At 60.7% G+C, this 53887-nt stretch carries 61 protein-coding genes and 1 tRNA gene (1 of these 62 running past the window's edge); 33 read left to right on the top strand and 29 right to left on the bottom strand.

The window, feature by feature from the left end; translation table 11 throughout:
- Positions 1–339, top strand: the final stretch of a protein-coding gene (gene ubiB, locus V3C85_RS12900; protein WP_331795507.1) for a 2-polyprenylphenol 6-hydroxylase. It extends 1191 nt beyond the left edge of the window; only the last 339 of its 1530 coding nucleotides appear in the window; its start codon lies beyond the left edge, outside the window; its stop codon occupies positions 337–339.
- Positions 340–342: 3 nt separating this feature from the next.
- On the opposite strand, the gene V3C85_RS12895 is transcribed toward ubiB, so the two are convergent.
- Together V3C85_RS12895 and V3C85_RS12890 are read right to left on the bottom strand one after the other, a co-directional pair.
- On the bottom strand, positions 343–1002 hold the full coding sequence (locus tag V3C85_RS12895) for a flagellar hook capping FlgD N-terminal domain-containing protein (protein ID WP_331795506.1): 660 nt from the start codon (positions 1000–1002) through the stop codon (positions 343–345).
- An 11-nt stretch (positions 1003–1013) separates the two neighbouring features.
- Positions 1014–2570, bottom strand: a complete 1557-nt coding sequence (locus V3C85_RS12890; RefSeq protein WP_331795505.1) for a flagellar hook-length control protein FliK — start codon at positions 2568–2570, stop codon at positions 1014–1016.
- Between the two features lie 169 nt (positions 2571–2739).
- Between V3C85_RS12890 and V3C85_RS12885 the strand changes: the two genes are divergently transcribed.
- The 6 genes from V3C85_RS12885 to V3C85_RS12860 all read left to right on the top strand — a co-directional run bounded on the left by V3C85_RS12885 (position 2740) and on the right by V3C85_RS12860 (position 6415).
- Positions 2740–2955, top strand: a complete 216-nt coding sequence (locus V3C85_RS12885) for a rod-binding protein (protein ID WP_331795504.1) — start codon at positions 2740–2742, stop codon at positions 2953–2955.
- A 1-nt stretch (position 2956) separates the two neighbouring features.
- The gene (locus V3C85_RS12880; RefSeq protein ID WP_331795503.1) at positions 2957–3277 is read left to right on the top strand and encodes a flagellar protein FlgN; all 321 of its coding nucleotides are present in this window, start codon (positions 2957–2959) and stop codon (positions 3275–3277) included.
- A 145-nt stretch (positions 3278–3422) separates the two neighbouring features.
- A complete protein-coding gene (locus V3C85_RS12875) occupies positions 3423–4760 on the top strand; it encodes a flagellin (protein ID WP_331795502.1) in 1338 nt (445 codons plus the stop codon).
- 70 nt (positions 4761–4830) lie between these two features.
- On the top strand, positions 4831–5208 hold the full coding sequence (gene flaF / locus V3C85_RS12870) for a flagellar biosynthesis regulator FlaF (RefSeq protein WP_331795501.1): 378 nt from the start codon (positions 4831–4833) through the stop codon (positions 5206–5208).
- Complete coding sequence (flbT, locus tag V3C85_RS12865) at positions 5205–5609, top strand: flagellar biosynthesis repressor FlbT (RefSeq protein ID WP_331795500.1); 405 nt, start codon at positions 5205–5207, stop codon at positions 5607–5609. Before flaF ends, flbT begins: the two co-directional genes overlap by 4 nt.
- Entirely contained in the window at positions 5606–6415 is an 810-nt protein-coding gene (locus V3C85_RS12860) for a DUF1217 domain-containing protein (protein WP_331795499.1), read from the top strand. The genes flbT and V3C85_RS12860 overlap by 4 nt, the downstream gene beginning before the upstream one ends.
- On the opposite strand, the gene V3C85_RS12855 is transcribed toward V3C85_RS12860, so the two are convergent.
- Positions 6403–7722, bottom strand: a complete 1320-nt coding sequence (locus tag V3C85_RS12855; RefSeq protein ID WP_445942019.1) for a FliI/YscN family ATPase — start codon at positions 7720–7722, stop codon at positions 6403–6405. The two genes, V3C85_RS12860 and V3C85_RS12855, sit on opposite strands and share 13 nt — an antisense overlap.
- 84 nt (positions 7723–7806) lie before the next feature.
- Between V3C85_RS12855 and V3C85_RS12850 the strand changes: the two genes are divergently transcribed.
- The 9 genes from V3C85_RS12850 to V3C85_RS12810 are packed head-to-tail and all read left to right on the top strand — an operon-like array spanning position 7807 to position 12307.
- A complete protein-coding gene (locus V3C85_RS12850) occupies positions 7807–8193 on the top strand; it encodes a FlgB family protein (protein ID WP_331795497.1) in 387 nt (128 codons plus the stop codon).
- 11 nt (positions 8194–8204) lie between these two features.
- Positions 8205–8582 carry a flagellar basal body rod protein FlgC gene (gene flgC / locus V3C85_RS12845; RefSeq protein ID WP_331795496.1) on the top strand — a complete coding sequence of 126 codons (378 nt, stop codon included), beginning with the start codon at positions 8205–8207 and terminating at the stop codon, positions 8580–8582.
- 10 nt (positions 8583–8592) lie between these two features.
- Positions 8593–8883: a flagellar hook-basal body complex protein FliE gene (gene fliE, locus V3C85_RS12840; RefSeq protein ID WP_331795495.1), complete on the top strand. Its 291-nt coding sequence runs from the start codon at positions 8593–8595 to the stop codon at positions 8881–8883.
- A gap of 4 nt (positions 8884–8887) precedes the next feature.
- The gene (locus V3C85_RS12835) at positions 8888–9151 is read left to right on the top strand and encodes a flagellar biosynthetic protein FliQ (RefSeq protein ID WP_331795494.1); all 264 of its coding nucleotides are present in this window, start codon (positions 8888–8890) and stop codon (positions 9149–9151) included.
- Position 9152: 1 nt separating this feature from the next.
- On the top strand, positions 9153–9863 hold the full coding sequence (locus V3C85_RS12830) for a flagellar hook-basal body complex protein (RefSeq protein WP_331795493.1): 711 nt from the start codon (positions 9153–9155) through the stop codon (positions 9861–9863).
- A 9-nt stretch (positions 9864–9872) separates the two neighbouring features.
- Positions 9873–10658, top strand: a complete 786-nt coding sequence (gene flgG, locus V3C85_RS12825) for a flagellar basal-body rod protein FlgG (RefSeq protein ID WP_331795492.1) — start codon at positions 9873–9875, stop codon at positions 10656–10658.
- Positions 10658–11077 (top strand): flagellar basal body P-ring formation chaperone FlgA, encoded by a 420-nt coding sequence (gene flgA / locus V3C85_RS12820; RefSeq protein ID WP_331795491.1) that lies wholly within the window; start codon positions 10658–10660, stop codon positions 11075–11077. The genes flgG and flgA overlap by 1 nt, the downstream gene beginning before the upstream one ends.
- 4 nt (positions 11078–11081) lie before the next feature.
- Entirely contained in the window at positions 11082–11801 is a 720-nt protein-coding gene (flgH, locus tag V3C85_RS12815) for a flagellar basal body L-ring protein FlgH (protein ID WP_331795572.1), read from the top strand.
- A 5-nt stretch (positions 11802–11806) separates the two neighbouring features.
- Positions 11807–12307 carry a flagellar basal body-associated FliL family protein gene (locus V3C85_RS12810; protein ID WP_331795490.1) on the top strand — a complete coding sequence of 167 codons (501 nt, stop codon included), beginning with the start codon at positions 11807–11809 and terminating at the stop codon, positions 12305–12307.
- On the opposite strand, the gene V3C85_RS12805 is transcribed toward V3C85_RS12810, so the two are convergent.
- Genes V3C85_RS12805 through V3C85_RS12785 form a run of 5 tightly spaced genes read right to left on the bottom strand, consistent with a single transcriptional unit; the run spans position 12304 to position 17252 of the window.
- The gene (locus tag V3C85_RS12805) at positions 12304–12636 is read right to left on the bottom strand and encodes a hypothetical protein (protein ID WP_331795489.1); all 333 of its coding nucleotides are present in this window, start codon (positions 12634–12636) and stop codon (positions 12304–12306) included. The genes V3C85_RS12810 and V3C85_RS12805 overlap by 4 nt on opposite strands.
- Entirely contained in the window at positions 12636–13718 is a 1083-nt protein-coding gene (locus tag V3C85_RS12800; protein ID WP_331795488.1) for an EscU/YscU/HrcU family type III secretion system export apparatus switch protein, read from the bottom strand. Before V3C85_RS12800 ends, V3C85_RS12805 begins: the two co-directional genes overlap by 1 nt.
- Positions 13719–13726: 8 nt before the next feature.
- A complete protein-coding gene (locus V3C85_RS12795) occupies positions 13727–14491 on the bottom strand; it encodes a flagellar biosynthetic protein FliR (RefSeq protein WP_331795487.1) in 765 nt (254 codons plus the stop codon).
- Complete coding sequence (gene flhA / locus V3C85_RS12790; protein ID WP_331795486.1) at positions 14488–16563, bottom strand: flagellar biosynthesis protein FlhA; 2076 nt, start codon at positions 16561–16563, stop codon at positions 14488–14490. The genes V3C85_RS12795 and flhA overlap by 4 nt, the downstream gene beginning before the upstream one ends.
- An 8-nt stretch (positions 16564–16571) precedes the next feature.
- Complete coding sequence (locus tag V3C85_RS12785) at positions 16572–17252, bottom strand: transglycosylase SLT domain-containing protein (RefSeq protein ID WP_331795485.1); 681 nt, start codon at positions 17250–17252, stop codon at positions 16572–16574.
- 179 nt (positions 17253–17431) lie between these two features.
- Between V3C85_RS12785 and V3C85_RS12780 the strand changes: the two genes are divergently transcribed.
- From V3C85_RS12780 to lpxK, 3 genes are read left to right on the top strand one after another with little or no spacing between them, the layout of a single operon-like run.
- Positions 17432–17677 carry a DUF4170 domain-containing protein gene (locus tag V3C85_RS12780; RefSeq protein WP_331795484.1) on the top strand — a complete coding sequence of 82 codons (246 nt, stop codon included), beginning with the start codon at positions 17432–17434 and terminating at the stop codon, positions 17675–17677.
- A 12-nt stretch (positions 17678–17689) separates the two neighbouring features.
- On the top strand, positions 17690–18886 hold the full coding sequence (locus V3C85_RS12775; protein WP_331795483.1) for a 3-deoxy-D-manno-octulosonic acid transferase: 1197 nt from the start codon (positions 17690–17692) through the stop codon (positions 18884–18886).
- Positions 18886–19896: a tetraacyldisaccharide 4'-kinase gene (gene lpxK, locus V3C85_RS12770; protein ID WP_331795482.1), complete on the top strand. Its 1011-nt coding sequence runs from the start codon at positions 18886–18888 to the stop codon at positions 19894–19896. The genes V3C85_RS12775 and lpxK overlap by 1 nt, the downstream gene beginning before the upstream one ends.
- A 76-nt stretch (positions 19897–19972) precedes the next feature.
- Here the strand turns inward: lpxK and V3C85_RS12765 are convergent, their stop codons facing one another.
- Genes V3C85_RS12765 through V3C85_RS12755 form a run of 3 tightly spaced genes read right to left on the bottom strand, consistent with a single transcriptional unit; the run spans position 19973 to position 22353 of the window.
- Positions 19973–21124, bottom strand: coding sequence for a CaiB/BaiF CoA transferase family protein (locus tag V3C85_RS12765; RefSeq protein ID WP_331795481.1), 1152 nt, complete (start codon positions 21122–21124; stop codon positions 19973–19975).
- Positions 21125–21820 (bottom strand): DsbA family protein, encoded by a 696-nt coding sequence (locus V3C85_RS12760; RefSeq protein ID WP_331795480.1) that lies wholly within the window; start codon positions 21818–21820, stop codon positions 21125–21127.
- A complete protein-coding gene (locus tag V3C85_RS12755; RefSeq protein WP_331795479.1) occupies positions 21817–22353 on the bottom strand; it encodes a DUF721 domain-containing protein in 537 nt (178 codons plus the stop codon). The genes V3C85_RS12760 and V3C85_RS12755 overlap by 4 nt, the downstream gene beginning before the upstream one ends.
- A gap of 151 nt (positions 22354–22504) precedes the next feature.
- On the opposite strand from V3C85_RS12755, the gene V3C85_RS12750 reads away from it, so the two are divergent.
- Positions 22505–23494 carry an A/G-specific adenine glycosylase gene (locus tag V3C85_RS12750; protein ID WP_445942018.1) on the top strand — a complete coding sequence of 330 codons (990 nt, stop codon included), beginning with the start codon at positions 22505–22507 and terminating at the stop codon, positions 23492–23494.
- A gap of 46 nt (positions 23495–23540) precedes the next feature.
- Positions 23541–24686 (top strand): alkane 1-monooxygenase, encoded by a 1146-nt coding sequence (locus tag V3C85_RS12745; protein ID WP_331795477.1) that lies wholly within the window; start codon positions 23541–23543, stop codon positions 24684–24686.
- Between the two features lie 166 nt (positions 24687–24852).
- On the opposite strand, the gene mtaB is transcribed toward V3C85_RS12745, so the two are convergent.
- Positions 24853–26109 carry a tRNA (N(6)-L-threonylcarbamoyladenosine(37)-C(2))-methylthiotransferase MtaB gene (mtaB, locus tag V3C85_RS12740; RefSeq protein WP_331795476.1) on the bottom strand — a complete coding sequence of 419 codons (1257 nt, stop codon included), beginning with the start codon at positions 26107–26109 and terminating at the stop codon, positions 24853–24855.
- A complete protein-coding gene (gene dapF / locus V3C85_RS12735; RefSeq protein ID WP_331795475.1) occupies positions 26106–26948 on the bottom strand; it encodes a diaminopimelate epimerase in 843 nt (280 codons plus the stop codon). The genes mtaB and dapF overlap by 4 nt, the downstream gene beginning before the upstream one ends.
- Positions 26949–27045: 97 nt before the next feature.
- On the opposite strand from dapF, the gene V3C85_RS12730 reads away from it, so the two are divergent.
- Positions 27046–27121: transfer RNA gene (locus tag V3C85_RS12730), tRNA-Lys, on the top strand.
- Between the two features lie 253 nt (positions 27122–27374).
- Here V3C85_RS12730 and V3C85_RS12725 read toward each other — a convergent pair.
- The 4 genes from V3C85_RS12725 to V3C85_RS12710 all read right to left on the bottom strand — a co-directional run bounded on the left by V3C85_RS12725 (position 27375) and on the right by V3C85_RS12710 (position 30893).
- Complete coding sequence (locus V3C85_RS12725) at positions 27375–28610, bottom strand: saccharopine dehydrogenase family protein (RefSeq protein WP_331795474.1); 1236 nt, start codon at positions 28608–28610, stop codon at positions 27375–27377.
- Positions 28611–28683: 73 nt separating this feature from the next.
- Positions 28684–29778: a carboxynorspermidine decarboxylase gene (locus V3C85_RS12720; protein ID WP_331795473.1), complete on the bottom strand. Its 1095-nt coding sequence runs from the start codon at positions 29776–29778 to the stop codon at positions 28684–28686.
- A gap of 175 nt (positions 29779–29953) precedes the next feature.
- Positions 29954–30658 carry a winged helix-turn-helix domain-containing protein gene (locus tag V3C85_RS12715; protein WP_331795472.1) on the bottom strand — a complete coding sequence of 235 codons (705 nt, stop codon included), beginning with the start codon at positions 30656–30658 and terminating at the stop codon, positions 29954–29956.
- Complete coding sequence (locus V3C85_RS12710) at positions 30630–30893, bottom strand: hypothetical protein (protein ID WP_445942017.1); 264 nt, start codon at positions 30891–30893, stop codon at positions 30630–30632. The genes V3C85_RS12715 and V3C85_RS12710 overlap by 29 nt, the downstream gene beginning before the upstream one ends.
- A gap of 309 nt (positions 30894–31202) precedes the next feature.
- Here V3C85_RS12710 and V3C85_RS12705 point away from each other — a divergent pair, with 309 nt between their 5' ends.
- The 3 genes from V3C85_RS12705 (at position 31203) to V3C85_RS12695 (ending at position 33748) form a co-directional block, all read left to right on the top strand.
- Positions 31203–31778 carry a hypothetical protein gene (locus V3C85_RS12705; RefSeq protein ID WP_331795470.1) on the top strand — a complete coding sequence of 192 codons (576 nt, stop codon included), beginning with the start codon at positions 31203–31205 and terminating at the stop codon, positions 31776–31778.
- 113 nt (positions 31779–31891) lie between these two features.
- A complete protein-coding gene (locus V3C85_RS12700; RefSeq protein WP_331795469.1) occupies positions 31892–32536 on the top strand; it encodes a ribonuclease HII in 645 nt (214 codons plus the stop codon).
- 90 nt (positions 32537–32626) lie between these two features.
- On the top strand, positions 32627–33748 hold the full coding sequence (locus V3C85_RS12695) for a site-specific DNA-methyltransferase (RefSeq protein WP_331795468.1): 1122 nt from the start codon (positions 32627–32629) through the stop codon (positions 33746–33748).
- A gap of 207 nt (positions 33749–33955) precedes the next feature.
- Here the strand turns inward: V3C85_RS12695 and V3C85_RS12690 are convergent, their stop codons facing one another.
- Positions 33956–34261, bottom strand: a complete 306-nt coding sequence (locus V3C85_RS12690; RefSeq protein ID WP_331795467.1) for an HNH endonuclease — start codon at positions 34259–34261, stop codon at positions 33956–33958.
- 56 nt (positions 34262–34317) lie between these two features.
- Here V3C85_RS12690 and V3C85_RS12685 point away from each other — a divergent pair, with 56 nt between their 5' ends.
- The 3 genes from V3C85_RS12685 to V3C85_RS12675 are packed head-to-tail and all read left to right on the top strand — an operon-like array spanning position 34318 to position 37298.
- Entirely contained in the window at positions 34318–35628 is a 1311-nt protein-coding gene (locus V3C85_RS12685; protein WP_331795466.1) for a mechanosensitive ion channel family protein, read from the top strand.
- Entirely contained in the window at positions 35624–36769 is a 1146-nt protein-coding gene (locus V3C85_RS12680; protein WP_331795570.1) for a TIGR03862 family flavoprotein, read from the top strand. Before V3C85_RS12685 ends, V3C85_RS12680 begins: the two co-directional genes overlap by 5 nt.
- A 58-nt stretch (positions 36770–36827) precedes the next feature.
- Positions 36828–37298, top strand: a complete 471-nt coding sequence (locus V3C85_RS12675; RefSeq protein ID WP_331795465.1) for a CAP domain-containing protein — start codon at positions 36828–36830, stop codon at positions 37296–37298.
- Here the strand turns inward: V3C85_RS12675 and V3C85_RS12670 are convergent.
- The 7 genes from V3C85_RS12670 to V3C85_RS12640 all read right to left on the bottom strand — a co-directional run bounded on the left by V3C85_RS12670 (position 37295) and on the right by V3C85_RS12640 (position 43771).
- Positions 37295–38371 (bottom strand): HPP family protein, encoded by a 1077-nt coding sequence (locus V3C85_RS12670; RefSeq protein ID WP_331795464.1) that lies wholly within the window; start codon positions 38369–38371, stop codon positions 37295–37297. The two genes, V3C85_RS12675 and V3C85_RS12670, sit on opposite strands and share 4 nt — an antisense overlap.
- Positions 38368–38679, bottom strand: a complete 312-nt coding sequence (locus tag V3C85_RS12665) for a hypothetical protein (RefSeq protein WP_331795463.1) — start codon at positions 38677–38679, stop codon at positions 38368–38370. Before V3C85_RS12665 ends, V3C85_RS12670 begins: the two co-directional genes overlap by 4 nt.
- A 73-nt stretch (positions 38680–38752) precedes the next feature.
- Complete coding sequence (gene holA / locus V3C85_RS12660; protein WP_331795462.1) at positions 38753–39766, bottom strand: DNA polymerase III subunit delta; 1014 nt, start codon at positions 39764–39766, stop codon at positions 38753–38755.
- Positions 39763–40260 carry an LPS assembly lipoprotein LptE gene (gene lptE, locus V3C85_RS12655; protein ID WP_331795461.1) on the bottom strand — a complete coding sequence of 166 codons (498 nt, stop codon included), beginning with the start codon at positions 40258–40260 and terminating at the stop codon, positions 39763–39765. The genes holA and lptE overlap by 4 nt, the downstream gene beginning before the upstream one ends.
- Positions 40247–42802 carry a leucine--tRNA ligase gene (gene leuS / locus V3C85_RS12650; RefSeq protein WP_331795569.1) on the bottom strand — a complete coding sequence of 852 codons (2556 nt, stop codon included), beginning with the start codon at positions 42800–42802 and terminating at the stop codon, positions 40247–40249. Before leuS ends, lptE begins: the two co-directional genes overlap by 14 nt.
- 170 nt (positions 42803–42972) lie before the next feature.
- Positions 42973–43518, bottom strand: coding sequence for a DUF3576 domain-containing protein (locus V3C85_RS12645; RefSeq protein WP_331795460.1), 546 nt, complete (start codon positions 43516–43518; stop codon positions 42973–42975).
- Between the two features lie 43 nt (positions 43519–43561).
- Positions 43562–43771 carry a hypothetical protein gene (locus V3C85_RS12640; protein ID WP_331795459.1) on the bottom strand — a complete coding sequence of 70 codons (210 nt, stop codon included), beginning with the start codon at positions 43769–43771 and terminating at the stop codon, positions 43562–43564.
- Between the two features lie 188 nt (positions 43772–43959).
- Between V3C85_RS12640 and V3C85_RS12635 the strand changes: the two genes are divergently transcribed.
- The gene (locus tag V3C85_RS12635; protein WP_331795458.1) at positions 43960–44991 is read left to right on the top strand and encodes a porin; all 1032 of its coding nucleotides are present in this window, start codon (positions 43960–43962) and stop codon (positions 44989–44991) included.
- A gap of 130 nt (positions 44992–45121) precedes the next feature.
- Positions 45122–45781, top strand: a complete 660-nt coding sequence (locus tag V3C85_RS12630; RefSeq protein ID WP_331795457.1) for a YggS family pyridoxal phosphate-dependent enzyme — start codon at positions 45122–45124, stop codon at positions 45779–45781.
- On the opposite strand, the gene V3C85_RS12625 is transcribed toward V3C85_RS12630, so the two are convergent.
- Genes V3C85_RS12625 through ribA form a run of 3 tightly spaced genes read right to left on the bottom strand, consistent with a single transcriptional unit; the run spans position 45778 to position 49313 of the window.
- Complete coding sequence (locus tag V3C85_RS12625; protein ID WP_331795456.1) at positions 45778–47664, bottom strand: alpha-amylase family glycosyl hydrolase; 1887 nt, start codon at positions 47662–47664, stop codon at positions 45778–45780. The two genes, V3C85_RS12630 and V3C85_RS12625, sit on opposite strands and share 4 nt — an antisense overlap.
- Before the next feature lie 60 nt (positions 47665–47724).
- Positions 47725–48228 (bottom strand): L,D-transpeptidase family protein, encoded by a 504-nt coding sequence (locus V3C85_RS12620; RefSeq protein ID WP_331795455.1) that lies wholly within the window; start codon positions 48226–48228, stop codon positions 47725–47727.
- The gene (gene ribA / locus V3C85_RS12615; protein ID WP_331795454.1) at positions 48225–49313 is read right to left on the bottom strand and encodes a GTP cyclohydrolase II; all 1089 of its coding nucleotides are present in this window, start codon (positions 49311–49313) and stop codon (positions 48225–48227) included. The genes V3C85_RS12620 and ribA overlap by 4 nt, the downstream gene beginning before the upstream one ends.
- Positions 49314–49469: 156 nt before the next feature.
- Here ribA and V3C85_RS12610 point away from each other — a divergent pair, with 156 nt between their 5' ends.
- Entirely contained in the window at positions 49470–50156 is a 687-nt protein-coding gene (locus tag V3C85_RS12610) for a response regulator transcription factor (RefSeq protein ID WP_331795453.1), read from the top strand.
- 343 nt (positions 50157–50499) lie between these two features.
- Entirely contained in the window at positions 50500–51288 is a 789-nt protein-coding gene (locus V3C85_RS12605) for an exodeoxyribonuclease III (protein WP_331795452.1), read from the top strand.
- Positions 51289–51451: 163 nt separating this feature from the next.
- Here the strand turns inward: V3C85_RS12605 and V3C85_RS12600 are convergent, their stop codons facing one another.
- Positions 51452–52909 carry an aldehyde dehydrogenase family protein gene (locus tag V3C85_RS12600; protein WP_331795451.1) on the bottom strand — a complete coding sequence of 486 codons (1458 nt, stop codon included), beginning with the start codon at positions 52907–52909 and terminating at the stop codon, positions 51452–51454.
- Between the two features lie 276 nt (positions 52910–53185).
- Here V3C85_RS12600 and V3C85_RS12595 point away from each other — a divergent pair, with 276 nt between their 5' ends.
- Entirely contained in the window at positions 53186–53842 is a 657-nt protein-coding gene (locus V3C85_RS12595) for a peroxiredoxin (RefSeq protein WP_331795450.1), read from the top strand.
- Positions 53843–53887: the final 45 nt, after the last annotated feature.

The raw sequence follows: 53887 nt of genomic DNA, 5'->3' as shown, positions 1-53887 counted from the left end.
ACCGAGCTGATCTTGCTGCAACGCACGATGGTGGTGGTGGAAGGCGTGGCGCGCGGTCTGGACCCCCGTATCAATATCTGGGAAGTGGCCAAGCCGATTGTAGAAGGTTACATCAGCAAGAGCATTGGTCCGGTCGCGGTTCTGAACGATCTTGCGAAAACGGCACGGGTGTTGGCGCGCTTTGGCCCCAGATTGCCCCGCATGGTCGAGCAGGCTTTGATCCGTCAGGCTGACTCTGGCCCCCCACCGCCACAACCTTCGCCTTGGCGGGGGGTGCGTCGGGTGGTGGGGGCAGTTGCGTTGGTGGCGATTGGGGTCTGGATTGGCACCTTTATCTAGGCTTCATGGCGTGGTGGGCACCCGCAATGCGGTGATATCGGTCGCGGCAATTTCAACCCCACCTGACAGAACCAGCCTTGTGCCGTTCAACCCGCCACGCGCCTCAAGGATACGGGCGTAATGTTCGACATCATTCGTCATCAGAAGCGAGTCGCCATAATAGCTTTCTGCGGTGATCGTATAAAGTCCCTGGGGCAACGGCGCGCCGGTGGCATCAAGAGGTATCCATTCATAGGCATCGGCCGAAACCGGCATTTCCTCACGCGAGACGATTGTGCCTGCGGAATCACGGATAACCAGCATCACCCTGTCCGCTGTCGCGGCCGGATTGGCGGAGAGAGTGATGGGCTGCCCGACCAGATGAACAGGCCCTGCAGCCCTTGCCTCTTGCCCAACCCAGCCTGCCAGTTGCGACATTGACAGAACCCCAAACTGCTGCTGCATCGCCTCCAGCAGTTGATTGGTGCGGACGGATTGCTCGACATTCGAAAACGTCGCGAGTTGCACGGCGTAGTCCGATGCTTCGATCGGGTTGAGAGGGTCTTGGTTTTGCATCTGTGTCGTCAGCATCTTCAAGAACGTTTCAAAATCTGAGGACAGCGCGCTGCTGCTCGCGACGGTCTTGCCACTTTGACTTGCCGCAGTGATTTGTGTGATGTCCATAGGGGTTCCTGTCATAGCCTGATGTGAAGTCGCCCCGAAACCAAGAGCGGAAGGGACTTTGTTAGCGGGGTGGAGTCTGGCACCTGTTCGTCGCCGATCTCTGTCGTCGAAGTCTGGTTGTGTGAGGTTGAAGCGGTGTTGCGATTTTGGCTCCATGCGCCAAAGGAGAGCGAGCTTTGCGCGTAGCCGGCTTGCTTAAGTTCAGCCAACAGCAAATCACTTTGGCGACGCAGCAAATCCAACGTCTCAGGGCGCTCGGCAAAAAGCCGAACGGCCAGCCGATCATCCTGAGAGGTGATTTCAAAACGCACTTTCCCCAATTCCTCTGGTGAGAGGGTCAGTTCGGTGGTGGGTGCCGTTTTGTCTTGGGCCGCAAGCACAATGCCCTGTGCTGCTTGTGTGGCGGGAGAGGTATAGCGCGGTGGCATAGCTTGCCTGTCCGTCAAGTCAGACAAAACTGAATTGAGCGCTAAGTTCGGCAGTGTAGCCCCTGTGACTTGCTCTATCTCTTTTGGATGTAGGGGTACGATGCTGTCGTCCGGTGTGCTGTCTGCCCTGAAGGCCGAAATCAGCGGTGCAGTTGTGCCAGATACGGCAGCAGGGCCCGGTCGTGGGGTATGGGGAATTGGTTCGCGCAACCGATCGCGTGATGAAACGTCTGCTGCGGTCGATTCAAGCGAGGTGGGGGATGTGGCATCATCGTGAAGAACGACCTCATTCTGTGGCGTCAGGGAAGCGTGTGCGGAAGCGGGACGGGCCAAGATGTTGATCTGAAGGGGTGCTGACTGAAGGATTGTGTTGGGCAAGTTCGACAATCGTGCAGTCTGCGGTGGCGACTGCAGACTATGTTGTGCAGTTGGCGTCTCGGCCAGCAATTGAGGCGCGGATGTCGTTTTGGGAGGGAGCAAACATACCTCATCGGGCGCAAGGCGGGAGCTGGAATTTTCGGGAGCCTCGGCTACCAAAGGGGCCGCGAGGTGTTTCTGCAAGGGTGTGTGGCGTGAGGATTCGGACGGAGAGAAGGTATCGGGGGGTGCAGAAGACTGGTTTGGGCTGAGTGTGCCAAGCGAGCGCGATGCGGGCATAGTCGGTGCCAAGCCCAACTTCTCTGGCGCAAGTTCTGTGACCGGCAAGGCCGCAGCAGAACCAAGCGGATTATTTGACGTGACCGTCATTAGGGGCGCGGGTTGAAGCGCAATGCTCTTTGCTCCTGCCGGTTCGAATGTGGTCGGGGCACCAGGTTCCACAAATTGATTGTCTGGATGCGGGGGGTGTTGTTGGGAAATCACCATGCCTCGGCACCGAGGCCGGTCAGCCGAATCCGAGGGCTTTTTTTCATCAAGCGCCATGTCTGATTGCTGCACCCTGCGCGCAGGCGCGGCTGTTTCGCTCTCGAATGGGGCGCTGGCCGATGAGGAGATCGACACGGAAAAGGGGGTGCTGAAAGGTGCATCGGGTCGTTCCGAGGGCCCATCAAGCAAGGACACTTCAAATGAGAAATCGGCTTTGCCCGCATCGTCTGTTTCAGGACGATCCACCTTCGCAGGCTGTCTGACGGTGTCTGTCAAGATTTGCATTCTGCAATCCGCTTTGGTGTTCGTTCAGGCCAACAAACACCAGAAATACTTACCGGCTGTTTACCGAATTTACCGATAGTGGTGACAATTCATGCAAAGAACGGAGTGTTTTATGGAACTTGCAATTGGCCCCGCCCTTTCTGATCGGCCTCAGAGACTGATGGAAAAGGCCAAAGAGCTTGAGACAGCTTTTCTTGCGGAAATGCTGAATCACATCGGGTTGGAAACCCAGCCTGATAGTTTCGCTGGGGGAATCGGCGAAGAGCAGTTCAACTCATTCCTGCGCCAGGCACAGGCCGCGGCGCTGACAGAAAAGGGTGGGGTTGGCTTGGCCGAGTCGATCTTTCGATCGCTTGTCAAAGCAGAGGAGGCTTAACATGCCTGAGCATTTGATTGAGCTGCTTGATGCCGAGTACAACGCCATATTGAGCGGGCGCTATGACGATTTGCCTGGCCTGTCCGACGCTATGGAGCAAGCACTGGCCGGGTCAGAAGTGCTTTGGGCGGCGGATGCAGCCCGAATTCGTCAAAAGGCAACGCGCAACAATGCCTGTCTGGCCGCTGCTTTGTCAGGCATCAAGCTCGCCCAAGCCCGCATCCGCGAGATTACCAAGGCGGCCAATGGGTTGACCACCTATGATTCCAAAGGCGCAACGTTTTTGATGACAGCGCATAGCAATAACGGGAGACGTGCCTGATTTAGCTCAAATAATTGGTGTGTGGCGCAGTCGGATTCACGGCCAGTTAGGAATTCAGGGGTCAGATGACCTTAGCGCCCCAAGGTTGGGGTGGCACCGCGGAAAACCCAAGCGGTAACGGCAAGAATGCCCTTCAAACCGTCACATGACGGCGAACCCAGCTGCGAAATCAGCGGCTATAGTGAAGGAACCACATATGTCTTCGATCCTTACCAACAATGGCGCAATGGTTGCACTGCAGACCATGAAGTCGATCAACAAGAACATGGCCTCTGTCCAGAATGAGATCTCGACCGGCAAGTCGGTATCAACGGCAAAGGAAAACGCGGCCGTCTGGGCCATCTCGAAAACGATGGAATCCGACGTGAAAGGCTTTGCCGGCATTTCGGACAGTTTGTCGCTGGGGTCCTCGACCATCGCGGTGGCCCGGTCTGCTTCGGAACAGATCACTGACTTGCTGACTGAAATCAAAGGCAAAATCGTCGCGTCGCAAGAAGCCAACGTGGATCGCACGAAGATCCAGGCAGATGTGTCGGCATTGCGTGATCAAATCGGATCGATCGTCGGGGCAGCCCAATTCAACGGTCTGAACCTGCTGTCGAACCGTCAGGGCGGTGCGACGGTCACGCAGATCGTTGGCAATACCGGGGCGGGCGCGGGGATTCTGAACTCCTCGCAGGTCGATATCCTCTCTTCGCTTGATCGCAGTTCGGGCGGCGTGAAATCCTCGAACATTTCGGTGGCAAAAGCTGACTTGGGCACGCAGGCGCGCGTGGCTGGTGGCGGAACTGACCTCGCGGGTGCGGCGGTGACTGGTGCCGGTGCGATCGCCGCTGGTCTTTCGGGCACAATCTCTATCGTCGGCGATACGGCAACTGCGGCCCGTGGTGGAAACAAGGTTCTGGCCGGCGACACCTATGCGATTGCCGGCTTTGCGGGCATCACCAACGCCATTTCTTATGTGGCCCGTGATGGCGATTCGACGACGGATATTGCCAAAGGACTTGTAGATCGCCTGAACTTTGAGGCGAAGAAAGCGGGCGTATCTGTCAGTGCAGAACTTGATACAACGGGTGCGAACCCGGGGGTCAAGATCACGAATGGAACCACGGCAAGCATCACCACAACAACGACAACTGCCAGTGGCGGAACGGCAGGCGGTGGTCTGGAACTGCTTCGCGACATTGATGTGTCAACTGGTGCCGGTGCCGAAGCTGCGCTGAGTGCAATCGAGGGTCTGACGCAGACCGCCATTCAAGCGGCCGCTGATTTCGGTACATCGCAGTCGCGCATCGAGGTGCAGAAGGACTTTGTGTCGAACCTCGTTGACTCTCTGAAGTCTGGCATTGGCTCGATGGTGGATGCCGATATGGAGGAGACCTCGGCCCGGTTGCAGGCCCTGCAGGTTCAGCAGCAGCTGGCGACGCAGTCGCTTTCGATTGCCAACCAGGCCCCGCAGAACATCCTGTCGTTGTTCCGCTGATTGATCTGGGCCGAAGGATAGCCTTCGGCCCAACTTTCACCTCAGACAGTTTGATGATGAAGGAAAAGCTGTGAACGCCCTGCTCCATTCCCAATCGGGCTATGCGCCCGAAAATACCAGTCTTCGGCCGTTGCGCGCGGTGGAATATGATCTGCTTGCGCAGGTCACACGCCGCCTGTCATCGACGTGGCGCAATCGAAAGGCAGATCACCCGAACTTCGTTGCGGCTCTGAATGACAACCTATCGCTTTGGCGGACCATGGCTTTGGATGTGTCGGGGTCTGGCAATTTGTTGCCGGCGCCGCTGCGGGCGCAGCTGTTTTACTTGTTCGAATTCACAGACCATCACACCGCCCGAATTTTGAAAAACGAAGCCTCTGTCGAGGTTTTGGTTGATGTGAACATGGCTGTCATGCGGGGGCTGCGCGGTGAAGGTGGGGCGAAATGACCGGGCTTGTTTTGAAACTTGGTCCGCATGAGCGGGTTTTGATCAATGGGGCAGTGATCGAAAACGGTGAGCGCAGATCCCGTCTTTCCATCATGACGCCAAACGCCAATATTTTGCGCCTTCGTGATGCGATTCATCCCGAAGAGGTTAATACCCCCGTTCGGCGTGTTTGCTATATTGCTCAACTCGTCCTGTCGGGCGATATCGATGCCAAATTGGCGAAGCAACAAATCCTCAGGGGTATCGAACAACTGAGCCAGGTTTTGACCGACCATGACAGCCGGGCCCATCTGGCTTTTGCCAGCCAAGCCGTGATCGAGGAGCAATACTATCCGACATTGAAGGCACTGCGTAATCTGTTGCCGCGCGAAGAACGCCTGATGGCTGTTGTTTCGTCATGACTTTCAACCCGATCCTTCCAACGTCAGGTTACGCAGGATGGACCTTCCTGAAGCGCACCGAAGCACAGCAGACACAGGCGTTCGCAAACCAGACTTCTGTCAAACGAGAGGAGGCCTATTTTCGCGAGAAGATCGGGACGATTTCGTCGGCTGATGCGCTGGTCGCAGACCCAAGGCTGTTGCGTGTCGCATTGACTGCCTATGGGCTTGAGGCGGATATGCCCAACAAGTTCTTTATCAAAAAAATTCTGACAGATGGCACGCTCAGCACGACGGCGTTGGCGAACAGGATGACAGATAAAAGTTATGTGGCGTTCTCCAAGGCATTCGGGTTCGGAGACTTCTCAACGCCAAGAACCAAGCTGTCTGACTTTGCTGATAAGCTGTTGCTGCGCTATCGTGAAAAACAGTTTCAGTCTGCTGTGGGAGAGCAGAACTCTGACTTCCGTCTGGCGATGAACGCGGAAACGCAGTTGGGTGAACTGGCGGCATCAAGCGCCTCGGACAAATCCAAGTGGTACACCGTCCTTGGTTCATCCCCTATGCGGAAAGTGTTCGAGGTTGCCTTTGGGCTTCCGTCCAGCTTTGCCGGGATCGACATCGACAAACAGGTCGAGGTGCTGCAAGCCCGCACGCGAAGCACATTTGGGGCTGATACGATTTCACAGTTTACGGATGAGGAGTCGATGCAAAAACTCGTCCGCTTGTTCATTGTCCGGTCAGAGGTAGCCTCGCTGTCATCGAATGCTTCTGGGGCACAGACCGCCCTTACGCTTTTGCAGCAAACGCGGTTTCAGACCCTTTGACGGCCTGCCAAGACCTCTGCCAGCAATCTGAAGCTGGCCTCATTACCGCCGACCGGTGCCGGTGCTGCGATGAAATGATCGAGTGCTGGCCATCGTTGAATAGCCTTATCAATCGCAGGATCTGCACCTGCGCTGTAAAGCCCGGCCTGCACCATCAATTCGGCGCTCTCCCAGGTTGAAATAATCTTGCGGGCGTTGCTGATCAGCTCATTCTCCTGAGCACTTGCAGCCCATGGCAGGCTTCGTGAAACCGAGCGCAGCAAGTCAATGGCGGGGAAGCGTCCGCGTTCGGCGATTTTGCGGTCCATCACCACATGGCCGTCCAAAACCCCTCGTAGAATATCTGCAACAGGCTCATCCATGTCAGATCCAGGAACGAGCACGGAAAAGATTGCGGTGATATTTCCTTGCATCGATGTCCCGGGGCCCGCCCGTTCTGCCATCGACATGATTGCAGCCTGCACGGAAGGTGGATAGCCGCGCAAACTGGGCTGCTCTCCAGCAGCCAGAGCGACTTCTCGATGAGCTTCCGCAAAGCGTGTGACGCTGTCTGCAAGCAGCAATACGTCCTTGCCCGCGTCCCGAAAGAACTCGGCCACTGTTAAGGCGGAAAGGATGCACTGTTTGCGCAGCAATGCTGATTGATCGGATGTCGCCGCAATCACGACACTGCGCGCCAAACCAGAGGGCCCCAAGGTGGTCTCGACGAACTCTCGCAGCTCTCGCCCCCGCTCCCCCACCAGGGCAATGACCACCACATCTGCTGCCATGTGCTGTGCAAATTGGCTGAGCAGGGTCGACTTCCCAACGCCAGATCCGGCGAACAACCCAAGTCGTTGGCCGCGCACGATTGGCAAAATCGTGTCAAAACAAGCGGTTCCGGTGGAAAGCCGCGACCCAAGTCTTTGCCTGTCGGCTGCGGTTGGCGGCTTTGCCTGAACGTTGCGCATCGTCTCGCCGGCGAATAGGGGGCGCCCATCCAATGGGCGACCCATGGGATCAATAACCCGGCCAATCCAGCTTTCATCGGGCGCAATGGCCATTGGGCCAGCGATGTGCACTTCGGATCCAAGCGTCAGGCCGGCCCCACCTGCCTCTGGCAGGATCTTCACCGAGCCGGGTTCAATGCCAATCACCTCGGCCAGATTGCCGGCACGCCCGATTTCAACCCTGTCCCCCATAGCGGCTTTGGCGGCCAATCCCCGGACAACGGCGACACCTGAGGCAATTTCTGCAATCCGACCAATAGCATAAGTGTGTTTGATCCGGTGAATGCGATTGGTCAGGTGAGAAAAAACTTCAGGCATTTGGTTCTCCATTCGTTCACCGATTACCCTTTCTAAAGGAATCACCCCTAAGAAGTGGTGAAGCACTTCGAGGGAGAAGCCCCGATGTTCGAAAAACTCGGACTTACAAAAATGGCCCAAGGCCTTGCATCCTATTCCGGGGCGCGGCTGGCAATCATCGCTGAGAACGTGGCGAATGCTGATACGCCGCGCTATCGGGCAAAGGATTTGCCGGATTTCGCCAGTGCATATGATGGCATGGCGTCCTTTTCGGCCCGTGCAACAAGGCCGGATCATCTTTTGGCACCAACACCAGCGTCGGTTGCCGAGCCTGTCTTGTCTGGCGGTTCGATGGCCCCGAACGGCAATGACGTCTCAATTGATCTTCAGATCATGAAGTCGGTTGAGGTTCGGCAGAACCATGAAATGGCTCTCGCTGTTTATCGGTCGACCTCTTCCATCCTTCGCACCTCTCTTGGCCGCTCAGGATAGGGAGAGAAAGCATGAGTGATCTTTTGAAAAGCCTTGGTGTTTCCGCCGCCGGTATGCAGGCGCAAGCCACAAGGTTGCGCCATGTATCCGAGAATATCGCCAATGTTGATACGCCGGGCTATCATCGCAAGGTGACGTCCTTCAAGGTTGACGGTGATGGTCTTCTTGAGCTGGCAAAGGTTCGATTGGACCGATCCGATCTTGAAAACATCTATGATCCCGGACACCCGCTTGCCGATGAAACCGGGCATTATGCCGGTTCAAATGTTGATCTGATTATTGAAATTGCTGACGCGCGCGAAGCGCAGCGAAGCTACGAAGCCAATCTCAAGCTTTTTGATCAGTCGCGGCAGATGACGCAGAGCCTTTTCGAACTTATCCGCAGATAGGAGGTCCAGAATGGACATCAAAAATGTGCAGGCCGCCCGGGTTTATGCAGACGCCAAGCTTGCTGCCCCTGTTGGCTCGGCGGGCAGCAGCGCCGAAGATGCTGGCGCCGAATTCTTGCAAAGCCTGGTGGGCACCCTGCAGCGTGGCGAAGACACTGCCCGCGCAGCGATGACCGGAAACGCAGACCCTCATGCACTGGTTGAGGCTTTGGCCTCGTCCCAGACTGCCGTCGAAACCGTGGTGACCGTGCGCGACAGGGTTGTGGAAGCCTATCAGGAAATTCTCAGGATGCCGGTTTGATGTGATGGAGTCGTTTTTTTTCGACCTGACCCGTCACGCCCTTTGGATCGCTGCTGTTCTGGCATCGCCCCTGCTGATTGTTGCGCTGGTCGCTGGCGTCGGCGTGGGGCTTTTTCAGGCGCTTACGTCGGTTCAGGAAATGACCCTGACATTCGTTCCGAAAGTGGGTGCGATGTTGATCGTTTTCTGGGTCTCGATGAGCTTTATGACAGCGACCCTGGTCACCTTCTTTACGGATGAAATCATCCCGAGAATTGAGGGAAAATAAGATGGAAACCGCAGGCTATACCACTTTGGCGCGCCAGTCCGGGCTGATGCGCGAATTGCAGATTGTTGCCAACAACATTGCAAATGCCTCTACGTCTGGCTTTCGGCGCGAGGCAATGGTTTTTTCAGAGCATGTTTCGCGCCTGCCCGGAGAAGGGTCAGTTTCCATGGCATATGGAACGGGGCGGGTGGTTGATCGCGCGCAAGGTGGCCTTGTGCAGACCGGAGGCACGTTCGATCTGGCCATTCAGGGTGACGCTTTCTTTCTGGTCGCCACGCCCGAGGGGGAACGATTAACCCGGTCGGGCGCCTTCACGCCTTCGCCTGATGGCGTCTTGGTCAATGCGGATGGTTATGCGCTTTTGGATGCGGGTGCTGCCCCCGTTCCTGCCCCCGTGGGCGCCACAACGGTTTCAATTTCAAGTGATGGAACGCTGTCGGCTGATGGTCAGCCTGTCGCGGCGGTTGGCCTTTGGCAGCCCGTTGAACCCGCAGATCTCAGATACCAGTCGGGCACGCTTTTGCAGGCCGATGAATGGGAGCCGGCGGAAAATGGCACCATCCTGCAAGGTCATCTGGAGGACAGCAATGTCAACCCGCTGACTGAGATCTCTCGCATGATCGAAGTGCAGCGAGCCTATGAGATGGGGCAGCAATTTCTGCAGTCTGAAGATCAGCGTCAAAAGAGCGTTCTGCAGACGCTCGGCAAATAGGAGAGAGTCGTGAAAGCACTTCAGATTGCGGCCACGGGGATGGCAGCGCAGCAAATGCGGGTCGATGTGGTCTCTAACAATTTGGCGAACATGTCGACCACTGGCTACAATGCCAGACGCGCCGATTTCGCCGATTTGCATTATGAGCAAATTGCCCGACCAGGAAGTATTTCGGCAACCGACGGAACCATTTTGCCCACCGGCGTTCAGCTTGGCATGGGGGTTCGACCATCGTCCATTTCGGTTGTGCTTGCCCAAGGGCCCCTTGTCCAGACCGGAGGAGACCTTGACGTTGCCATAGAGGGGCGCGGTTATCTGGAGGTTACCCTTCCGGGTGGCGCCAGTGGCTATACGCGAGACGGCACCCTGAAACGGACAGGGGATGGTTTGATCGTCACCTCTGAAGGACATGCGGTCGCGCCAGGTATCACGATCCCGTCTGATGCCAGATCATTGGCGATCAATTCAGATGGCGAGGTGTATGCGTATTTTCTGAACCAGGTTGAACCTGAACTCCTTGGTCAGCTCTCTTTGGTTGGGTTCACGAATGAGAAGGGCTTGGAGGCCATTGGTTCAAATCTGTTTCTTGAAACCAACGCCTCGGGCCCACCAGTCGCCGGGATCGCGGGCGAGGATGGCCTGGGAACGTTGCGACAGGGCTATCTTGAAGAGAGCTCTGTTGATGCTGTGCGTGAGGTGACGGAACTGATCAAGGCGCAGCGGGGCTATGAGTTGAATGCCAAAGTCATCACGGCAGCAGATCAGATGCTGTCGGCAACCACTCAGGTGCGGTAATGCGGTGGCTTGTACTTTTGATGTTGCCGACTGCCGTCTCAGCAGAGGCTGTTTCCAGCACTCGGGTTATTCGCGCAGGCACTGTGATTGAAGCAGGAGATCTGCAACAAACTGCGGCGGTTGTTGCAGGTGCCGTAACACGCATCGAGGATGTCGCAGGCCTGGAAGCGCGGGTGATCCTCTACCCCGGGCGGCCGATCTTGTCTGATCATGTTGGTCGCCCAGCCGTGGTCCAGCGCAATCAAATCGTGGTGCTTTCTTATGCGCTTGGTGGGCTTGCGATCACTACAGAAGGCCGGTCACTGGCGCGCGGCGGGGTGGGTGCGGTGATCCCGATCCTCAACCTCGCGTCGAGAGCAACAGTTTCAGGGCAGATCCAATCCGATGGCACAGTTCGTGTCGGACATTTTGGGAATTGAACACATGAGATATTTCCTTTCACCGCTTTTTGTCCTCGCCGCATGTTCACCACTTGCTCAGGTTGGCAAGGCCCCAGACTTTTCAGCTTTGGAGGGCAGCTACCAGCACCACGCTATGTATTCAGCTCCCTTCCCTGAAGCGACAGATAGGGATGAGCCGTCTGACGCCTCCTCTCTCTGGACAGCAACACAAGCCTCTTTACTGGGGGATCGCCGCGCAAGTCAGCGGGGTGATATTGTAACCGTCGTCATAGAAATTGACGATAGGGCTGAGATTTCAAATTCAACGGGGCGAAATCGATCCGGCAGTCAACAAATGGCGATCCCATCCATGTTGGGCATTCCTCAGCGAGTAGATCGCAAACTGCCTGACGGCGCATCGATGGCGGATGCTGTTGATACTAGTTCGTCGTCAAGTTTTTCTGGCAGCGGCACCGTCTCGCGCAATGAAAGGCTGACACTGCGTATTGCAGCAACGGTTGTAGAAGAATTACCCAATGGAGTGCTGAGGATCGAAGGTCAACAAGAGGTGCGAGTGAATTTTGAACTGCGAGAGTTAATTGTTACGGGCTATGTTCGCCCCGCTGATATCTCGCGCCAGAATGAAGTGACCTACGACAAAATGGCCGGCGCCCGCGTTTCTTACGGTGGCCGAGGCCAGATTTCAGATTTTCAGCAACCCAGATATGGTCAGCAAGTGACCGATATCCTTTTGCCCTTCTGATCAGTATGACACAAAAAATCTTTGTCCCCGCTCTCGTTCTGATTGGCTTGCTTTCCGGTGCAGCGGCTGGTCATTTCTTGCGCCAAGATGATCAATCCGAGACTGCTGCGGAAGGTGAGCAGGCGGGCATGAATGATCATGACTCGGGGGCTGTTGCCGCGAGCCATGCTGAGGCGGGCGAGGCGCGCGAGTATTTAAAGCTTCCCAATCAATTCGTAGTGCCCGTCGTTATGGATGGCAGGGTTCATTCCCTGGTTGTACTCTCGCTCAGTCTTGAGGTGGCATCAGGGAACAATGATATGGTCTTTGCACGAGAGCCAAAATTGCGCGATGCACTGTTACAGCTGTTCTTCGATCACGCAAACAGCGGTGGCTTTAGTGGCTCATTCACCGATGCTGCGAGTCTTGCTGTCTTACGGCGCAGCCTGCTGACGGTTGCCCAAACAGTGCTTGGAGACATTGTGACGGATGTCTTGATCACAGATATCATGCGCCAAGACAGCTAGTCTTTTTCAGCACTTAATTTATTGAGACTTTGCGCGCGTCCAAATGCCTTGGACGCGCGATCTTTGGCATTCAGCATTTCCGCCGTTTGACGTGCCAGTGCCTTGTTAAGAATGATCCGTCTCTGTAGGCGCCACAGATCATGGTGTTCTGCGAGGATAGCATCAGAGATCGACTTCGGTTCTACTGCGGCGATCTGATCACCCAGTTGAAGCAACATCGTTTTTGTCTGGTTGTGTGCTTTTACTGTTTGTGCAAGTTTTTGCAACTCAGCATCCCGAATAACCTTTGCTATGTTGGCCAATTTGATGAGTTCCCGACGATTTTTCATCAGACAAGTCTCTTTTTACGGTTGCGCATCTTCTCGGCAAATCGAATTGAGGCGGCCACCGCCTTGTAGTGCTCGCGGCTGATGGATTGTCCCACTTTGACTGAGCCATAAATTGCGCGCGCTGTCGGTGGATCTGAATGGATCGGCACGCCAGAACGTATGGCGGCTTCCCTGATTTTCAGGGCCAGCTCATCACTCCCTTTGGCAACAACCAGCGGAGCAGTGGCATCGCCACGCCGCCAGCGTAGAGCCACAGCGTAATGCGTCGGGTTGACGATGATCACGCTGGCTGACGGCACCTCGGCGAGCATTTGGTTCATCGCGATCTCTTGGCCGCGCTGCTTTCGGGTGGCTTTGGCCTGGGGGTCGCCGTCGCTGTCCTTCATCTCGTCCAGCATTTCCTGACGCGACATGCGATTGCGCCGAAGGAGTGCATGACGCTGCCAGAGAAAGTCGATTGCCCCGATTACCCCCGTCAAAAGGGCCGAAATCATCAAGAACTCTCCCAAAAGGCGCAACAGAAAGACGGTGCCGGGACCGGCCTCTAATGCGGCCAGGCTGATGATGTCTTGCAGGTTCTGCCCGATGAAAAGACCAAGTGCCGTTGCGATTAACAAAAGTTTGATAGTGTTCTTCGCGAATTCGAACAGGCCTTCGGGTCCGAACTTTTGTTTGGCGTTTGCCATCGGCGAGATGCGTGAAAGTTTTGGTGCCAGTTTTGACGGCGCAAAGACAAGACCCCGCTGTGCCAAGACGGTCAGCAGACTGGCGGCACCGGGAAGAAGCATCAGCAAAAGGCATGGCCCCACGGTCGCGACGAGAAACCCACCCAGATACGGCGCCAGTGCTGTGCCCGATGTCGTTGCGATCTCTGGTGCATGATCCAGGAAAGACTTTCCTGCTGTCGCTGCCCCTATGATGACCGGCGCACCCAAAGATGCCGCAACATACAGACCCAAATAGGATGAGGCTGCCATCAGATCTGCAGAGCGCGCGACATCACCTTTCTTGCGTGCATCATCAAGCCGCTTTGCAGAGGGTTCGTGTTCTTTGTCGTCGCTGTTTTCTTCGCTTGCTGACATGGGATGTTCTAGCCAGCCGGGGTGGGAAGCAGAAAGCTGTTGAAGGCCTGCAACCACACTGACAGCAGCAGGGGCGTGGCCAACGCCATCAGCGCAAGGCCACCCAGGCTGAGTGCAGGGGCGCCGATGAATGTGACCATCAACTGTGGCATCGCCCGGTTGATGATCCCAAGGGCCAGATTGTACAGCAGCGATGCGACGGCAAAGGGCAAGGCGATCTGAAAGCCGAGGGCAAAGGCAACATCTGCGTGATGCATGGCCCAGCCTGCCAGCCTTTCGGCCTGCGGAAACTGGCCAGCAGGAAAGGCATCATAGGACAAGAGCAGATAGCCGACCAATTTTGGCAACAGGCCGGTTGCCAGTGCCAGGGAGATGCCGGCCATGACCAAGAATTGTGAAATGGCAGGTTGCGGTTCTGCGCCTTGGGCAAAAAGCTGCGAAAGCGAGGTTGAATTTGCAATGATTGCGCCCGCGGTTGCCAAGGCAAAGACAAAGAACCGCAAGGCGATGCCAAGCGTCAGACCGATGACCATTTCGGGCAAGAGGGCCTGCGCAAAGGGGATGTCCTGCACCTGCGCCATGATGGCGGGGGTAAGGGCGACGGAAAGCAGAATGGCCGTGGCAAGGCGGATGCGGGCCGGGATTGACTGTTCGCCCAGACCGGGCAGGACAGCCATGGCTGCCCCGACACGCAAGAACGCCAAGGCGGCGGCCACGACAACGGGGCTTGCCACGCCGAAATCACGCATAAGCAGGTTCAGCAGCTCGGTCATTGCGGCACCAGCCCAACAAAGGCAGGTCTCGCCTCGACCCCGACCTCTTCGTAAGACAACACGGGGGCTGTGACGCCACGGGTTGAAAGGACCGTGCGCAGAAAGCGCCGTCGCAGGCCAGAGGTGATAAAGCCTGCCGTTGCGCCGGCCTCGGCCGCGGTGTTCAGGCGTTCGGCCATCAGGCCAGAGAGGCGGGCAAAAACCTCGGGCGGCAGTGCCACATCGCGACTGCCACGATCGCCTTCGATCTGATGATCGCGGAAAACGCGCTCCCACTCGGGGGCAAGCTGGATCAGGGGGATGGTGCCGTCATCGCGTTTCAGATCGGCGACCAGTTGGAACCCCAGCCGTTGCCGCACATGTTCGCAAATCAGTTCAGGAGAGGGATAGCCACGCGCCTCGGCAATCGCCTCGAGGATCAGGGGGAGATTGCGGATTGAAACCCGCTCTTCCAGCAGCAGGCGCAAAACGGCAAGCAGCAGATCCATCGGCACCTTGTCGGGCACCATCTCATCCAGCAGGCGGCGGTTGGCCTGGGCACGCTGAGGGTCGGACACATTCACGAATTCGTCCAGCAGGCGACGCAACCCCCGCAAGGACAACAGACGGGCCAGATTGCCGCGGATGATTTCCAGCAAATGCGTTGCCAGCACTTCGGGCGGGGTCACCACCGTCAGGCCCGAGACGATTGCGTCTTCCTGCAGATCCCGATCGATCCAGCGGGCAGGGGTGCCGTAAACCGGTTCGCTGACATCAACCCCGGGGGGGGCGGTGATTCCGTCATTCAGCAAGACAAGGCAGCGGTTTGGCATCAGCCGGTTGCTGACCCGTTCAACCCCTTGAATGCGGATACGATAGATGTTGGGGGGCAATGTGGGTTCGTCGGTCAGGCGGATTTCTGGCAAGATCAGGCCATATTGGCTGGCAATGTGATTGCGCATATTGCCAATTCGGCCATCCAGACCGGTGCCCGGGTCCAGCACCATCGAGACAAGATCCGTTGCGAACTCAAGGTGGATTTCGTCAAAATCCAGCACATCCCCCAAGGGGCGTTTGCGCGGTGCCTCCTCCTCGATCTTGGTGTCCGAGGCCGCCGCCGCAGCCCTGCCCCGTGCTGTCATCATGGCCGTTGCCGCCAGGGCCGCAGCGCCAAGGATAAACGGGAGAAACGGCATGCCGGGGACAAGGGCGAACAGGGCCATCAGGACAGCCACTGTGCCAAGCGCGCCCGGATAGCGGCTGAGTTGGGCAAAAAACGAGACATCGGCGGCGCCCTTGGACCCGCCCCTTGCCAGCAACAGGGCCGCCGCGACCGAGATGATGACAGCGGGGATCTGGCTGACCAGACCATCGCCCACCGTCAGGATCGCATAGGTTTCAAAGGCGCGGCCAACAGGCATCCCGTGGATAGCCACGCCCATCACCAGCCCCATCACGATGTTCAGCAAGGTGATCAGCAGCCCGGCCACGGCATCGCCCTTGACGAATTTCGACGCCCCGTCGAGCGAGCCAAAGAAATTCGTCTCGGCCAGTTCTGTTTCGCGCCGCTCTTTGGCCTCGGCATGGGTGATCGCCCCGGCGGCCATATCGGCATCAATGGCCAACTGGCGCCCCGGCATACCATCAAGGGCAAAGCGCGCGCCAACCTCGGCCATACGGCCCGCGCCCTTGGTGATCACCATGAAGTTGACGATCAGCAGCACGCAGAAAATCACCAACCCCAACAGAACATTGCCGCCCATGATAAAGCTGGCAAAACCCTCGATGACCGATCCGGCGGCATCTGTGCCAGTATGTCCCTGGCCGATGATCAGTTTGGTCGAGGATACGTTCAAAGACAGCCGCAGCATCAGCGACGCGAGCAGAATCGTGGGAAAGGCCGAAAAATCCAAAGGCCGCTCGATGAACAAGGTCACCGTCAGCATCAGGATCGCCAAGGCGAAAGACAGGGCCAGCCCGATATCCAGCAGCCAGGCCGGCACAGGAAGAACCATCATCACGATGACGGCCATCAGCGCCAAGGCGAGCAGGATGGTCGGGCGGAACAAAGACTGCAAAGTCAGTTTTGGCATCACCACCCTCAGCGCAACAGAAATGGTGTGGCTAGGGCGGCATCTTGCGCCACCAAAGACCCCAGGGCCCCGCCGCCGCCTTGCAGCAGGGGGTAAGTGTTCGTGCGGGGGGCGGCAGGGGCCGCGGGTGACATTGCGGCAGCCGGCGGATCACCCGGCGCGCCAAGATGCTGGGCGACCTTGGTCAGATAGCCCTCGGCTGCGTCAGATTTGCGAGAGTGATAGGCACCAATCGCGCCCTCCCATGATCCTGTCTCGGCCAGCAAGCGTTGCAGAAAGCGCGCCGCATAAAGGGCATTCCGATCGGGGTCGAACATCGCTTCGACTGACGGAAAGGCCTCATTGTGCCAACGCCAGTTGATTTGAAAACAGCCGATGTCGATGTTTGTTTCGCCGGCCGACAAAGCCTGTTTGACGTGATCAACCGCCAGATCGCGGCTGTCAAAAAAGCTGCCGCGGCCGCCTTGATTCACCGTCCAGGGCCAAGGGGCAAAGCCGCCCCCCTGTTGGCGGCCCGCCTCAACCCGCGCGATGGCCAGAAGAATAGCCTCTGGCACACCGGTTTGACTGGCCGCATTGGCAGCGGCATGGTCGCACGAGGGCCCCTGCCGCGATGCCAGAACCGGAAGTGGCAACGCGGCCAGCACAAGGAACAGCGCAAGCAAGGCGGTTTTCTGCACAGGTTTCACCCGATTTCCGATCAAGTTCTGCGATCAGCGCCACGATAGGCTGCCAATCCTTCCCAATCGGTAAACGGGTCCAGACGGGCTTGACCCGGCACCTGACCTCGCTAGGCTGCGCGCATTCAGCAGGGCCGACTCGTCTGCACCTTCATGGCCTTGTTTCCCAAAGCAGATCGGAGCGATAAATGGCACAGCGGCTTCACCTCGTCTTTGGAGGCGAACTGGTCGATCCCTCAAAATCGGTGTTCAAGGACGTGAATGATATTCACATCGTGGGCATGTTTCCCGATTACGATTCGGCCCACAAAGCGTGGAAAGCCGAGGCGCAGCGGACCGTGGATAACGCCCATATGCGCTATTTCATCGCCCATATTCACCGCCTGCGCGACGAAGAGATTGCGGGTTCCCCGACGGGTGAGATGGGCGCGTAACCTGGCAGGCGCATGGTTCATTCCCTTGGTCTGACGCTGTATACGCTGCGCCCACGGCCCCAGGCGGGGCGGGTGGTGCAGCGGGCTGCGCGGCCAGGTGGCCCGCTTGTTTGGCTGCATGCGCCAACTGCCGATTGCGTGGCGGGGCTGGCAGAACTTGCCCGGACCCTGATGGATGAAGACGGCTGCGCTGTGGTGCTGACCTGCCCAGAGGTTGTCGCCGTGCCCATAGGGGTGCTGTATGAGGCGCCCCCGGAAGACGACCCTGCCGACATACGCGCCTTTTTTGATCATTGGCGCCCTCAGGTTGTCGTGTTCTCTGATGGCGAACTGCGCCCTGCTGCCCTGCATGAAGCCGATGAACGCCGCATTCCTGCCCTGATGCTTGATGCGCGAACCCCCTATATTTTGCGCGGGCGCGATGGCTGGTATCCAGGGCTTGTGAGATCTTCGCTGCAAAGCTTTCAGCATGTGATCGCGCTGGACGAAGCCTCGGCCCGCAGTTTTCGGCGGGCTGGGGCGGCCCAGGCGTCGGTTCGCGCGATGGGGCGCTTGGAAGAGGAAAGTGCAGCGTTGCCTTGCCTTGAGGCTGAGCGGGCGGCTTTGGCAAAGCTGTTGGCCACGCGGCCGGTCTGGTTGGCCTCTGGCCTGCCCGAGGCAGAGGAAGCGGCGGTGATTGCGGCGCATCGGTCCACGCTGTCTTTGGCGCATCGTTTGTTGCTGATCATCGCCCCGCAAGAGGCCGAACGGGCCGATGCCTTGGCCGCGCGTTTGGCACAAGAGGAAGGCTGGGTGGTGGCGCGGCGAGCGCAAGACGAAGAGCCAGAGCCAGATGTCGAGGTGTTCATCACCGATGGCATGACAGAACTGGGGCTTTGGTATCGCCTTGCACCCATTACATTTTTGGGCGGCAGTCTGGCGGGCAAGGGCTGCTTGCGCAACCCGATGGAGCCCGCAGCCTTGGGGTCTGCCATCCTTTACGGCCCTCGTCCCGGCCCCCATGGCAGCAGCTTTGGTCGCCTTGGGGCGGCGCGGGCGGCGCGGGCGGTGGGGAATGGGCGAGATCTGGCCGAGGCTTTGGCGGATCTGATGGCGCCGGACAAGGCGGCGCGGTTGGCGCAATCGGCTTGGGGCGTTGCTTCGGCCGGGGCCGATGTGACGGCGCATGTGCTGGATTTGATCCGTGATCTGATGGCGAGGGCAGGGTGATGCGCCCTTTGGCCTTTTGGCAGAATTCACCAAGGATTCCAGGCCTTTGGGCGTGGCTTTTATGGCCTTTGGGGGCGCTTTATGCCCAAGCGACAAAGCGCCGGGTGGCCAAGCAGGGGTATCGGGCCAAAGTGCCTGTGATCTGTGTGGGCAACCTGAATGTTGGTGGCACAGGCAAGACGCCGACAACCATTGCGCTGATGGGCCTGCTGATGGCGCGTGGTGTTAAATGCCACGTTGTTTCAAGGGGTTATGGAGGTTCGGCGCAGGGGCCTTTGCGGGTTGATCCGCTGGGGCAGCGGGCTGATCTGGTGGGGGATGAACCCCTGCTGCTGGCCGCCTTTGCGCCGACTTGGGTGGCCAAGGACCGAGAGGCCGGGGTGCGGGCGGCCGAGGCGGCGGGGGCTGAGGTGGTCTTGCTGGATGATGGGTTCCAGAATCCAAGCGTTATCAAGGACTTGTCGATCATAGTCGTTGATGCGGCGCGGGGGTTTGGCAATGGGTTTTGTCTGCCTGCTGGGCCCTTGCGGGAACCGGTGGATCAGGGGATGAAACGGGCTGATCTGGTGCTGTCGATCGGGCCAGATGAGGCGCAGAAAACCTTTGCAGATCAATGGTCTGGCGCCCTTTCCGTGCCGCATCTGACGGCCCGACTGGCACCTGTGCAGATGGGGATGGACTGGCAGGGGCAGCGGGTTTTGGCCTTTGCGGGGATTGGGCACCCGGAAAAGTTCTTTGCCACGCTGAAAGCCGAAGGCGCAGAGGTGGTGAAGGCCGTGGCGCTGGATGACCATCAGCCGATTTCTGATATTCTTCTTAATAGGTTAGAGGCTGAGGCCCAAGTGCTGGGCGCGCAGTTGGTGACCACGGAAAAAGACCAGATCCGGCTGCCTGCAGCCCATCGGCATCGGGTTTTGGCCATGGTGGTGCGGTTGCAGTTTGACGATGCAACGGCATTAGAGTCCGCATTGGACCGGCTGCTGAAACCGCAAGCCACCAGCGTGGGATAGGCGTGGTTGTTGCGTGGTGCATCTGTGGTTCATCCGTGGTCACAGGCGTGACCACAGCGAAACCCACAAAGGGCCGCTATTCCTTGAGGTCGGATTGATGCTGGCCCAAGCGGGGCGCGGCGTGATCCAGCGCCAGATCGGCCCCGGAAAACCGAAACGGTGAGCGGACGCCGGGAATGCCCTGTGGCGCGATCTGCATGCCGCGTGCCACGATTTGCGGATCGGCAAAAACCTCGGCCAGATCGTTGATCGGGCCGGCGGGCACGCCCTGATCTTCGCAGGCGGCCAAGAGATCGGCCTTGGTCCAGCGGCGCGTAACCTCGGTCAGGCGGCGGGTCATTTCGGCGCGATTGGTGACGCGGTCGGCATTGGTGGCAAAGGCGGGGGCGGTGGCCATATCGTCAAGGCCCAGAATGGCGCAGAGCTTGCGATACTGCCCATCGTTGCCCGTTGCCAGAATCAACCAGCCGTCGGCGCAATCGAACACCGCATAGGGCGCAAGATTGGGGTGGGCATTGCCCATTTTTTGCGGCGCAACCCCGGTGGCCAGATAGTTCATCGCCTGATTGGCCATGATGCTGGCAGCCACATCCATCAGCGCCATGTCGATCTGCTGGCCAAGGCCGGTCGTCTGGCGCTGGTGCAGCGCGGCCAGAATGGCGGTTGCGGCATAGACGCCAGTGAAAATATCGGTAACGGCGACGCCCACCTTTTGCGGCTGACCATCAGGCTCGCCGGTCACACTCATCAACCCGGCCATGCCTTGAATGATGAAGTCATAACCCGCGCGATGCGCATAGGGACCGTCTTGCCCGAAACCGGTGATCGAGCAATAGATCAGGCGCGGGTTCACCGCCCGCAGGCTGGTATAATCCAGCCCGTATTTGGCCAGACCGCCCACCTTGAAATTCTCGATCACCACATCGGCATCGGCCACCAGTTTGCGCACCAGTTCTTGCCCCTGAGGCGTGCGGAAATCACAGGTGACCGAGCGTTTGCCCCGGTTGGTGGCGTGGAAATAGGCGGCTGATCTGTCATCACCATTGTCGATGAAGGGCGGGCCCCAGCGGCGGGTGTCATCGCCTTCGGGGGCCTCAACCTTCAGCACATCGGCCCCAAGATCGGCCAGGGTTTGCCCCGCCCAAGGCCCGGCAAGGATGCGGGCCAGTTCGATGACCTTGACGCCAGTCAGTGGGGCGGGGGCCAGCGGGGCGGGGTTCGGGCTCATTTACTTGGCAAGCTCGGCACCGAGGATGGTTTTCAGTTCGGCATATGTCATGTTCGAATGAACCGTGCCGTTGATCACGATCGACGGCGTGCCCTTGATGTCATATTCGGCCATGTTCGCTTCGTAGTGATCGACCAGTGCCTGGGCCATGGTGCCATCTTGCAGGCAGGCATCCAGCGTTGCGTCATCCATCCCGGCGGTCTTGCCGATTTTCTTCAGATTGCCGACCACGATATTGGCATCATCCGACGCCGCCCATTCGGATTGGGTGCTGTAGAGGATGTCTTGAATGCCGAAATAGCGCATGTCGCCGCCACAGCGCGCCATCATCGCGGCCCAAAGGCCATAGCGATCAAAATAGACCTCGCGATAGACAAAGCGCACCTTGCCGGTATCGACGTAATCTTTCTTCAGATCCTTGAAGACGGCATCGTGAAAGGTGGCGCAATGCGGGCAGGTGTAGGATGCATATTCGATCATCGTCACCGGCGCATCTTCCTGGCCAAGGGTCATGTCCTTGATCTCGATCTGCGCAGGTGTGGCCGTGGCGGTGTCTGTGCTGGTGGATTGCGCATTCGCGGGGGCAATCGGCGTCAGCGGCAGGGCAGTGTCTTGCTGAGTCATCGACCACAGGCCGAAGCCGGCAACGGCAGCCACGGCCACGACGGCCAGAGAGGTTTTCAACGGTTTGGTCATTCGATTTCCTTCGCTTTGCGACGGTTTAGGATGTTTTGGGCCAAGGCTTCAAGCGCGGCGCGCAGGATGGCGTCTTGAATCGGCGCTGCGGTTTCTGCGGCCTTGGCGGCGATGGCGGGATCGGTGGGTTTTGGTGCCTTTGGGGCGGGGCTGAATTCGGCCTGCCCCTCGGCAAAGCCCACGGGGGCGGTTTGGGTGATGTGAATGCGCGAGATGGCGTTATAGCCGTAAACGGCATTCACCTTGTCGCGGATTCGGTCTTTTTGCATTTCCACCATCGGGGCCTGCGCGCCGGTGGTCAGCAGGGTCAGCGTTGCGCCAAGGCCTTCGCGGCCGTAACCCACCTTGACAGGGCGGGTGGTCTGGGCAAGGTCTTCGCCCACCACCTCGGCCCAGTGGGTCAGCAGACGGGCCACGGCAAAGCCCCGCGTTTCCCCGGCCCGGCGGACGGGTTCCTTCATGAATCCAAAGGCGGATTCAAAGCCGCGCATCCGGCGATGCGCCGAAGGAGGGGGGGCAGGGGTTCGGGCCATCTGGTCCTCTGGTTGGTTCCCGCTATCTTAGCCGGGCAAGCGCGAGGTGCCAGAGCTTTGGCGGCCGAAAAGCCGGGAAGGACCATAAAGATTGCGTGACGGAGATTTGAGTGCGGCGCTGCTGGCCTGGTATGACCGGGCGGCGCGGGTGATGCCGTGGCGCGTGTCGCCCGCCGACCGGGCCGCAGGGGTGCGGCCTGATCCCTATCGCGTCTGGTTGTCCGAGGTGATGTTGCAGCAGACCACGGTGGCGGCGGTGAAGGACTATTTCCACCGCTTTACGGCGCGCTGGCCCACGGTGGCCGATCTGGCGGCGGCGCATGACGACGCGGTGATGGGGGAATGGGCGGGGCTTGGCTATTACGCCCGTGCGCGTAACCTGCTGAAATGCGCGCGGGCCGTGGTGGCCGACCATGGCGGCGTTTTCCCGACGACGCGAGAGGGGCTGTTGGGCCTGCCGGGCATTGGCCCCTATACCGCCAGTGCCGTGGCGGCGATTGCCTATGACGAGGCCGCAGTGGTGGTGGATGGCAATGTCGAGCGGGTGATGGCGCGGTATTTCGCGGTTGAGCAGCCCTTGCCCCTGGCCAAGCCTGCCCTGACGGCACTGGCCGCGCGGCTGACACCGCACCATCGACCGGGCGATTATGCGCAGGCGGTGATGGATCTGGGGGCCACGATCTGCACCCCGCGCAACCCGGCCTGCGGCATCTGCCCCTGGATGGCCGAGTGTGCCGCCCGCGCGCAGGGCATTGCCGCCGAGTTGCCGCGCAAACTGCCCAAAGGCGACAAGCCGGTGCGGCACGGCACGGTCTGGATCGTCCGCCAAGGCGATGGCTTTGTGCTGGAGCGACGGGCAGAGCGGGGGCTGCTGGGTGGGATGCGGGGCTTTCCGGGCGATGGCTGGGATGGCGCGGGGGGCGAGGCCCCGGTCGCGGCCAAGTGGCACGAGGCCGGAGAGGTGCGCCATACATTCACCCATTTTCACCTGTATCTGCGCCTGATGGTGGCGGATGTGCCGGTTGGCGCACCACTTTTGCGCGGGGTCTGGGTGCCTCGGGCAGAGTTCCGGCCCGGCGATCTGCCCACCGTCATGCGCAAGGCATGGGACATGGCGTCAGCGGCCTTTGTGCCACGTTGATTGTCGCAAGCCTTGCGCGCAGGATGCGCGAAAACGGGGGGCGAAGATGACCACAATTCCGGCCGAACAGGTAAGCCAGTTCAAAAGCGCGTTGCCGTTCTGGCTGTCGCTGCTGATGGTGCCTTTGGCGCTGATCGGGGCCACGGTGGGTGGCTGGACGGTGCTGTTGCTGCCGGTGTTTTCCTGGGGGATGTTTTCGCTGCTGGATGCGATCACCGGGTTGAATGAGGACAACCCCGACCTGAGCACCGAAGAGGACGATCTGATCTGGTACAAGCTGATCACCCTGATCTGGGCCCCGTTGCAGGCCATCGTGCTGTTCGGGCTGATCTGGTATGTGCCACGCGCCGGCGATTTGGGGGTGGCGGAAAAGATTGGCCTGTTCTTTGGCATGGGCGTGATCTCGGGCACGATCGGCATCAATTACAGCCATGAACTGATGCATCAGAAAGATCGGCTAGAGCGCTGGATGGGGGATCTGCTGCTGGCGATGGTGATGTATGGCCATTTCCGCAGCGAGCATTTGCGGGTGCATCACCTGTGGGTTGGCACCCCGCGCGACCCGGTGACGGCGCGCTATAACGAAGGATTCCAACGGTTTTTCCCACGGGTGCTGCGGGGCAGCCTGCGTTCGGCCTTTGCGGCAGAAAAGGCGATGCTGGCGCGGCGCGGCCTGCCGGTCTGGCATCGGTCGAACCCGTTCTGGCGCTATGGCGCGTTGCAGGCCCTGGCCCTGACGCTGGCTTTTGCCTTGGGTGGCTGGCAAGGGCTGGCGCTGTTCTTGTGGCAGGCGGGGGTTGCCATCTGGCAGTTGGAACTGGTGAATTACATCGAGCATTATGGCCTGACCCGCCGCCATCTGGGCGAGGGAAAGTATGAGCATGTGCTGCCGCGCCATTCATGGAACGCGTCCCATCGGGCCTCGAACTGGTTGCTGATCAATTTGCAGCGCCATTCCGACCACCATTACAAACCCGACCGCCGGTTTCCGCTGTTGCAGACCTATGCCGAGGATGAGGCGCCGCAATTGCCCTATGGCTATCCGGCCATGACCACGATGGCGATGATTCCGCCGCTGTGGAAACGAGTTATGAACCCGCGTGTGCGGGCGTGGCGGCGGCAGTTCTACCCCGATATCACGGATTGGAAACCCTATAACAAGGCGCAGCACCCGATGCCGCGCGGCGCCTAAGGCAGGGGGCGCTGCCCCCTGTCGCGGTTTTTGCAAAACCGCTGACCCCCGGGATATTTTTGAACAGATGAAGGGGCCGGGCGCGGCGCTTTGGATTTCGCCTGTTCTTAAATATCCCCGCCGGAGGCACCTGCGGCTGGCACGGGGCGCAGAGTTTGGCCGGGGGTCAGGCCGTCAGCCGCTGGCCGCTGTGGCCGGTGATTGTTGCGGTGACGATCTGGCCTTCGGGTTGGGCCGTGGCAAAATCCACCTCGGTAAACTGCTCGGTCCGGCCAAGGATGGGCGATTCCAGCAAGATGCGGTGGCTTGCGCCGGTTTGTGCGGCCAGATGGCGCGACAGGGCGGCATCGCCTGCGGCGCGCAGGCGGGCGGCGCGGTCTTTGATCTGCGTGCCATTCACTTGGGGCATCCGTGCGGCGGGGGTGCCTTTGCGCGGGCTGAAGGGGAAGACATGCAGGAAGGTCAGGTCACAATCCTGCACAAGGCGCAGGCTGTTGGTGAACATCTCTTCGGTTTCGGTTGGAAAGCCTGCGATGATATCGGCCCCAAAGATGATGTCGGGGCGCAGGCGGCGGGCCTCTTGGCAAAAGGCGATGGCGTCGTCGCGCAGGTGGCGGCGCTTCATGCGTTTGAGGATCATGTCATCGCCCGCCTGCAAGGACAGATGCAGATGCGGCATCAGCCGGGGTTCGGTGGCGATGGCCAGCATCAGGTTTTCATCCGCTTCGATCGAATCGATCGAGCTGATGCGCAGGCGCGGCAAATCGGGCACGAGGCGCAGGATGCGCATCACCAGATCGCCAAGGCGCGGGGTTGCGGGCAGGTCGGCCCCCCATGAGGTGAGGTCAACGCCGGTCAGCACCACCTCGTTAAAGCCTTTGTCCACCAGGCGTTTGATCTGGTCGATCACCACGCCCGCCGGGACCGAGCGGGAATTGCCGCGGCCATAGGGGATGATGCAAAAGGTGCAGCGGTGGTCGCAGCCGTTTTGCACCTGCACATAGGCGCGGTGGCGGCCAAAGCCGTCGATCAGATGGCCTGCCGTTTCGCGCACCGACATGATGTCATCGACCATGATCTTTTCGCTGTCGCCGATGAAATCGGCGGGGCGGCGCAGGTTGGCCCAGGTGTCGGCCTGCATTTTTTCATGATTGCCGATCACGCGCGTGACTTCGGGCATCGCGGCAAAGGTTTCGGGTTCTGTCTGGGCGGCGCAGCCGGTGACGATGACCGCGGCGCCCGGATTTTCGCGGGCGAGTTTGCGGATCTCTTGCTTGGCTTTGCGCACGGCCTCGGCCGTCACGGCACAGGTGTTCACGATTACCGCGCCTTGCAGGCCGGCGGCTTGGGCCAGTTCCTTCATCGCCTCGGTTTCATAGGCGTTCAGGCGGCAGCCAAGGGTGGAAAAGACCGGGGCTGTCATGTCAGTTGGGCCAGAAAGGCATCAGACAGGTGCCCGTCAAAGACATGGGCTGTGGGGCCGGTCATCCAGACGCCGTCGTCGCGCCAATCGATGTCGAGTGTGCCGCCATCAAGATCAAGCCGCACCTGCCTGCCGGTCAGGCCGCGCAGGTGGGCGGCCACGGCGGTGGCGCAGGCGCCCGAGCCGCAGGCAAGGGTGATGCCGGTGCCACGTTCCCACACGCGCATGCGCAGGTGGTTGGGGCCCAGCAGGCTGGCGAATTCGACATTGGTGCGCTGGGGGAACAGCGGGTCATGTTCAAGGCCGGGGCCGCGGCCGGGCAGATCGACGGCTTCGGCATCTGCCACGAAGAACACGCAATGCGGGTTGCCCATACCCACGGCCGCCGGATCGCCGGGCAGGGGCAGGTGCAGCGGGTCAAGCTGGTGTGAGAGGGGGATCTGATTCCAATCAAGCTGGGGCAGGCCCATGTTGACGCTGACGCGGCCATCGGGCTGGCGGCGGGCCGACAGGGTGCCGCGGGTGGTGGTCAGGCTGATGGCCGGTTTGCCCAATTGCTGCATCATGTAGTCAGACACGCAGCGGGTGGCATTGCCGCAGGCCCCGGCGCGGCTGCCATCGTTGTTCCAGAAATCGAGCGTGAAATCGGTGTCGCCATGGCTGTCGCGAATCTCGGCCAGCTGGTCGAAACCCACGCCGCGATTGCGATCGCCCAGGGCCCGGGCCAATGCAGGGGTGACCCGCGCCGCGCCACCGCGCGAGTCGATCACCACGAAGTCATTGCCAGCACCGTGCATTTTCATGAAGGGCAGGCCAGAGGGGCGAGTTTTCTGGTTCATGGCCGGGCATATACGCCGGCTTTCGATAATTTGCCAGAGGGAAGCCTTTTTGCCCTTGACCCCATCCGCGCCTGCCCGTAATCAGCGCCCAAGTTGTGGGCCCGTAGCTCAGTTGGTAGAGCAACTGACTTTTAATCAGTGGGTCACAGGTTCGAATCCTGTCGGGCTCACCACTGAACTCTCTGATCGTCTTAAGATGGTTGCGTCTTGTGACAGCACTTCGAGGTGCTGCACTGATTGCCCGGAGACTGCTTCATCCTGTTCTTTTGAGGTTTGCGGCGCGACTTTTACAGGTTGTGTCTGCCAGATTGCATCAGTCTGGCAGCAAGGCTGCGGCAAGACCGTGATCTGGCAGTCGATACCACCCGTTTCCAAACACACATAAGAAAAAACCCGCCGAATCGGGCGGGTTTCTCTTTTGTCGGATCAGAATGTCAGAGGTCTGTCGCCCTTGGCATCCTTGATGCGGGTGGGCAGGCCGATCTGGTTCAGCAGATTGATGAACGGCGCGGGGTCCAGTTCCTCGACATTCACCATTGTGCCGACATCCCAGGTGCCATCGGCAATCAGCAGGGCGGCGGCAACCGGGGGCACGCCGGCAGTATAGCTGATGCCCTGGCTGCCGACCTCGGTATAGGCGTCTTTGTGGTCGGCGACGTTATAGATGAACACCTCGGCGGGTTGGCCATCCTTGGTGCCCTTGACCAGATCGCCGATGCAGGTCTTGCCCGTGTAATCGGGGGCAAGGCTGGCAGGGTCGGGCAGCACGGCCTTGACCACTTTCAGCGGAACAACCTCTTGCCCTTCGGCGGTTTTCACCGGCTTTTCGGACAGAAGGCCAAGGTTTTTCAATACGGTGAAGACGTTGATGTAATGGTCGCCAAAGCCCATCCAGAACCGCACATCGGCCTGCGGATAGTTGGCCGACAGCGAATGCACCTCATCATGGCCGGTCAGATAGGCCTTTTGGGTGCCAACCACGGGCAGATCCCATTCGCGGCCCACTTCGAACATCGTGTTCGATTGCCACGCGCCGTTCTGCCAGGAATAGACCGTGCCGGTGAATTCGCGGAAGTTGATTTCGGGGTCGAAATTGGTGGCGAACCAGCGGCCATGACTGCCTGCGTTGATATCTACGATGTCGATCGAGGCCACGCTGTCCAGCATATCGGCGGCGATGCGGGCATAGGCATTCACCACGCCGGGGTCAAAACCCACGCCCAGAATGGCCGTCACGCCGGCGGCGCGGCAGCGGTCGCGGCGCTTCCATTCGTAATTTCCATACCACGGCGGCGTTTCGCAGATTTTTTCCGGGTCTTCGTGAATGGCGGTATCCATATAGGCGGCACCGGTTTCGATGCAGGCCTCTAGCACCGTCATGTTCACAAAGGCCGAGCCGACGTTGATCACGATCTGCGCATCTGTCTGACGGATCAGGGCGGCCACGGCGGCGCTGTCCATCGCGTTCAGCGCATGGGCGGTAAAGACGCCGGGAACCTTCATGGCCGACTTTTCATGGACAGAGTCGATGATGGCCTGCGCCTTGGTCACGGTGCGGCTGGCGATATGCAGATCACCCAAACGGTCATTATGCTGGGCGCATTTATGGGCCACAACCTGAGCGACGCCCCCGGCGCCAACGATCAGAACATTCCGTTTCACTTCGAACCGTCTCCTTTAAGGACAGAGGGAGGTGGGGGCATCGCGCCCTTGGCTAGGGTGGGCACTGGCAGGATCAGCCAAGGTTGCCCTTGAAATCGGCATAGCCGAATTCCCGCGCAACCATCAGGCTGCCATCCAGTTCACGCACCACGATGCTGGGCATCTTGACGCCGTTGAACCAGTTTTTCTTGACCATTGTATAGCCCGCAGCATCCGCAATAGACAGCCGGTCGCCCACATTCAGGCGGTTGGGGAAGTTGAATTCGCCAAACACATCGCCCGCAAGGCAGGATTTGCCGCAGATCATATAGGGGTGGTCGCCCGAGGTTTCGATCTTGCCCGACAGGCGATAGATCAAGAGATCGAGCATATGCGCCTCGACGCTTGCATCGACCACCGCCAGATCCTTGCCGTTGTTCAGAACATCCAGCACCGTCACCTCAAGGCTGGCGGCATTGGTGATCGCGGCTTCGCCCGGTTCCAGATAGACCTGCACGCCAAAGCGTTGCGAAAACCGCTTAAGCCGCGCGGCCAGCTTTGCCACCGGATAGCCCGGCCCGGTGAAATGGATGCCACCGCCCAGGCTGACCCAGCTCAGGCGCGACAGCAGCGGGGCGAACTCGTCCTCGATCCGGGTCAGTTGCTGATCGAACAGATCAAAATCGGCATTCTCGCAATTGTAATGGATCATAAAGCCCGAAATCCGGTCCATCACCGTTTCAATCTTTTGCGCATCCCATTCGCCAAGACGGCTGAACGGGCGGGCCGGATCGGCCAGATCAAAACCGCTGGTGGAAAAGCGCGGATTCAGCCGCAGGCCACGGGCGATATTGGCCGACTGGTTGTCAAAGCGTTCCAGTTGGCCGATGGAATTGAAGATGATCTTGTCGGCGCAGGTCACGGCCTCGGCAATCTCATGGTCGGCCCAGGCCACGGAATAGGCATGGGTTTCCTTGCCAAAGGTCTCATGCCCCAGCTTCAACTCGTAAAGCGACGACGAAGTGGTGCCATCCATATGGTCGCGCATCTGGTCAAACACGGGCCAGGTGGCAAAGCATTTCAGCGCCAGCAAGACCTTGGCACCCGAGGCGTGTCGCAGCTCATCCATGATGGCCATATTGCGGGCCAGCTTGGCCCGGTCGATCTGGTAGAACGGCGTCTGGATCATCACATTCCCCCCAAGGGTGCATCAGGGACAAGAGGGGCGTTAAATAGGCCCCCACCCCCCCTTATGCAACCCCATATGCATCGGGCCTGTAACAGCCGGCTGACAGGGCGGGCAGGCGCAACCGCCGATGTCTTCACACAAATCGGCCCGGAATGGGGGGCGAATTCCGGCACGCCTAAACCATGCGGATCACATCCTTGCCCACGGCCAGCACATAGCCGCGCCGCGCGATGGTTTTCACCAGCAGTTCGCTGACCAACTGGTTGCCCAGCGAGTCGCGCAGGCGCTTGATGCGGGTGGCGCCTGCGGCTTCGTCGCAATCCACTTCGTTACGGCCTGAAATCACCGCTTCGATCTGCGCGCCGGTCAGCACTTCGTCATCCATCCGGGCCTCGGCCAGAACCGACAGGGTTTCCAGCGCGGCCTCGGTCAGTTGGAATTCCAGATCGTTGATGTAAACGGCCCGGCCTTCGCGGCTGATCATCAGGCTGGCCACCTGAATGCCAGATCGCTGGATCGCGGAAATACGCCGGTTCAGCGCGATGATCATCACCAGAAACACCAGCGCCGCAATCAGCAACGCCGTCGAAAAGATCAACAGCACAAAGATCACAACCCGATAGCTTTGCAGCACCTGCGCGAAAGAGGTGCCGCTTTGGGCCAGAATCTCCAGCAGCTTGATTTCGGCCCCGGTGGTCAGGTTGTCATTTTCGACAAACAGCCGTTCAACTTTTGCATTGAACGCATTGGCATCGGGCAGGTTCAGAAACAGAAACAGGGCTGCCCCGAACAGGATCAGCACAATGGCCGCGATGCCAAAGCCGACAACGCGGTTGCCAGCCCGCAGGCTGTCAGAAACGGAGGAAGTACTCTCCTGCACTCGCTTGCCTTTCGCCAAGGCCCTCGGGGCCAAAAGTGGAAACGACGTTCAACAGCGTCCAACCCGCAGCGGCCAGACGCCCCGACAGTTCGGCCTGTGCCCCTGCGCGTGAACAATTCGCATCGCTGACTTGCGCCACACCATAGTGCAGGCGCAAGGGGTTATCCTGCTTGGCCTTGTAATCTGCGTAACATTCCGCCGAGGCCGGGCTGGCGGCTGCCATGGCAACAGCCATAAGGGTGGGCAGCAGGCCTTGGCGAAGATGTGTTGAAAGGCGGTTCATCGGGTTCTCCTTTCCGGAGACGCGGCGGATTTGGCGTGTAAGGCCACATTGGCGCAGATCGGGTGTGATATTCAATATCGTCAGTCAGATCGGGGGGCTGTTATCCGATAGCGGCCGGTGGGGGCCGGGTCGCTATCGCCTAGCGGCGGGGCGATATTGTCTGTCTGGCGCAAGGGGGCCGACACTGGGCCCATGATGATCGCCGCGCTGGTTGCGACGGTCTGGCAGGCACGGTTCTGCCCCAGCCCAAAGGAGATGACCATGACAAGCGATGTGTTTTCGACCCGCAGCCAATTCTACAGCCGCAGCCTGCCCGCCGCCCGCCGCACCCCGGTGCGCGGTTTGCTGATGGCGCTGACCGTGGGGGTGACCGCCCTTGGCCTGATGCTGGCCTCGGCCCTGCCGGCACGGGCGGACAAGGCGGGGGATGATCTGGCCAAGGCCCTTGTGGCGGCCATTGCCCTTGGGGCGATCATTCATTCGCTGGATGATGACAAGGCCAATGCCAATGCCAAGGGCCCTTTGCCCAGCCGCCACGGGCTGGCCCCCCGCCTGCCCGCAAATTGCGCGGTCGATATCATGGGCAAGCGTCGCGCTGTGACCGTCTATCCCGCCCGCTGCCTGACGCGCAGCCGGTTTGAGGGCCGTTTGCCCCGGCACTGTGCCTTTGACGCCCGCATCAACGGCCGGATGGCCCGTGTCTATGGCGAAGACTGCCTGCTGGATGCTGGCTTTCGCGTCGAGGGGCGCCGGGGGGGCGGGCATGGCTATGACGACCGCCGCCGCGATTCGCACCGTGGCTATGATGATGACCGTCCGCGGCGGGATCGCTATTGATCGGCAGGATGGAATGGCGGGGGGCGGCCAGCATGCCGCTCCGCCTGTGGGGGCAAGGGGCCGAGCAGCCTTTGCCCCCTTTTTATCGCAGGTCGGCCGGGTTAATCAGGGCCATGGCAAAACCGGTTGCAGATTACAGCTATGAGCAGGCCGCGCAGGCGCAGGGCGCGGCCTTTGTCGTGGGGGTTGATGAAGTGGGCCGGGGGCCATTGGCCGGGCCGGTCACGGCCGCCGCCGTCTGGCTTGATCCGCACCATATCCCTGCCGGGCTGGCCGATTCCAAGACGCTGACGTTGGCCCGGCGCGAGGCGCTGTTTGAGATCTTGCACCAAGTGGCGCGGGTCAGCATCGCCCATGCCAGCGTTGAAGAGATCGACAGCCTGAATATCTTGCGGGCCAGCCATCTGGCGATGGAGCGCGCGATTGCGGGCCTGACCGCCGATCTGGTCGCCGACCATGCGCTGATCGACGGCAATCTGCTGCCCCGTGGTCTGACGATTCCGGCGCAGGCTGTGGTGAAGGGGGATGCCAAATCATTGTCGATCGCGGCGGCCTCGATTTGCGCAAAAGTCACACGCGATCGGCTGATGGTGGATTTGGCGCAACAGTACCCCGGATATGGCTGGGAAGCGAATGCAGGTTACCCGACAAAAGCCCATCTTCAGGCGCTTCTAAATCTTGGGGTGACCCCCGTTCATAGACGTTCATTCAAGCCCGTGCACAATATCTTGTATCAAGATGTTTCCGTAAGTGATTGATTCAAAAAAGGATTTGACGACGAATCGCCTCTGACTCATCTTATTCCCTACAAACGGCGCACAAAATGACGCTGGGCACAGAGGCAGAATATGACAAAAACGACCGCGCAGCCGGGGCCCCCGCTTCCGCTGAACCAGATCCTTGCAGGTGACTGCATCGAGACGATGAACAGCCTTCCCGAAGGCTCTGTTGACCTGATCTTTGCCGACCCCCCCTATAACCTGCAACTCAAGGGTGATCTGCACCGCCCCGACAACAGCAAGGTGGATGCGGTCGATGACCATTGGGATCAGTTTTCCAGCTTTGCCGCCTATGACGATTTTACCCGCGAATGGCTGCGCGCCGCGCGTCGCCTGCTGAAACCGCACGGTGCGATCTGGGTGATCGGCAGCTATCACAACATCTTTCGGGTCGGCGCCGCGATGCAGGATGCCGGCTATTGGATGCTGAACGATGTGGTCTGGCGCAAATCCAACCCGATGCCGAATTTCAAGGGCAAGCGCCTGACCAATGCGCATGAGACGCTGATCTGGGCCAGCCGGGAAGAAAATGCCAAATACACCTTCAACTATGAGGCGCTGAAGGCGCTGAATGACGGTGTGCAGATGCGGTCTGACTGGGTGTTGCCGATCTGCACCGGGCATGAACGGCTGAAGAACGATCAGGGCGAAAAAGCCCATCCGACGCAAAAGCCCGAAAGCCTGCTGCACCGCGTGCTGGTGGCGACCACCAACCCCGGCGATGTGGTGCTGGACCCGTTCTTTGGCACCGGCACCACGGGTGCCGTGGCCAAGATGCTGGGCCGCGATTTCATCGGGATCGAGCGCGAGGAAGCCTATCGCAAAGCCGCGACCGAACGTCTGGCCCGCGTGCGCAAGTTCGATGCCAGCGGTCTGGAAGTGACCGGTTCAAAACGTGCCGAGCCGCGTGTGCCCTTTGGCCAGGTGGTCGAACGCGGCATGCTGCGCCCGGGAGAGGAACTTTTCTCGGTTGGCAACCGGTTCAAGGCCAAGGTCCGCGCCGATGGCACGCTGGTCGGGCATGAGATCAAAGGCTCAATCCATCAGGTGGGGGCGGCTTGCGAAAAGGCCCCGTCCTGCAATGGCTGGACCTATTGGCACTTCAAGCGCGATGGCAAGATGATTCCGATCGACATCCTGCGCCAACAGATCCGCGCCGAGATGGAAGCAGATCAAAGCCGCCCGAACTGAGGCGCCCGACCCAAGGCCCGCTGGGGCCAGAGTGCCGCTGCGCTTTGCTTTACGCCTGCACCGTGGTCCGCCTGCGGTGCCTCTTGCCCCGCCATGTTGTCATGGCGGGGTTTTTTGCGGTTGTGGACCAGATGGGGGCTCTGCCCCCTCTGGGCCTGCGGCCCATTCACCCCCGGAGTATTTCGGCCAAGATGAAGGGCAGTCTGATCAGCGTTTCTTGCGCGGGCCACCCGGAACGCGCGACAGAAAACCGGGTGGGCGTTTGGCAACCCAGTCCAGAAACGGGCGCAGGCGATCAGACCCGCGCAGGTCGGCGGGAGTGTTGAACTGGCGGGCCAGTTCGGATTCGGTGAAACGGGCGTGAATTTCCTTGTGGCAGATATGATGCACAAGGATGGTGGGCCCACCTTTGCCGCCCTTTAGTTTCGGGATCAGGTGATGCAGGCTTTGGGCCACATCCGGGGGGATAGGGCGCAGGCAAAGCGGGCAGATCGGGTCAGGGTCACTTGTCATGGCTTGGGTTCCGGGCGAAAGAATGCGCCGAGGCGACGAAAAGGCAAGGTTTGGCGATGGATATGCAAAGCGAACTTGTGGGCAGGGTGATGGGCTGGCTGGATCAGGCCGCGCAGATGGCCTTGGGTTGGCTGACCAGCCCGGCCGCCTGGTCGCAATTTGCCCTGCTGGTTGTGGCCTATCTGGCGGCGCGGCTGATTGCAGGGCGGCTGTCGCGGACGCTGACGCGGATAGTGACGCCGGCTGCCGAGAAAGCCGGGATGATCGCCGGCCTGCGGCGCTTTTCGTTGCGGTTCCTGCCCCTGATGCTGCCCCTGATCGCCTATGGGCTGACGGCGCTGGGCGAGGCCTTTACCCGGTCGATGTTTGGCAGTGGCGATGTCATCGCCTTTGGCAAGCGTCTGTTCATCTTTATCGCCGCGCGGTTGCTGGTGCAGGAGGTGCTGACCGACGGGTTCCTGCGGCTGTTGGGGAAATATGTGCTGATCCCGGTGGCTGGGCTTTATGCGCTGGGGGTGCTGGACGATATCGTGCTGCGGCTGGAAGAGGCGCAGATCGTTCTGGGCAACATCCAGTTTTCGGTGATGGCGCTGATCCGGGGCGTGATTGCCGGGGCCCTGCTGTTCTGGATGGGCACCTGGTCAAACCGGCAATCGGCAGATTACATCAAATCGCAAAAGGAATTGCGCCCGGCCACGCGTGAACTGGCGGTCAAGGCGACCGAGATCCTGATCTTTGGCGCGGCCTTTCTGCTGTTGATGAGCATCATGGGCATCGACCTGACCGCCATTGCCGTGTTGGGCGGTGCGCTGGGCGTCGGGATCGGGCTTGGTCTGCAGCAGATTGCGGCCAACTTCATCAGCGGCATCATCCTGCTGGTCGAGGGCCAGACCACCGTGGGCGATTATGTGGAACTGGATGGCGGTGAAAAGGGCACCATCGTCAAGATGACGGCCCGGGCCTGTGTGCTGGAAACCTTTGACGGCAAGTGGATTGTGGTTCCGAACGAGCATTTCATCACCACGCGGGTGATCAATTACTCGGATGCGGGCAGCGCCAATCGGTATGAGGCCGAATTTTCGGTCAGTTATGACACCGACATCAACCGCATCCCCGACATCATCGAAGCCGCCGTCGCGGCCTTGCCATTTGTGCTGCAAAAACCTGATGGGCCGGATTGTGAATTGGCGGGCTTTGGCGAATCGAGTGTGGATTTCGTCGTTGAATACTGGGTGAACGGTATTGATGACGGTAAGAACAAGTATCGCTCGCCAGTCTTGTTCGCGATCTGGAACGCGCTGAAGGCCGAGGGGATCGAGATGCCCTTCCCGCAGCGGGTGGTGCATCTGAAGACCCAGAATGATTGATGCGCTGGTCATCGGGGCCGGGCCTGCCGGGTTGATGGCCGCCCAGGCCTTGGCGCAGGCCGGGCGCAAGGTGGTGGTGGCCGAGGCCAAGCCCACTGTCGCGCGCAAGTTTCTGATGGCCGGGAAATCGGGGCTGAACGTCACCAAGGACGACCCTTTGGCCGCCTTTGCGGCGCAATATGACAGCGACTGGCTGGCACCGATGCTGACGGAATTCGGCCCCGAGCAGGTGCAGGCGTGGTGCCGCGATCTGGGTCAGCCTGTCTTTGCCGGTTCATCTGGCCGGGTGTTTCCGGTGGCGATGAAAGGCTCTCCGCTGCTGCGGGCCTGGTTGGCGCGGCTGGCGGGGCTGGGGGTTGTGATCCGCACGCGCTGGCGCTGGCAGGGCTTTGATGGCGCGGGTCTGGCCTTTGACACGCCCGAGGGGCGGCAGGTGCTGCGCCCGGCGGTGACGGTGCTGGCGCTGGGTGGGGCCAGTTGGGCGCGGCTCGGCTCGGATGCCGCCTGGGTGCCGTGGTTGCACGACCGGGGCGTGCAGATCACCCCGTTTCAACCGGCAAACATGGGGTTTATGGTGCCATGGTCGCCACATATGGCGCGGCATTTCGGGCAGGCGGTCAAAGGCGCTGCGCTGCATGCGGGCCATCAGATCGAGCGGGGAGAATTCGTTGTTTCCTCGCGGGGTCTGGAAGGCGGCGGTATCTACGCCATCAGCCGCGCCCTGCGGCAGGGGGCCCCCCTGACACTTGACCTGATGCCTGATCTTGCCCTCACGGCATTGGCCACGCGCCTCGCGCGGCTTCGGTCGTCAGACAGTCTGGGCAACCGGTTGCGCAAACTGGGCCTTTCCCCGGTGGCGGCGGCCTTGGTGATGGAATTTGGCCGCGACCTGCCCTTGCATCAGGCGGTGACGGCCTTGCCGGTGCCGCTGGCTGGCCCGCGCCCCCTGGACGAGGCGATTTCGGTGGCGGGGGGCATTGCCCGAACGGCTGTGACCGAGGGGTTGGAGCTGCGCGCCCTGCCCGGCATTTTTGTCTGCGGGGAAATGCTGGATTGGGAGGCCCCGACCGGCGGCTATCTGCTGACCGCCTGCTGGGCCACGGGGCTGTGGGCTGGGCGACATGCGGCCACACAGGATTAACCGCCTTGGCGGCAAAACCTGCTAAACTGCCAGCGCAATCACACAAAGGGAAACAGCGATGATATGGAAAGCACTTTTGATCGCCATGACGATGGCGGCACCCGCGCCGATGGCCTTGGCCTGCACCGAACCCGCCAATGCCACGGCATTGGAGAATGAGATGATCGGATGGATCAATGCGCAGCGCAAAGCCAAGGGGCTGAACACCCTGTCCAAAAGCGCCGCACTGGCCAAGGCCGCGCAGGGCCATGCCTGTGACATGGCCGATCGCGGCTATTTCTCGCATCAGCGCTGGGGGGGGCCAGATTTGGGGCAACGTCTGAAATCAAACGGCTATCGGTTTCGCGCGGCGGCTGAAAACATCGCCAAAATGGGCAGTGCCGATGTGGGCCGTGCGGCGGGTGTCTGGCGCAAATCGTCGGGGCACTGGGCCAATATTCTGAAACCGGGGGTCAGCGAGATTGGGATGGGGCTGGCCACGGCGGGGGGGCAATATTACTGGGTGATGAACGTCGGCAAATCGCGCTAGGCGCCGCGCAGCGCGCGGGCCAGCACTCCGATCAGGTCTGACCGGGTGATGATGCCCTGCAACCGCCCATCATCAACCACCGGCAAAACCCGCAGCCGACCGGCTGTCAGATGCGGCAGCACCTCGGGCAGTTCGGCGGTGGGGGCAATGGTTGGCACCTCGATCATCAGATCCTTGGCCGTGGCGGCCGCGTCCGCCTCGATCAGCGCGGCCTGGCGCACCAACCCCAGATACAGCCCCTGCTCGGCCACGGGGATAGAGCGGAACGGGTGGTCCCTGAAGGCCGCCGACATCTCGGGCAGCGTGGCCGTGGGGGGCAGGGTGAACGGCGCTGCCGTCATCATCGACCCGGCGGCCATATGGCCAAGGTGATGGGCTGTTGCCTCGGCCTCGACCGCGGCAATCAGGCGCGAAAGGTCGGCCACACCGATATTGGCCGACAGCTTCAACCGCTCCAGAATGGCGGCAAGGCTGATCGCCTCTTTGGGCAGGGTTTCGCTGGGCTGTCGAAATGGATAGCGCCGCCCGGTCAGCGGGTTGAACACCATGCCAAACAGCACCAGCACCACAGACCCCAGCATCACCGTGGCCAAAACAAAGGCCGCCCCCGTATCGGTGCCGGAAAAATGCAGCAAGACCGCATTCAGCGCCATGGCGGCACCGGGCGGGTGCAGGGCCCGCGCTGCGGCCATCGCCACGACCGACAGCCCGACGGCCAGTGCCGCCGCCAGAACTGGAAAGGGCAACACCCAGATGCACAACACCCCGCTGGCGCAACCGATCGTATTGCCGATGATCGCCGACCAGGGCTGTGCCAGCGGGCTGTTTGGCACGGTCAGAATCAAAAAGGCCGTGGCGGCAAAGGGGGAAACCAGAATCAACTCGCGCATCGGATCACCCGTGCCACCGGGCAGCGCGGGCGTCATGTGGCGCAAGGTCCACAACAACAGATCGGTCATCGCAATCGCCAGTGCCGTGCCCAGCGTCGCCCGGATCAATTCGGGGCGCGAGGTTTCGCCCATGGCCGGGGTCATATGGCGCCAAATGGCCAGGATCAGGCGGTTTGGGGTCATGGGCTGGCGATGGTCACGCTGTCCAGCACGGCAAAGCCGGCCGGGGCCGCGGGCAGGGCAGGGGCACTGCCTTGCCAAAAGAACAGCCGCAGATGATCGGGCGCATCAGCGGTGCCGATCACTTGCCAGGCCATGGCCGTGCCTTCCATCAGCAGACCTTCGGCATAAAAGACGATTTCTTCATGCTCCAGCGTCTCGCCCATGGCATCGGCCCAGAGGCCATCTTTGGCCCAGAACACCAGGGCTTCGATGCCCTTGGCCCGCGACAGGGTGCTTTTCAGCCGGTTCAACGTGGTTTCAAGCGTCACAGCAGGGCCTTTTCTGATGCCAGTCCGTTTACACCCCGTTGGGATGCAACCGGGCGGGCCGTTGGTCAAGGGGTCAGCGCCGCATCATCGCCAGACGGATCAGCGCGCGTTCCATCAGCGCCATGCCCGGCGCGCGACTGGCTGACCGCAGGGTCAGGTCGGTTTCCAGCAGGGTCGAGACGGCCCCCTCTAGTGCCCGCCCGCCCCAAGCACTGGCCTGCCGCTGCATCGCATCGCGGCGCGGGCCAAAAACGCGGGCTTTCATCAGCCCGGCCTGCACCCCGCCGGGGTCGCTGGCCGCCAGATGCAGCGCCCGAAAGTGCCGCATCGCCTGAATGCACAGGGTCACGGGCAGCACGCCCTGCCCCTCTAGCCGCCGCATCAACAGCCCGATTTCGCGCGCCCGGCCATCGGCCACGGCGTTCAGCAGGTCATCCACCTCGGCCTCTACGGTTGCGGGGGCCATGGCGGCCACATCGGCCGGGGTCAGCGGGGTGCTGTCGCCGTATTTATAAAGGGCAATCTTTTCCAGCGTTTGCCGAAAATCGCCCGGATCCAGCGCGCGGGCCAACGTGTTCAGATCGGCCATGGCCTCGCGGTCAATGCTGGTCAGGCCCGCTTTTTTCAGCGCATCCTCAATTTCTTCACGGCTGGGCGGGTCGTCATACAGAATGGCCGAAAAGGCATGCGGGGCCTTGTCAAACAGGCCCTTCAGCGTGGATTTCCCGGTCAGCCCCCCGGCCGTGACCACGATCACCGCATCGCCGGGCTTCCATTCCTTCAGCCCTTCGGCAATCACAGCGGTCAGCCCGTCGGTGGCATCTTCGACAAACACCACCCGTGGGCCGGGAAAGAAGCCGACGGCCTTGATCCCGTCGATAAGCGAGGCCCCATCTTTGCGCAATTCGCCCGCGGAAATGCGGGTCAGGCGCATTTCGCCTTCGCCCTCGGGGCCGATCAGGGCGGCGATCACCTCTTGGCGTTTCAGCGCCACCCGCATGGGATCAGCACCCGCAATCAGCAGGCCCGCCTTGGACGGATCGGGTTTCGAGAAATAGCGGCTGGCTTCGATCCCCTTAAGGATCATGCGCCCTGCTCCGCCCAGGTTCCGGCGGTGGCGATCAGGCGGGTGATGATCTGGTCGGCCAGCATCCGCATCAGGCGATAGCCCGCATCCTCTTCGGCGGCCAACCCGGCAACGGTTGAACCCGTGGCCGAATAGGCGGCAAAGTTTTCAACCTTTCCGCCCGTCACCCGCGCACCAGACCCAAGGCTGATCAGCGACCATTCCACCGACCCCGTCAGGTGAAAGCGCTGAATCGTATTGTCGGGCGTGATGCCCACCTGGCTGGACTGGGTCTTGATCGTATAGGTCAGATCATAGCGCGCGCCCGAGGGCAGGCCCAGCCGTTCCTCCAGCCGCTCAACCAGATCAAAGCCTTCTTTGCTGTCGGGCTCCGCCACCCGGATCGCACCTTGCAGCCCCGAGGCGGGGTTGCCCGGTGCATAGGCCGGCGTAAAGCCGCAGGCGCCAAGCGCCAGCGGCATCAGGATCAGGCTGCGGCGGTTAAACGACGACATTGATGATGCGCCCCGGAACGACGATGATCTTCTTGACCGGCTGTCCGGCAAGGAACTTGATCACATCCTCATTCGCCAGCGCAATTTTTTCAACCTCGGCGGCGGGCATATCTTTCGCCACGCTGATTTCCGCCCGGCGTTTGCCATTGATCTGGATCGGCAGGATCACCGTGTCATCCACCAGCAGCGCCGGATCGGCCTTGGGCCATTCGGCCTGACAGCACAGCCCCACGCCCCCCTGCGCCGCCCAGATCGATTCGGCGATATGCGGCACCATCGGTTGCATCAACTGTGCCAGGGTGCGCATCGCCTCTTTCATCACGCTGGTTGACCCATTGGCCTTGGTCAGCGTGTTGGTAAAGGCGTAAAGGCCCGCAATCGCCTTGTTAAAGGCAAAGCCCTCGATGGCCTGCGTCACCTCATGCACCGCGCGGGCCGTTGCCTTGCGCAGATCCTGATCACTTTCGCCCACATGGTCGGCCGGCATCTCGCCAATCCGCGAACACAGCGTCCACACCCGGTTCAGATGCTTGAACGTGGCCTCGGCGCCGCTGGCTGTCCATTCCACATCGCGTTCGGGCGGGCTGTCCGACATCACGAACCAGCGCGCGGTATCGGCGCCAAAGGCGGCGATGATGCTCATGGGATCGACGACGTTCTTCTTGGATTTCGACATCTTGGCCGAGGGAATCACCTCAACCACCGTGCCATCGGCCAAGGCCGCGCCGCTGTCGGTGCGGATGATGTCTTCGGGCAGGTGATAGACCGGGCGGCCATTTGCATCGGTCGTCTTGTAAATCTCATGCGTGACCATGCCTTGGGTGAACAGGGCATTGAACGGCTCGCGGCTTTTTTCCGGCAGATGGCCGGTGGCATGCATCGCGCGGGCAAAAAAGCGCGAATACAGCAGGTGCAGAATCGCATGCTCGATGCCGCCGATATACTGATCGACATTCATCCAGTAATCGGCATCGGGCAGGCTGGTCGGCGTTGCTGCCCGCGGGCTGGTAAAGCGCGCATAATACCACGACGAATCGACGAACGTATCCATCGTGTCGGTTTCGCGCCGGGCGGGCGCACCACAGGCCGGGCAGGCACAGTCGCGCCAGCTTGGGTGGCGGTCCAGCGGGTTGCCCGGAATGTCAAAGCTGACGTCATCGGGCAGCTTGATTGGCAGGTTCTCTTTCTTTTCGGGCACCACGCCGCAGGCCGCGCAATGCACCACCGGAATCGGGCAGCCCCAATAGCGTTGGCGCGACACGCCCCAATCGCGCAGGCGGAACTTGGTCACCCCCTGCCCATAGCCCTGCGATTCGGCATGGGCGATGGCGGCGGCCACCCCCTCGTCGCCGGTCTGCACCTCGGCCCCGGCAAAGCCGCGGACATAGCGCACCGGCTCGGACTTCATCGGCACAAAAGCCTCGGTCAGGTCGGCATCCTCGGCCCCTTCGGCCACGAACACGGCCTTGATCGGCAGGCCATATTTGCGGGCAAAGTCGAAATCGCGCTGGTCATGGCCGGGGCAGCCGAAAATCGCGCCCGTGCCGTAATCCATCAGAATGAAATTGGCGATCCAGACCGGCAATTCCCAATTCGGGTCCAGCGGATGCTTGACGCGGATGCCGGTGTCAAAGCCGATCTTTTCGGCGGTTTCCAATTCTTCTGCGCTGGTGCCGCCGCGACGGCATTCTGCGATGAACCGCGCCACTTGCGGATCAGCCTCCAGCACCTTGGCCAGGGGGTGATCCGGGCTGATCGCGGCGAAAGAGGCCCCCATCAGCGTATCGGGGCGGGTGGTGTAAACCTCCAGCTTTTCAAAGCCTTCGGGCGCGCCCACCGTATCAAAGGCAAATTGCAGCCCGCGAGAGCGGCCAATCCAATTGGCCTGCATCAGCCGCACCTTCTCGGGCCAGTTGGTCAGCCCGTCCAGCGCATTCAGCAAATCCTCTGAATAGTCGGAAATCTTGAAGAACCACTGCGTCAACTCGCGCCGTTCCACCGGGGCATTCGACCGCCAGCCCTTGCCGTCGATCACCTGTTCATTGGCCAGAACGGTCATATCAACCGGATCCCAGTTCACCACGGCGTTCTTGCGATAGACCAGACCCTTTTCCAGCATATCGAGGAACATCGCCTGCTGCTGGCCGTAATATTCCGGGTCACAGGTGGCAAATTCACGCGTCCAGTCGATCGACAGACCCAAAGGCTTCATCTGGCCGCGCATGTCGGCAATATTGCCATAGGTCCAGTCCTTGGGGTGGCCCCCCCGTTCCATCGCGGCGTTTTCGGCAGGCATGCCAAAGGCGTCCCATCCCATCGGGTGCAGCACCGAAAAGCCCTGCGCCGCCTTATAGCGGGCAACCACATCGCCCATCGTATAGTTGCGCACATGGCCCATATGGATGCGCCCGGATGGATAGGGGAACATCTCAAGCACATAATATTTCGGCTTGGACGGGTCACGCTTGGCGAGAAAGGCCTGCGCCTCATCCCAGGCTTGCTGCCATTTCGGTTCGATCTGGGCGGGTTCATAGCGCGACATAAGTAACCTCCGGGTTCCGGTGGGAATTACACCGATGATCAGGAAAAGGTCCAGTGCCCGGCGCTGCTGCCGCTGAAACGCCTCCCGCATGGGAAACGTGCCCCACATGCCAAAGACTGCGGGCCCGCGTTTTCAAAAACCGATGCACCCGGCATTGCTGCCGGCAGCCCTTACAGCTTCGAATCGCGGATGCGCAGTTGCCGGGCGCGGGTCAGGATCGCATCTTCGACCGCACGCGCCGTTTCGGCGGGCACGGCGCCACCGCGTGATTGCAGCGCCACGCGCAACGATCGGGCATCCAGGGCCGGGTCTTGCACATAGACAGTGGCGCGATAGGCGCGGCCCCCGCCGGGCGGTGTGCCATAGCCGGTCACGATCACGCCGGTGAACGGGTCAATCGACTCGACAGGCAGGAAATTCAGCACTTCAAGGCTGGCCTGCCACAGGTATTTGTTCACCTCGACCGTGGTGTTCGGATCATCTGCATTGCTGAACAGATCCCAGATGGTCGAGCGGCGCTCATCTTCGCCGTTGGCGCGGGCAAGGGCCGCACGCTGGGCATCGGCGCGCTCTTTGCTGGCAAGTTGCTGATCGGTTGGTACCCCGGTGCGGCTGAACCAGCTGCTCGGCCCACTGCCAAATCCGCCCCCACATGCCGATAGCGCAGCCAAGGCGCCCGTCATGATTGCGATGCGCGTGAAGCGGTTAAAGAACATCCCGACCCCCGAAAACCATTCAATCTGCTGTCTAGCCCAGCGTTTACAGCGTGCCAAGGCTTTTCGCGCCCGGAAACCGCACCAGAGACAGCACCGCGCGAAAATCGGCAGCGGGCGCGTGGTGCCATGTCCGGCCCGGAATTACCCGTTCAGATGCGCTGCTCCGCGCGACTCGCGCCCCGTCAGCCGGGGCAGGTGCTGCCAGTCGCCCGCGCAGCATGATCTGGCTGCCTCGCGTGCGCGCGCGAACCACTTAATACGGCAGCGTGATTTGAGCCGCAGCTCTGGGCCATCGCAGCCATTGTTGCATCCAAGCTACAGGGGCGGGCTTTGGTGGCCGGAATTTCAGTTGGATGTGTAATTGTCGAAAAGGAAAGGTTAGACAAACTCATGTCGCCGCCAAAGAGACGGCGGTAGTGTTGAAATTCGAAAGGGAACAAAATGAAAAAGATCCTTCTCGCCTCGACCGTCCTGGCAATGACCGGTACCGTCGCTGCTGCTGAAGTTACGCTCTCGGGTGCTGCTGGCATGGGTCTGCAGTACAACAGCGAGACCGTTGAAAAGAGCAAGGTGTTCTCGTACGCCACGCTGGTCGCCACCATGAGCGGTGAATCGGATTCGGGTCTGTCGTTCGGCGCTGTGATGAACATCAAAGTCGAAAACAACGGCGGCCTGCTGAACGACGACACCACCGTGTTCATGTCGGGCGCATTCGGCAAGCTGTCGATGGGCGCTGTTGGCGAAGCTGACGAAGTTGCTGGCCTGTCGGACATCGGCTGGGACGGTCTGGACGTTGATGACGTTGCAGAATCGGTTGTCGGCGACGAACTGGGCGACCTGACCGGCGCTTCGCTGGCTCACAACGTGAACTACACCTACTCGGTCAACGGTCTGACCTTCTCGATGTCGGGCCGCCTGAACGAAGGCTTCAGCCCGGTGAACACCACCGACTCGTATGCAGTTGGTTTCAAATACAGCACCGACATGTACTACGTTGGTCTGGGCCACGCTCAGCATGACGCAGCCTACACCATCGGTTCGGAGTTCGGCGCTCTTGCTGGCGTCGCAGGTACCTTCGACTCGAAAGTCACCTCGCTCTACGCTGGCGCTGACATCAGCGGCATCAAAGTTGCCGGTCTGTATGCCAAAGGCGACCACGACGTGTACAACGGCGCTGGCGTTCTGCTCGGCACCGTCAAGTCGGACAGCTTCGGCCTGAACGCTTCCTACACCATGGACGCGATCACCGTTTCGGCTGGCTACGGCATGAGCGACTTCAAAGTTGCTGGCACCAAAGTCATGCAGGAAGAGTCGTATGGTCTGGGCGCTTCCTATGACCTCGGCGGCGGCGCTTCGATCAAAGGCGGCATCGCCAAGATCAAGTCGCTCGACGAATCGCAGTCGGGTCTGGGCACTCTGAACTCGCCGGTCAGCGAAACCCGCGCCGACCTCGGCATGCTGTTCTCGTTCTAATCTGAACGAAACTGGTTAGAGGAGAGCGGGCCTTCGGGTCCGCTCTTTTCGTTTCTGCCCACAAGCGCGGTGCCCACCCTTTTCCCTTGGCCCCAGATGTGGTCTTGTGCCCCAAACATCAGGGGGTCGCATGTCACTGGCCGAAATCTCATCCCGCATCACCGCCGCAATGGCCGCCCATGGCCGTGCACCCGGCTCGGTCACGCTGATCGCTGTGTCCAAGGTGCAGCCGCTGGACCGCGTTGAACAGGTGCTGACTGCTGGCCACCGCGTCTTTGGCGAAAACTATGTGCAAGAGGCGCAGGCCAAATGGCCCGACCTGCGCGACCGCTTTGGCCCGGTGCAGGTGCATATGATTGGCCCGCTGCAAACCAACAAGGCCAAGGTTGCGGTCGAATTGTTCGACGCCATCCACACCGTTGACCGCCCCAGCCTGGCCGAGAAACTGGCCAAACTGGCCCAATCCCGCGGCACCTGCCCCGAGCTGTTCATTCAGGTCAACACCGGGGCCGAGCCGCAAAAGGCCGGCGTTTTGCCCGCCGACCTGGATACCTTTCTGCACAGCGCCACCGCGATGGATCTGCCGGTCAAGGGCCTGATGTGCATCCCGCCCGAAGGCGAAGACCCTGCCCCGCATTTCGCGATGCTGGCAGACATGGCCGCGCGCAACGGCGTGTCCGGCCTGTCGATGGGCATGAGCAGCGATTTTGAAACCGCCATCGCCCACGGGGCCACCCATGTGCGGGTGGGCAGCGCCATCTTTGGCGCGCGCGATTACAGCGCCCGCTAGATCAGCCAGACCCGCGCATAGGGGGGTAGGGCGATCATGCCGCCGTGGGTTTCCACCGGATGATCTGACAACAGATCATGCATCTGGCCTGCGCCTTGCATGCGGGCCCAAGATTCGGGCAGGTGCTGCCAGTTTTCGGTAAAGTTGAACAGGCACAGCACCGGCCCGGTGGGCGCCAACCGCGCAAAGGCAAACACGCCCGGCTGATCGCAATGCAAGATGCGGGTGCCATATCCGGCATGCAGGCCCGGCACCGCGCGCCGCCGCTGCAAGATATGGCGTGTGGCCCAGAACACCTGCGCAGCGGGGCTGGTGCCCGCATGGCGCTGTGCGGCCAGATCCCAATCCATCATGGGGCGGTGAATCCAGCGGCTGTCATGGGCGTGGTCGGGCCGGTCGTGATAGCTGTGATCGTTCAGCAGGGCCAGTTCATCGCCCATATAGATCAGGGGAATCCCGCCAAAGCTGGCAATCAGCGCATGGCCCATCACCATCCGCTGCACGGCCAGATCCACCTCGGCCGCGTTGCCCTGTTCCAACGCCTGCTCTAACCCTGCCAGCGCGGCAAAGCTGCCCGAAATCCGCTTGTCGCCCGTGGCCGGATTTTCCTGAAACAGGGTGCCGCGCGCAAAACTGCCCGGAAAACTGCCGTCGTAGAAATCGGACAAAAAGGCCCGATGCCCCGGCCCCGACAGGTTCAGCGCCGCCGCATCCTCATCCGTGACCGCCCAGCCAATATCGTCATGACAGCGGATATAGGTGGCATAGGTCGCATTGCGCAGCGTTTCGGGGAAATGCGTGCCCAGAACATGGGCCATCAACCTTGTGTCGCGGGTGGCCAGCGCCGACCAGAACTGCACCATCAGGCTGTTGTGATAGGCCAGATTGCCCTCTTTGCCATCATGCTGCCCCCGCCCCAGATAGGGCAGCATCTCGGCGGGCGAGACGATGGCTTCCTCCAGATGAATGACCGCCGGAGCCGCGATCCGCGAACAGGCGCGCAGGGCCTGCAACAGCATATGCACCTCGGGCTCTGACTGGCAGCGCGTGCCCATCCGCTTCCACATAAAGGCCACGGCATCCAGCCGCAGCACATCAACGCCGCGGTTGGCCAGAAACAGCATGGTCTTGACGATTTCAAGAAACACCTGCGGATTGGCCCAGTTCAGATCCCACTGATGCTCGTTGAACGTGGTCCAGACCCATTTGCCGATTTCGGGGTAATGGGTGAAATTTCCCGGCGCATGGTCGGGAAAGACCTCAACCAAACTGCGCTCATACAGGTCGGGCAGTTCGGGGCTGTCGAACATCAGGTAAAACGCCTGATAGGCGGCATCGCCCTTGGCGGCCTTCTTGGCCCAGGCATGTTCCTTGGCGGTATGGTTCAGCACCAGATCAATGCACAGCGACATGCCCCGCGCCCGCAAGGCTGCTGCGACCTCCTCAAAATCCGCCATCGTCCCATAGGCGGGGTTGATCTTGCGGTAATCCATCACCGAATAGCCGCCGTCACTGTCACCCGGCCGGGGTTTCAGGCAGGGCATAAGATGGACATAGGTGATCCCCAGATCCTGCAGATAGTCCAGCTTGTCCAACACGCCCTGCAGCGTTCCGGCAAACCGGTCGATGTAAAAGACATAGCCCGCCATTTCGGGGCGCTGAAACCAGTCCGGCTCCAGATCGCGCTTTAGATCCAGCCGCTTCAGATCGTCGGGCCGGTCTTTCCACGCGGCGGCAAGCGCCTTTTGCAGATCGCGCTGAAACTGCGGATAGCCCGGCAGATGCCCATAAAGCGCATCCAGCATGGGCCACAAATCCGGGGCCGAGCGTTCCATGCGCAGGGCAAAAATCTCATCCTCAAAGGAATTCGCTGCCTTGGCCATATCCTGCCCCCCTGTTCGCGGCGGCAGGATAGGGCGTTCAAAGCGCTTTGGAAAGGGGGGTCACCGCCGGATGATCAGCCGCGTCTGGTGCTTGATCCGTGGCGCAATCCACAACAGATCCGCGCGGGCCAGGGCCACGCAGCCGGCCGTCGGAAACCGGGGCCGCCGCCATGTATGCACGAAAATGGCAGATCCCCGCCCCGGCTCGCCCTCGGGCCAGTTCCAATCGGTCAGCACGATCAGATCATACAGCGGATCGGCCCGCCACAGCCTTTCGTGCCCGAAACCACTGGGCCGCCGAACCATCTGGTTATACGCGGGGTCGGTGCTGTCATCCGACCAGCCATCCGCATGCGACACCGGCAAGGCCCAATCCGCAGGCCGCGCCATCCGCGCAGGGTTATACAGCATCCCGATCAGCCGATGCTCTCCCTCGGGCGTGGCGCCATCGCCCTCACGCTTGTCGGCGGCGGCCACGATGCCCCCACGCCCGACCGAGCAGGGAAACACCCGCCCCATGAACCGCGCCCCTTGGGCGGTGACCACGATATCTTCTGCCTTCACAGCAAATGCCCCGATTTGCGCGCCTTGGTCGCCAGATAACCCGCATTCTCGCGCGTTTCGCCCACTTGCAAGGGCACCCGCTCGACCACGCGCAGCCCGCAACTCTCCATCATCGCAATTTTGCGCGGGTTGTTCGTCAGCAACCGCACCGCCGCAAACCCCATGCGGCGCAAAATATCGGCACCAATCCGAAAATCGCGCTCGTCATCCTCAAACCCCAGCCGGTGATTGGCCTCTACCGTATCAAACCCCTGATCCTGCAAACTGTAGGCCCGCATCTTGTTGGCCAAGCCGATGCCCCGGCCCTCTTGGTTCAGATACAGCAGCACACCCGCCCCCTCGGCCCCCATCTGCGCCAGGGCCGCACGCAGTTGCGGGCCGCAGTCGCATTTCAGACTGCCCAGCACATCGCCGGTAAAACAGGCCGAGTGCAGCCGCGCCAACACCGGGGCGGACCGGTCGGGCCGCCCGATCTCGATCGCGTAATGTTCCTCGCCCCCATCATCGGGGCGGAACACATGCACGCGCCCGGCATCGCTGGCCACCATCGGCAGCCGCGCCGCCGACACCTCGCGCAGCGGTGCCAGTGCCGACAACGCCCCCGCCGCCTGATCCAGCGCCACAAAGGTCAGCCCTTGATCTGCCGCCAGCGCCAGCCCGTTGGCCACCGGCACCACCAAAGCCGCAGGCAGCAGATGCGCCGATTTCACCATCTGCACCGCCGCCCGGTGCAGCCCCGCACTGCCCTCGCGCAGCGATTGGAACGGCCCCTTCATCGGCACCCGCAAATCATCGGCGGGGTCGGCCATGGCGCGCAGCCAGTCCAGCCCCATCTCTTGCGGCACGGCCAGCCGCGCCAGATCGCCATCGTAGGCCCGCGCCTTCAGCGTTTCGGCCCGGCGCGCCGTCAGCGCCAGTTCCGGCACCCCCAGCGCGCGCAACCCCGACAGCCGCGCCGCGCCCAGCGTTTCCACCGCTGCCACCAGCGCCGCTTGCCCGTTTTGCGCCAAAACCACCGGCACCCCCATCCGCAAATCAACGCGGGCGCGGTTCAGCCGTTCTGCAATCGTGGGGCCAAGGGTCATCATGCACACCTTCTCTTGCCCTTGTCATATCTGCCGGATGACGGAATTGAAACATATCCCCGCAGGCCGACACGACCGCGTGAAACTTTCGTTGCAATTCTTGCAGGCTTCGTGATCGGGGCGCATCTCTAGCCCAGACAAACGGCGGAGGCGATGATGGCCCAATTGCGCAAGATCCTTTTGGTAGATGATGACGACGACCTGCGGGAAGCCCTGTCAGAACAACTGGTGATGACCGAAGACTTCGACGTGTTCGAGGCCGGCACCGGTGCCGAAGGTATGGAAAAGGCCAAGGCCGCCATTTACGATCTGGTGATCCTGGACGTTGGCCTGCCCGATACCGATGGCCGCGAACTGTGCCGCCGCATGCGCAAAAGCGGCGTGAAATGCCCGATCCTGATGCTGACCGGCCATGACAGCGATGCCGACACCATCCTTGGCCTTGATTCGGGGGCCAATGATTACGTCACAAAACCCTTCAAGTTCCCGGTGCTTCTGGCCCGCATCCGCGCCCAGTTGCGCCAGCATGAACAATCCGAAGATGCCGTGTTCCAGCTTGGCCCCTATACCTTCCGTCCGGCGCAGAAACTGCTGCTGGATGAAAAGGAAAAGAAGATCCGGCTGACCGAAAAGGAAACCAACATCCTGAAATTCCTCTATCGCGCACAATCTGGCGTTGTGGCCCGCGATGTGCTGCTGCACGAGGTCTGGGGCTATAATGCTGGAGTTACGACACATACTTTGGAAACGCACATCTACCGGTTGCGCCAGAAGATTGAGCCCGATCCCTCAAATGCGCGCATTTTGGTCACAGAGAGCGGCGGATATCGTTTGGTGGCCTAACGTCCTATTGTTGCCAGATTCATCTTTTATATACTCACATATGAGAGATTGATTTCATTGGTTCCCCTTTCCGTGTCGGGGTTATGGCACGGAACCTCCCTGTTGGACCTGGCCGGGCAGTTGCCCGGCCTCTTTTTTTCCTGACTCTGAAATATTTGATTCAGGTCAAGGAACCTCTGGGCCTGTTTGCGCATTCTTTCTGCACCTCCCTGTTGGACTTGACGCCCGGGCCCGATGCCCGGGCTTTCTTTTTGCGCCACGCCCGCCCAAGCCACAGGTGGCAACTGCCGCCATCCCGCGTTAGGTTGGCCGCAAATCTGTGCCACCCAAAGCGGAGCCTGCCATGCCCTTTACCCTTGCCACCTGGAACATCAATTCCGTGCGCCTGCGCGAAGGTCTGGTGGCGCGGCTGATGGCCGAAGAACAGCCCGATATCCTGTGTTTGCAAGAATGCAAAAGCCCGGTGGAAAAGATCCCGGTCGAACAGTTTCAGGCGCTTGGCTACACCCATATGGTTGCGCGGGGGCAAAAGGGCTATAACGGCGTTGCGATCCTGTCAAAGCTGCCGTTGCAAGATGCCGGGTCCACCGATTGGGCCAATCTGGGCCATGCCCGCCATGTGGCGGCGCGGCTTGAAAACGGTGTCACCATCCACAATTGCTATGTGCCCGCCGGGGGCGACATTCCAGATCGGGCGCAGAACGAAAAGTTCGGCCAGAAACTCGATTTCCTGACGCATCTGCGCGACGATTTCCACGCCGCCAAGCCGCAGAAATCCATTCTTGTGGGCGATCTGAACATTGCCCCGCGGGAAGATGACGTGTGGAATCACAAGCAGCTTTTGAAGATCGTCAGCCATACGCCGATCGAGGTCGAACATCTGGCCCAAACCCAGAATGCGGGCAGTTTTGTCGATGTGACGCGCAAGGATATTCCGAACGGCCTGCTGTATAGCTGGTGGTCCTATCGCAGCCCCGATTGGGATGCGGCCGACAAGGGCCGCAGGCTTGACCATATCTGGGCCACGCCCGACATTGCGCAGGCCAGCCATTCCAGCCGCATCCTGCGGGCCGTGCGCGGGTGGGAACAGCCCAGCGATCACGCCCCAGTTCTGGCGACCTTTGATCTCTAAGTGGTTTTTGGCGTGGCCCCGGCGTTCGGTCTGCGCCGGGCAGGCCCTGCGGTCCGCAGCACAGCCGAAACCGGTCTGCAGGGGGACGTATGAACAAGGGGTTAAGACGAAATCTTAACCCCTTGATTTTGCTTGGGCCTTAACGTGTCTCTGGCAAAGACACCTATTCCGCGGCGTCTTTCACGGTGAAATCATAGCCCGAGATTCCCTTGGGTTCGAGGAACTCCTCCAGCCCCCAGATCCCGCCCTCACGCGCGCGACCCGACTGCTTGACCCCCCCAAAGAACGATCCCGCCCCCCGCGATTTTCCGTTCATCTCAACCATCCCCGACTTCAACTGATGCGCCAGCCGATTGGCCCGCGCCGGGCTGCCCGACTGAACGTAGTTGGTCAGCCCATAGGGGGTGTCGTTGGCGATCCTGACCGCCTCTTCTTCGGTATCGAACGGGATCACGCACAGCACCGGCCCGAAGATCTCTTCCTTCTCGATCGTCATCCCCGGCACCACATCGGCAAAGATCGTGGGCTTGACATAGAAGCCGCGGTTGAACCCTTCGGGCAAGCCCGGCCCACCCGTCACCAGCCGTGCACCCTCGTCGATGCCCTTCTGGATATAGCCCTGGATCTGGTCCCACTGCCGCTTGTTCACGACCGGCCCGATATGCGGCCCCTTTTCCAGCGCGGGTCCGATCTTGATCGACTCGGCCACTTGCACGGCCTTGGCCACGGTCTGGTCATAGACCGAGCGTTCGACCAGCAGGCGTGACGGGGCGTTGCAGGACTGGCCGGTGTTTTCCATCATCCGCCGCACCGACCGTTCCACCGCCTTGTCATCGGCATCAGCGAACAGCAGATTCGCCCCCTTGCCGCCCAGTTCCAGCGCCACGCGTTTCAGCGTATCGGCCGCAGCCTTGCTGATCGCCTTGCCCGCACGGGTCGAGCCGGTGAACGAGATCATCTCGACATCGGGGTGCACCGAAAGCTGGCTGCCCACACCTGCGCCATCGCCGTTCACAAGGTTGAACACGCCGGGCGGAATTCCGGCATCATGGCAGAATTCGGCAAACAGCATCGCGTTCAGCGGGCTTTCTTCCGACGGTTTCAGCACACAGGTGCAACCCGCCAGCATCGCCGGAATGGCCTTGAGTGCGATCTGGTTGACCGGCCAGTTCCACGGCGTGATCAACCCCACCACACCAATCGGCTCCATCACCACCGCCGCGCCGGGGGCCTGAGGGCCAAGAGGGCGGACCCATTCGATGGTTTCAAAGGCTTTCAGAAAATTGGTCGTGTGCCACGGCAGGCAAGGGGCCTGATCCGACAGGGCAAAATCAATGGGCGCGCCCATTTCCATGGCAATCGCCTCGGCGAATTCCTGCAGGCGGGCGTTGTATTGATCAAGGATCTTGCGCACCAGGCGGGCGCGTTCTGCCGGGGGCGTTGCGGCCCAAGCTGGGAAGGCCGCCTTGGCGGCGGCAACGGCGGCATCGGTATCGGCCTGATCGCCAAGGCTGATCACGGCGCAGGGCTCTTCGTTCGACGGGTTGATCACATGCAGATCGCGCGGGGTGGCGGGATCGACCCACTGGCCATTGATGTAGAACTGGCGTTTCGTCAGCATTATCGCCTCCTTGGCAAATTTGATCATAAGGTGGCAGTGCGACCAGCCTTGTGCAAGCATAACTCCGACAGATTAGCGTCGGGAAACGCTTCGCTTTGCTGCGCCTTTCGTCAGAATGAATGTCTGCGCAGCCATGGTTATGGCGGAAAACCAGTCACCAAGACGGGATGGCGGCAAAAGAATGATCTGTTTTGTCGCGCCTTGCGCTAAAGGGGGTGAAGTTGGCGGGTCAATGACATATCTCGTCTTCAGAATGTAACCAGGAGAGAACCGACCATGTCCGTTCGTATCAACGATATTGCCCCCGATTTCACCGCCGAGTCGACGGCGGGAACGATCAAGTTCCACGACTGGCTGGGCGACAGCTATGGCATCATTTTCAGCCATCCGCGCGATTTTACCCCCGTTTGCACCACCGAGTTCGGCGCTGTTGCCCAGCTGGCCGCCGAGTGGAAAAAGCGCAACACCAAGGTGATTGGCGTTTCGGTCGACTCGGTTGAAGAGCACCACAAGTGGATGCGCGACATTGAGGCGTTTGGCGGCAGCGCGGCAGAGTTTCCGATCATTGATGACACCAGCCTGACGGTCGCCAAGGCCTATGACATGCTGCCGGCTGATTACTACCTGCCGGGCGAGGGCCGCACCCCGGCCAACACGGCCACTGTGCGCACGGTCTATATCATCGGGCCGGACAAGAAAGTGCGCCTGACCATGTCGTATCCGATGTCGGTGGGCCGCAACTTTGCCGAAATCCTGCGCGCGCTGGATGCCGTGCAAGCCACCGATGGCGTTCCGCTGGCAACCCCGGCCAACTGGCAGCCCGGTCAGGATGTGATCGTGGCCCTGTCGCTGACCGATGATCAGGCCAAGGAAAAATTCGGCAAGCTGGACATCAAGCTGCCCTATCTGCGCTTTGCCAAAGCCCCGAACTGAAACCAAAGGCCCCGGACGTGATGACCGGGGCCTTTTGATGCCCGC

It is taken from the genome of Pseudotabrizicola sp. L79 (assembly GCF_036553525.1).
GTDB lineage: Bacteria > Pseudomonadota > Alphaproteobacteria > Rhodobacterales > Rhodobacteraceae > Pseudotabrizicola.
This window is presented reverse-complemented; position numbering and strand designations above follow the sequence as displayed.

What these genes read in the sequence shown, in the direction of transcription:
- V3C85_RS12895 (WP_331795506.1), bottom strand. Translation starts at nt 1,002, where the DNA reads ATGGACATCACACAAATCACTGCGGCAAGTCAAAGTGGCAAGACCGTC.
- V3C85_RS12885 (WP_331795504.1), top strand. Translation starts at nt 2,740, where the DNA reads ATGGAAAAGGCCAAAGAGCTTGAGACAGCTTTTCTTGCGGAAATGCTG.
- V3C85_RS12880 (WP_331795503.1), top strand. Translation starts at nt 2,957, where the DNA reads ATGCCTGAGCATTTGATTGAGCTGCTTGATGCCGAGTACAACGCCATA.
- V3C85_RS12875 (WP_331795502.1), top strand. Translation starts at nt 3,423, where the DNA reads ATGACGGCGAACCCAGCTGCGAAATCAGCGGCTATAGTGAAGGAACCA.
- flbT (WP_331795500.1), top strand. Translation starts at nt 5,205, where the DNA reads ATGACCGGGCTTGTTTTGAAACTTGGTCCGCATGAGCGGGTTTTGATC.
- V3C85_RS12860 (WP_331795499.1), top strand. Translation starts at nt 5,606, where the DNA reads ATGACTTTCAACCCGATCCTTCCAACGTCAGGTTACGCAGGATGGACC.
- V3C85_RS12855 (WP_445942019.1), bottom strand. Translation starts at nt 7,722, where the DNA reads ATGCCTGAAGTTTTTTCTCACCTGACCAATCGCATTCACCGGATCAAA.
- V3C85_RS12850 (WP_331795497.1), top strand. Translation starts at nt 7,807, where the DNA reads ATGTTCGAAAAACTCGGACTTACAAAAATGGCCCAAGGCCTTGCATCC.
- flgC (WP_331795496.1), top strand. Translation starts at nt 8,205, where the DNA reads ATGAGTGATCTTTTGAAAAGCCTTGGTGTTTCCGCCGCCGGTATGCAG.
- fliE (WP_331795495.1), top strand. Translation starts at nt 8,593, where the DNA reads ATGGACATCAAAAATGTGCAGGCCGCCCGGGTTTATGCAGACGCCAAG.
- V3C85_RS12835 (WP_331795494.1), top strand. Translation starts at nt 8,888, where the DNA reads ATGGAGTCGTTTTTTTTCGACCTGACCCGTCACGCCCTTTGGATCGCT.
- V3C85_RS12830 (WP_331795493.1), top strand. Translation starts at nt 9,153, where the DNA reads ATGGAAACCGCAGGCTATACCACTTTGGCGCGCCAGTCCGGGCTGATG.
- flgA (WP_331795491.1), top strand. Translation starts at nt 10,658, where the DNA reads ATGCGGTGGCTTGTACTTTTGATGTTGCCGACTGCCGTCTCAGCAGAG.
- flgH (WP_331795572.1), top strand. Translation starts at nt 11,082, where the DNA reads ATGAGATATTTCCTTTCACCGCTTTTTGTCCTCGCCGCATGTTCACCA.
- V3C85_RS12810 (WP_331795490.1), top strand. Translation starts at nt 11,807, where the DNA reads ATGACACAAAAAATCTTTGTCCCCGCTCTCGTTCTGATTGGCTTGCTT.
- V3C85_RS12805 (WP_331795489.1), bottom strand. Translation starts at nt 12,636, where the DNA reads ATGAAAAATCGTCGGGAACTCATCAAATTGGCCAACATAGCAAAGGTT.
- V3C85_RS12800 (WP_331795488.1), bottom strand. Translation starts at nt 13,718, where the DNA reads ATGTCAGCAAGCGAAGAAAACAGCGACGACAAAGAACACGAACCCTCT.
- V3C85_RS12795 (WP_331795487.1), bottom strand. Translation starts at nt 14,491, where the DNA reads ATGACCGAGCTGCTGAACCTGCTTATGCGTGATTTCGGCGTGGCAAGC.
- flhA (WP_331795486.1), bottom strand. Translation starts at nt 16,563, where the DNA reads ATGCCAAAACTGACTTTGCAGTCTTTGTTCCGCCCGACCATCCTGCTC.
- V3C85_RS12780 (WP_331795484.1), top strand. Translation starts at nt 17,432, where the DNA reads ATGGCACAGCGGCTTCACCTCGTCTTTGGAGGCGAACTGGTCGATCCC.
- V3C85_RS12775 (WP_331795483.1), top strand. Translation starts at nt 17,690, where the DNA reads ATGGTTCATTCCCTTGGTCTGACGCTGTATACGCTGCGCCCACGGCCC.
- lpxK (WP_331795482.1), top strand. Translation starts at nt 18,886, where the DNA reads ATGCGCCCTTTGGCCTTTTGGCAGAATTCACCAAGGATTCCAGGCCTT.
- V3C85_RS12765 (WP_331795481.1), bottom strand. Translation starts at nt 21,124, where the DNA reads ATGAGCCCGAACCCCGCCCCGCTGGCCCCCGCCCCACTGACTGGCGTC.
- V3C85_RS12760 (WP_331795480.1), bottom strand. Translation starts at nt 21,820, where the DNA reads ATGACCAAACCGTTGAAAACCTCTCTGGCCGTCGTGGCCGTGGCTGCC.
- V3C85_RS12755 (WP_331795479.1), bottom strand. Translation starts at nt 22,353, where the DNA reads ATGGCCCGAACCCCTGCCCCCCCTCCTTCGGCGCATCGCCGGATGCGC.
- V3C85_RS12750 (WP_445942018.1), top strand. Translation starts at nt 22,505, where the DNA reads ATGCCGTGGCGCGTGTCGCCCGCCGACCGGGCCGCAGGGGTGCGGCCT.
- V3C85_RS12745 (WP_331795477.1), top strand. Translation starts at nt 23,541, where the DNA reads ATGACCACAATTCCGGCCGAACAGGTAAGCCAGTTCAAAAGCGCGTTG.
- mtaB (WP_331795476.1), bottom strand. Translation starts at nt 26,109, where the DNA reads ATGACAGCCCCGGTCTTTTCCACCCTTGGCTGCCGCCTGAACGCCTAT.
- dapF (WP_331795475.1), bottom strand. Translation starts at nt 26,948, where the DNA reads ATGAACCAGAAAACTCGCCCCTCTGGCCTGCCCTTCATGAAAATGCAC.
- V3C85_RS12720 (WP_331795473.1), bottom strand. Translation starts at nt 29,778, where the DNA reads ATGATCCAGACGCCGTTCTACCAGATCGACCGGGCCAAGCTGGCCCGC.
- V3C85_RS12710 (WP_445942017.1), bottom strand. Translation starts at nt 30,893, where the DNA reads ATGGCTGTTGCCATGGCAGCCGCCAGCCCGGCCTCGGCGGAATGTTAC.
- V3C85_RS12705 (WP_331795470.1), top strand. Translation starts at nt 31,203, where the DNA reads ATGACAAGCGATGTGTTTTCGACCCGCAGCCAATTCTACAGCCGCAGC.
- V3C85_RS12700 (WP_331795469.1), top strand. Translation starts at nt 31,892, where the DNA reads ATGGCAAAACCGGTTGCAGATTACAGCTATGAGCAGGCCGCGCAGGCG.
- V3C85_RS12695 (WP_331795468.1), top strand. Translation starts at nt 32,627, where the DNA reads ATGACAAAAACGACCGCGCAGCCGGGGCCCCCGCTTCCGCTGAACCAG.
- V3C85_RS12690 (WP_331795467.1), bottom strand. Translation starts at nt 34,261, where the DNA reads ATGACAAGTGACCCTGACCCGATCTGCCCGCTTTGCCTGCGCCCTATC.
- V3C85_RS12685 (WP_331795466.1), top strand. Translation starts at nt 34,318, where the DNA reads ATGGATATGCAAAGCGAACTTGTGGGCAGGGTGATGGGCTGGCTGGAT.
- V3C85_RS12675 (WP_331795465.1), top strand. Translation starts at nt 36,828, where the DNA reads ATGATATGGAAAGCACTTTTGATCGCCATGACGATGGCGGCACCCGCG.
- V3C85_RS12670 (WP_331795464.1), bottom strand. Translation starts at nt 38,371, where the DNA reads ATGACCCCAAACCGCCTGATCCTGGCCATTTGGCGCCATATGACCCCG.
- holA (WP_331795462.1), bottom strand. Translation starts at nt 39,766, where the DNA reads ATGATCCTTAAGGGGATCGAAGCCAGCCGCTATTTCTCGAAACCCGAT.
- lptE (WP_331795461.1), bottom strand. Translation starts at nt 40,260, where the DNA reads ATGTCGTCGTTTAACCGCCGCAGCCTGATCCTGATGCCGCTGGCGCTT.
- leuS (WP_331795569.1), bottom strand. Translation starts at nt 42,802, where the DNA reads ATGTCGCGCTATGAACCCGCCCAGATCGAACCGAAATGGCAGCAAGCC.
- V3C85_RS12645 (WP_331795460.1), bottom strand. Translation starts at nt 43,518, where the DNA reads ATGTTCTTTAACCGCTTCACGCGCATCGCAATCATGACGGGCGCCTTG.
- V3C85_RS12635 (WP_331795458.1), top strand. Translation starts at nt 43,960, where the DNA reads ATGAAAAAGATCCTTCTCGCCTCGACCGTCCTGGCAATGACCGGTACC.
- V3C85_RS12630 (WP_331795457.1), top strand. Translation starts at nt 45,122, where the DNA reads ATGTCACTGGCCGAAATCTCATCCCGCATCACCGCCGCAATGGCCGCC.
- V3C85_RS12625 (WP_331795456.1), bottom strand. Translation starts at nt 47,664, where the DNA reads ATGGCCAAGGCAGCGAATTCCTTTGAGGATGAGATTTTTGCCCTGCGC.
- ribA (WP_331795454.1), bottom strand. Translation starts at nt 49,313, where the DNA reads ATGACCCTTGGCCCCACGATTGCAGAACGGCTGAACCGCGCCCGCGTT.
- V3C85_RS12610 (WP_331795453.1), top strand. Translation starts at nt 49,470, where the DNA reads ATGGCCCAATTGCGCAAGATCCTTTTGGTAGATGATGACGACGACCTG.
- V3C85_RS12605 (WP_331795452.1), top strand. Translation starts at nt 50,500, where the DNA reads ATGCCCTTTACCCTTGCCACCTGGAACATCAATTCCGTGCGCCTGCGC.
- V3C85_RS12600 (WP_331795451.1), bottom strand. Translation starts at nt 52,909, where the DNA reads ATGCTGACGAAACGCCAGTTCTACATCAATGGCCAGTGGGTCGATCCC.
- V3C85_RS12595 (WP_331795450.1), top strand. Translation starts at nt 53,186, where the DNA reads ATGTCCGTTCGTATCAACGATATTGCCCCCGATTTCACCGCCGAGTCG.